This window comes from Pseudalkalibacillus sp. Hm43, from assembly GCF_054170705.1.
On sequence record NZ_CM135129.1, the window covers coordinates 2,642,728 to 2,700,398 of the forward strand.

The 57,671-nt window shown below is 45.4% G+C and carries 55 protein-coding genes (2 of these 55 only partly in view); 48 read left to right on the forward strand and 7 right to left on the reverse strand.

What is annotated here, in order from left to right; translation table 11 throughout:
* Nucleotides 1-60 carry the 5' portion of an NCS2 family permease gene (locus ACXQIQ_RS13975; protein WP_439301742.1) on the reverse strand. 1,251 nt of this gene lie to the left of the window's left edge, so 60 of the gene's 1,311 nt are visible here — the first part of the coding sequence; the start codon lies at nt 58-60; its stop codon lies off the left edge, out of view.
* A 352-nt stretch (nt 61-412) separates the two neighbouring features.
* Between ACXQIQ_RS13975 and ACXQIQ_RS13980 the strand changes: the two genes are divergently transcribed.
* Complete coding sequence (locus tag ACXQIQ_RS13980; RefSeq protein WP_439301741.1) at nt 413-955, forward strand: YwhD family protein; 543 nt, start codon at nt 413-415, stop codon at nt 953-955.
* 147 nt (nt 956-1,102) lie between these two features.
* Here the strand turns inward: ACXQIQ_RS13980 and ACXQIQ_RS13985 are convergent, their stop codons facing one another.
* Nucleotides 1,103-3,169 carry a transglycosylase domain-containing protein gene (locus tag ACXQIQ_RS13985; protein WP_439301740.1) on the reverse strand — a complete coding sequence of 689 codons (2,067 nt, stop codon included), beginning with the start codon at nt 3,167-3,169 and terminating at the stop codon, nt 1,103-1,105.
* A gap of 227 nt (nt 3,170-3,396) precedes the next feature.
* Between ACXQIQ_RS13985 and speE the strand changes: the two genes are divergently transcribed.
* The 8 genes from speE to ACXQIQ_RS14025 all read left to right on the forward strand — a co-directional run bounded on the left by speE (nt 3,397) and on the right by ACXQIQ_RS14025 (nt 11,547).
* Nucleotides 3,397-4,224, forward strand: coding sequence for a polyamine aminopropyltransferase (gene speE / locus ACXQIQ_RS13990; protein ID WP_439301739.1), 828 nt, complete (start codon nt 3,397-3,399; stop codon nt 4,222-4,224).
* A 15-nt stretch (nt 4,225-4,239) separates the two neighbouring features.
* Nucleotides 4,240-5,112 (forward strand): agmatinase, encoded by an 873-nt coding sequence (speB, locus tag ACXQIQ_RS13995; RefSeq protein WP_439301738.1) that lies wholly within the window; start codon nt 4,240-4,242, stop codon nt 5,110-5,112.
* 372 nt (nt 5,113-5,484) lie between these two features.
* Nucleotides 5,485-7,584: a PAS domain-containing sensor histidine kinase gene (locus ACXQIQ_RS14000; protein ID WP_439301737.1), complete on the forward strand. Its 2,100-nt coding sequence runs from the start codon at nt 5,485-5,487 to the stop codon at nt 7,582-7,584.
* Between the two features lie 91 nt (nt 7,585-7,675).
* Entirely contained in the window at nt 7,676-8,113 is a 438-nt protein-coding gene (locus ACXQIQ_RS14005; protein ID WP_439301736.1) for a YwiB family protein, read from the forward strand.
* Nucleotides 8,110-9,780, forward strand: coding sequence for an arginine--tRNA ligase (argS, locus tag ACXQIQ_RS14010; protein WP_439301735.1), 1,671 nt, complete (start codon nt 8,110-8,112; stop codon nt 9,778-9,780). Before ACXQIQ_RS14005 ends, argS begins: the two co-directional genes overlap by 4 nt.
* Nucleotides 9,781-10,048: 268 nt before the next feature.
* Nucleotides 10,049-10,222: a XapX domain-containing protein gene (locus ACXQIQ_RS14015; RefSeq protein WP_226547509.1), complete on the forward strand. Its 174-nt coding sequence runs from the start codon at nt 10,049-10,051 to the stop codon at nt 10,220-10,222.
* 15 nt (nt 10,223-10,237) lie between these two features.
* Nucleotides 10,238-11,005 carry an alpha/beta fold hydrolase gene (locus ACXQIQ_RS14020; RefSeq protein WP_439301734.1) on the forward strand — a complete coding sequence of 256 codons (768 nt, stop codon included), beginning with the start codon at nt 10,238-10,240 and terminating at the stop codon, nt 11,003-11,005.
* A 71-nt stretch (nt 11,006-11,076) separates the two neighbouring features.
* Entirely contained in the window at nt 11,077-11,547 is a 471-nt protein-coding gene (locus tag ACXQIQ_RS14025; RefSeq protein ID WP_439301733.1) for an RDD family protein, read from the forward strand.
* A gap of 43 nt (nt 11,548-11,590) precedes the next feature.
* Here the strand turns inward: ACXQIQ_RS14025 and ACXQIQ_RS14030 are convergent, their stop codons facing one another.
* Complete coding sequence (locus ACXQIQ_RS14030; RefSeq protein WP_439301732.1) at nt 11,591-12,226, reverse strand: hypothetical protein; 636 nt, start codon at nt 12,224-12,226, stop codon at nt 11,591-11,593.
* 174 nt (nt 12,227-12,400) lie between these two features.
* A complete protein-coding gene (gene cls, locus ACXQIQ_RS14035) occupies nt 12,401-13,597 on the reverse strand; it encodes a cardiolipin synthase (protein WP_439301731.1) in 1,197 nt (398 codons plus the stop codon).
* Nucleotides 13,598-13,841: 244 nt separating this feature from the next.
* On the opposite strand from cls, the gene ACXQIQ_RS14040 reads away from it, so the two are divergent.
* The 10 genes from ACXQIQ_RS14040 to ACXQIQ_RS14085 all read left to right on the forward strand — a co-directional run bounded on the left by ACXQIQ_RS14040 (nt 13,842) and on the right by ACXQIQ_RS14085 (nt 28,612).
* The gene (locus tag ACXQIQ_RS14040) at nt 13,842-15,974 is read left to right on the forward strand and encodes a (Fe-S)-binding protein (RefSeq protein WP_439301730.1); all 2,133 of its coding nucleotides are present in this window, start codon (nt 13,842-13,844) and stop codon (nt 15,972-15,974) included.
* Nucleotides 15,975-16,103: 129 nt separating this feature from the next.
* Nucleotides 16,104-17,291: an acetyl-CoA C-acetyltransferase gene (locus ACXQIQ_RS14045; protein ID WP_439301729.1), complete on the forward strand. Its 1,188-nt coding sequence runs from the start codon at nt 16,104-16,106 to the stop codon at nt 17,289-17,291.
* Between the two features lie 19 nt (nt 17,292-17,310).
* Entirely contained in the window at nt 17,311-18,162 is an 852-nt protein-coding gene (locus ACXQIQ_RS14050; protein WP_439301728.1) for a 3-hydroxybutyryl-CoA dehydrogenase, read from the forward strand.
* Between the two features lie 33 nt (nt 18,163-18,195).
* Nucleotides 18,196-19,338 carry an acyl-CoA dehydrogenase gene (locus ACXQIQ_RS14055; RefSeq protein ID WP_439301727.1) on the forward strand — a complete coding sequence of 381 codons (1,143 nt, stop codon included), beginning with the start codon at nt 18,196-18,198 and terminating at the stop codon, nt 19,336-19,338.
* A gap of 172 nt (nt 19,339-19,510) precedes the next feature.
* A complete protein-coding gene (locus tag ACXQIQ_RS14060) occupies nt 19,511-20,653 on the forward strand; it encodes an acyl-CoA dehydrogenase (protein ID WP_439301726.1) in 1,143 nt (380 codons plus the stop codon).
* Nucleotides 20,654-20,682: 29 nt separating this feature from the next.
* A complete protein-coding gene (gene meaB, locus ACXQIQ_RS14065; protein ID WP_439301725.1) occupies nt 20,683-21,657 on the forward strand; it encodes a methylmalonyl Co-A mutase-associated GTPase MeaB in 975 nt (324 codons plus the stop codon).
* A 2-nt stretch (nt 21,658-21,659) separates the two neighbouring features.
* A complete protein-coding gene (locus ACXQIQ_RS14070; protein WP_439301724.1) occupies nt 21,660-22,301 on the forward strand; it encodes a TetR/AcrR family transcriptional regulator in 642 nt (213 codons plus the stop codon).
* 65 nt (nt 22,302-22,366) lie between these two features.
* The gene (gene icmF / locus ACXQIQ_RS14075) at nt 22,367-25,630 is read left to right on the forward strand and encodes a fused isobutyryl-CoA mutase/GTPase IcmF (RefSeq protein ID WP_439301723.1); all 3,264 of its coding nucleotides are present in this window, start codon (nt 22,367-22,369) and stop codon (nt 25,628-25,630) included.
* A gap of 586 nt (nt 25,631-26,216) precedes the next feature.
* Nucleotides 26,217-26,771, forward strand: a complete 555-nt coding sequence (gene rpoE, locus ACXQIQ_RS14080) for a DNA-directed RNA polymerase subunit delta (protein WP_439301722.1) — start codon at nt 26,217-26,219, stop codon at nt 26,769-26,771.
* A gap of 236 nt (nt 26,772-27,007) precedes the next feature.
* On the forward strand, nt 27,008-28,612 hold the full coding sequence (locus ACXQIQ_RS14085) for a CTP synthase (RefSeq protein ID WP_439301721.1): 1,605 nt from the start codon (nt 27,008-27,010) through the stop codon (nt 28,610-28,612).
* An 898-nt stretch (nt 28,613-29,510) separates the two neighbouring features.
* Here the strand turns inward: ACXQIQ_RS14085 and ACXQIQ_RS14090 are convergent.
* Nucleotides 29,511-30,032, reverse strand: coding sequence for a DUF2529 family protein (locus tag ACXQIQ_RS14090; protein ID WP_439301720.1), 522 nt, complete (start codon nt 30,030-30,032; stop codon nt 29,511-29,513).
* A 169-nt stretch (nt 30,033-30,201) separates the two neighbouring features.
* Between ACXQIQ_RS14090 and ACXQIQ_RS14095 the strand changes: the two genes are divergently transcribed.
* From ACXQIQ_RS14095 to ACXQIQ_RS14140, 10 genes are all read left to right on the forward strand, one after another.
* The gene (locus ACXQIQ_RS14095) at nt 30,202-30,570 is read left to right on the forward strand and encodes a response regulator (RefSeq protein WP_226547492.1); all 369 of its coding nucleotides are present in this window, start codon (nt 30,202-30,204) and stop codon (nt 30,568-30,570) included.
* 263 nt (nt 30,571-30,833) lie between these two features.
* Nucleotides 30,834-31,697, forward strand: a complete 864-nt coding sequence (gene fba / locus ACXQIQ_RS14100) for a class II fructose-1,6-bisphosphate aldolase (protein ID WP_439301719.1) — start codon at nt 30,834-30,836, stop codon at nt 31,695-31,697.
* Between the two features lie 178 nt (nt 31,698-31,875).
* Nucleotides 31,876-32,523 (forward strand): fructose-6-phosphate aldolase, encoded by a 648-nt coding sequence (gene fsa / locus ACXQIQ_RS14105; RefSeq protein WP_439301718.1) that lies wholly within the window; start codon nt 31,876-31,878, stop codon nt 32,521-32,523.
* Nucleotides 32,524-32,624: 101 nt separating this feature from the next.
* Complete coding sequence (locus ACXQIQ_RS14110) at nt 32,625-33,911, forward strand: UDP-N-acetylglucosamine 1-carboxyvinyltransferase (RefSeq protein WP_439301717.1); 1,287 nt, start codon at nt 32,625-32,627, stop codon at nt 33,909-33,911.
* Between the two features lie 63 nt (nt 33,912-33,974).
* The gene (gene glpX / locus ACXQIQ_RS14115) at nt 33,975-34,943 is read left to right on the forward strand and encodes a class II fructose-bisphosphatase (RefSeq protein ID WP_226547488.1); all 969 of its coding nucleotides are present in this window, start codon (nt 33,975-33,977) and stop codon (nt 34,941-34,943) included.
* A 212-nt stretch (nt 34,944-35,155) separates the two neighbouring features.
* Complete coding sequence (locus ACXQIQ_RS14120; protein ID WP_439301716.1) at nt 35,156-35,302, forward strand: hypothetical protein; 147 nt, start codon at nt 35,156-35,158, stop codon at nt 35,300-35,302.
* A gap of 275 nt (nt 35,303-35,577) precedes the next feature.
* Nucleotides 35,578-36,861 (forward strand): transcription termination factor Rho, encoded by a 1,284-nt coding sequence (gene rho, locus ACXQIQ_RS14125; RefSeq protein WP_439301715.1) that lies wholly within the window; start codon nt 35,578-35,580, stop codon nt 36,859-36,861.
* A 93-nt stretch (nt 36,862-36,954) separates the two neighbouring features.
* Nucleotides 36,955-37,155, forward strand: coding sequence for a 50S ribosomal protein L31 (rpmE, locus tag ACXQIQ_RS14130; protein WP_226547486.1), 201 nt, complete (start codon nt 36,955-36,957; stop codon nt 37,153-37,155).
* 287 nt (nt 37,156-37,442) lie between these two features.
* Complete coding sequence (locus tag ACXQIQ_RS14135; RefSeq protein ID WP_439301714.1) at nt 37,443-38,057, forward strand: thymidine kinase; 615 nt, start codon at nt 37,443-37,445, stop codon at nt 38,055-38,057.
* Nucleotides 38,058-38,259: 202 nt separating this feature from the next.
* Nucleotides 38,260-38,727, forward strand: coding sequence for a hypothetical protein (locus ACXQIQ_RS14140; protein WP_439301713.1), 468 nt, complete (start codon nt 38,260-38,262; stop codon nt 38,725-38,727).
* Nucleotides 38,728-38,785: 58 nt separating this feature from the next.
* Here ACXQIQ_RS14140 and ACXQIQ_RS14145 read toward each other — a convergent pair whose 3' ends face one another.
* Nucleotides 38,786-40,120, reverse strand: coding sequence for a CoA-disulfide reductase (locus tag ACXQIQ_RS14145; RefSeq protein ID WP_439301712.1), 1,335 nt, complete (start codon nt 40,118-40,120; stop codon nt 38,786-38,788).
* A 128-nt stretch (nt 40,121-40,248) separates the two neighbouring features.
* Between ACXQIQ_RS14145 and ACXQIQ_RS14150 the strand changes: the two genes are divergently transcribed.
* The 6 genes from ACXQIQ_RS14150 (at nt 40,249) to ACXQIQ_RS14175 (ending at nt 45,757) form a co-directional block, all read left to right on the forward strand.
* Entirely contained in the window at nt 40,249-40,578 is a 330-nt protein-coding gene (locus tag ACXQIQ_RS14150; protein WP_226547482.1) for a hypothetical protein, read from the forward strand.
* Between the two features lie 386 nt (nt 40,579-40,964).
* Nucleotides 40,965-42,035, forward strand: coding sequence for a peptide chain release factor 1 (gene prfA, locus ACXQIQ_RS14155; RefSeq protein ID WP_439301711.1), 1,071 nt, complete (start codon nt 40,965-40,967; stop codon nt 42,033-42,035).
* 8 nt (nt 42,036-42,043) lie between these two features.
* Entirely contained in the window at nt 42,044-42,904 is an 861-nt protein-coding gene (prmC, locus tag ACXQIQ_RS14160; RefSeq protein ID WP_439302021.1) for a peptide chain release factor N(5)-glutamine methyltransferase, read from the forward strand.
* 131 nt (nt 42,905-43,035) lie between these two features.
* Nucleotides 43,036-43,683: a stage II sporulation protein R gene (gene spoIIR, locus ACXQIQ_RS14165; protein WP_439301710.1), complete on the forward strand. Its 648-nt coding sequence runs from the start codon at nt 43,036-43,038 to the stop codon at nt 43,681-43,683.
* A gap of 476 nt (nt 43,684-44,159) precedes the next feature.
* Nucleotides 44,160-44,603 (forward strand): GNAT family N-acetyltransferase, encoded by a 444-nt coding sequence (locus tag ACXQIQ_RS14170; RefSeq protein WP_439301709.1) that lies wholly within the window; start codon nt 44,160-44,162, stop codon nt 44,601-44,603.
* Nucleotides 44,604-44,704: 101 nt separating this feature from the next.
* A complete protein-coding gene (locus ACXQIQ_RS14175; RefSeq protein ID WP_439302020.1) occupies nt 44,705-45,757 on the forward strand; it encodes an L-threonylcarbamoyladenylate synthase in 1,053 nt (350 codons plus the stop codon).
* 20 nt (nt 45,758-45,777) lie between these two features.
* Here the strand turns inward: ACXQIQ_RS14175 and ACXQIQ_RS14180 are convergent, their stop codons facing one another.
* On the reverse strand, nt 45,778-47,979 hold the full coding sequence (locus ACXQIQ_RS14180; RefSeq protein WP_439301708.1) for a PAS domain S-box protein: 2,202 nt from the start codon (nt 47,977-47,979) through the stop codon (nt 45,778-45,780).
* Nucleotides 47,980-48,204: 225 nt separating this feature from the next.
* Here ACXQIQ_RS14180 and ACXQIQ_RS14185 point away from each other — a divergent pair, with 225 nt between their 5' ends.
* The 13 genes from ACXQIQ_RS14185 to atpA form a co-directional block, all read left to right on the forward strand.
* Entirely contained in the window at nt 48,205-48,714 is a 510-nt protein-coding gene (locus ACXQIQ_RS14185) for a manganese efflux pump MntP (protein WP_439302019.1), read from the forward strand.
* Between the two features lie 277 nt (nt 48,715-48,991).
* The gene (locus tag ACXQIQ_RS14190; RefSeq protein WP_439301707.1) at nt 48,992-49,585 is read left to right on the forward strand and encodes a low molecular weight protein arginine phosphatase; all 594 of its coding nucleotides are present in this window, start codon (nt 48,992-48,994) and stop codon (nt 49,583-49,585) included.
* 111 nt (nt 49,586-49,696) lie between these two features.
* On the forward strand, nt 49,697-50,146 hold the full coding sequence (gene rpiB, locus ACXQIQ_RS14195) for a ribose 5-phosphate isomerase B (RefSeq protein WP_439301706.1): 450 nt from the start codon (nt 49,697-49,699) through the stop codon (nt 50,144-50,146).
* 48 nt (nt 50,147-50,194) lie between these two features.
* Complete coding sequence (locus ACXQIQ_RS14200) at nt 50,195-50,767, forward strand: TIGR01440 family protein (protein WP_439301705.1); 573 nt, start codon at nt 50,195-50,197, stop codon at nt 50,765-50,767.
* 517 nt (nt 50,768-51,284) lie between these two features.
* Nucleotides 51,285-52,520 carry a serine hydroxymethyltransferase gene (locus ACXQIQ_RS14205; RefSeq protein ID WP_439301704.1) on the forward strand — a complete coding sequence of 412 codons (1,236 nt, stop codon included), beginning with the start codon at nt 51,285-51,287 and terminating at the stop codon, nt 52,518-52,520.
* Nucleotides 52,521-52,904: 384 nt separating this feature from the next.
* Nucleotides 52,905-53,534 (forward strand): uracil phosphoribosyltransferase, encoded by a 630-nt coding sequence (gene upp / locus ACXQIQ_RS14210; protein WP_226547472.1) that lies wholly within the window; start codon nt 52,905-52,907, stop codon nt 53,532-53,534.
* 246 nt (nt 53,535-53,780) lie between these two features.
* Entirely contained in the window at nt 53,781-54,011 is a 231-nt protein-coding gene (locus ACXQIQ_RS14215) for an AtpZ/AtpI family protein (RefSeq protein WP_439301703.1), read from the forward strand.
* Nucleotides 54,008-54,388 carry an ATP synthase subunit I gene (locus ACXQIQ_RS14220; protein WP_439301702.1) on the forward strand — a complete coding sequence of 127 codons (381 nt, stop codon included), beginning with the start codon at nt 54,008-54,010 and terminating at the stop codon, nt 54,386-54,388. The genes ACXQIQ_RS14215 and ACXQIQ_RS14220 overlap by 4 nt, the downstream gene beginning before the upstream one ends.
* A 25-nt stretch (nt 54,389-54,413) precedes the next feature.
* On the forward strand, nt 54,414-55,124 hold the full coding sequence (atpB, locus tag ACXQIQ_RS14225) for a F0F1 ATP synthase subunit A (protein WP_439302018.1): 711 nt from the start codon (nt 54,414-54,416) through the stop codon (nt 55,122-55,124).
* Nucleotides 55,125-55,226: 102 nt separating this feature from the next.
* On the forward strand, nt 55,227-55,439 hold the full coding sequence (gene atpE / locus ACXQIQ_RS14230; RefSeq protein ID WP_226547468.1) for a F0F1 ATP synthase subunit C: 213 nt from the start codon (nt 55,227-55,229) through the stop codon (nt 55,437-55,439).
* Nucleotides 55,440-55,516: 77 nt separating this feature from the next.
* Nucleotides 55,517-56,062 (forward strand): F0F1 ATP synthase subunit B, encoded by a 546-nt coding sequence (locus tag ACXQIQ_RS14235; protein ID WP_439301701.1) that lies wholly within the window; start codon nt 55,517-55,519, stop codon nt 56,060-56,062.
* Nucleotides 56,059-56,607: a F0F1 ATP synthase subunit delta gene (locus tag ACXQIQ_RS14240; RefSeq protein WP_439301700.1), complete on the forward strand. Its 549-nt coding sequence runs from the start codon at nt 56,059-56,061 to the stop codon at nt 56,605-56,607. Before ACXQIQ_RS14235 ends, ACXQIQ_RS14240 begins: the two co-directional genes overlap by 4 nt.
* Before the next feature lie 25 nt (nt 56,608-56,632).
* A protein-coding gene (atpA, locus tag ACXQIQ_RS14245) for a F0F1 ATP synthase subunit alpha (protein ID WP_439301699.1) crosses the window boundary here: on the forward strand, nt 56,633-57,671 show its 5' portion. Its footprint extends 470 nt past the window's final position; the window shows 1,039 of its 1,509 coding nt (coding positions 1-1,039); it begins with the start codon at nt 56,633-56,635; its stop codon lies beyond the right edge, outside the window.

Below are 57,671 nucleotides of genomic sequence, written 5' to 3' on the forward strand. Positions count from 1 at the left end.
AATGATTTCCGTTCGGAACGTCGTATTGTTTTCTTGAAGCTTGAAAAAATTCGATAACATGAGAATAACCCCCAAAATACGAACAATTATTATGACCATCCAATATAATATTCGTTTTTGGTGCATGATGCAAGGGAGAATTCACAATCATTCATAAGATTTGTATAGTATGATAAGATAAAACCATACATTAGAAGGCATACTGAATGGTACTTATAGTTTGAAATTCGTATGTTTTATTTGATTTCAATAAAAATTCACGACACTCCTGCGGGAATAGCGAGCCAGGCAAGACCCCGCAACGGACTTGAGGATAACTCGTCCTGTGGAAGTGAGGAGGCTTGCGGTTCGCCCGCGGAAAGGGAGTGAATTTTAATGAAATTAACTTTTAACAATATAGGAGGTTTTGATCTTGAAAGATCTCTTTAATAACAATAATAATCAAGATGGAAATAAGCCGAAGAAAAAACAAGGCTTCACGATCTTGAGTGGTGATTCGACGGACGGGCACGGTGGTTACGGTGTCGGAACCATCAACTTGAATAATGTCACGCCCATCTTTGTCGATCCAGCTGAAGAAGAAGTGTTCATTGATATGGGCGCACTTCATGCCCGGAGTTCAGTTGAAAAGCGTATCAAATTCACCGCAAACCGTGAGGATGCACCAAATCCGAAGCTTTATTGGCTTGTTTGGGTGATGGTGGACGCTTCTGGTGAAGGACCCTATTACGCAGGACTGGGCGCGTGTGAGCTACAGGTCGATGCGGAAGCAAGAAGAGGGTACAAGAGTATGCCGGAACATGTGAACAACATGGATAAAGCGCTCAAAAAACGGGTCGTGATCGACCGCATGGATGACAAATCCAAAGCGCTCTTGAAAAAGTTCTTGATTGATCATAATGAAGAGTTTTGGAATCGCGCGAGTGAAGATGTGAAAAACGCGCTTGGAGAATAATTGAACCTTTTTTGAACAAAATGAAAAAGTTCTGTGCGTCTTCGACAAAATGAAGTAAAATGAAACTATTCTTTTCTTTACACACATATTTACTAGGACAGAAAAAGGGATTGGCTACATCATTGTAGTCAGTCCCTTTTTCATTAATTAACTCGCAAGCCAGTTCCAGATTCGCTTGAACAACCCTGGTTGAGGCTCATTGGTAGGTTTTGGTTTTTCATCCTTTGTTTCCACGGCTTTTCCTTCGCAATACTGTGTCGGTTCTGTCCCGGCGATATAGTAGGACACACGCTTTTCGGGACAGTTTTTGTTGGAAAGCAGCCCAGTGTCCGGATTGACACTTACCGCGACGACACCTTTTGGCTTGGAAAACTGAGTGATTGGACGATTGGCCATGGCATCCTTCATGAAGTGTGCCCAAATATTCTTTGAATACAGGACGTCATTGAATTCGTGCAACGTTTTCCCTTTGTCATAACCCGTCCATACACCCGTTACGAGCTGTGGTGTGTATCCGATGATCCAGTTGTCATAGTTCGTCGAACCGGTTTTTCCTGCTGTCGGCCGGTCGATCAATCCACTCACTGATGCTCCGGTCACGCGTGTATAGTCATTCAGCCGTTCATCAAACACCCCACGCATCAGATCCGTCATCACATACGCGTATTCAGGCTCGATGACCTGCTTCCTCTCCACTTCCTGTTCATACACGACATCGCCTTTGTAATCGACGATCTTCTTAATGAAGCGAGGCTCGCTCCTTTCTCCGTTGTTCGCAAACACGCTGTACGCTGAAGTCATTTCAAGTACACCGACCGGTTTCGTACCAAGCGCAAGGGAAGGAATAGAGGAAAGTTCACTCTTGATTCCGAATTTCTTCGCCATTTTTACAAGCTGATCCGTCCCGATGAAAATGTTCGTTTTTACCGCATAAACGTTATCGGACAATGCCACCGCCTGAGCCAGCGTGATTTCTTCGTTTGCATAATAGTTCCCGAAGTTTTCCGGCGTATATTGGTTTTCCTCTCCTTCATAGAAGGTTGTCCGTTCACTTCTCAATAGACTCGAAGGCGTATAACCTTTTTGAAGGGCTGCCGTATATAAAAACGGCTTGAACGTTGAACCAGGTGCGCGGCGCGCCTGAGTCGCCCGGTTGTATGAGCTTTCTTCGTACGACCGTCCTCCGACCATCGCCTTGATGTCACCGGTCCTCGGATCAATTGCGACCATTCCGACCTGGATGCTCGATGTATCAGGAATCGTATTTTCCACCCAATAGTCCGCTTTTTTCTGTAGCTTCGGATCCAGTGTCGTGTAGACGTGATATCCGCCAAGCTCCACCTCATCCGGGTCAAGTCCGACCTTGTTTTTCAATAAATATTCCACTTCGTCCTGGAAGTAGGAAGCCTTTTCTTCTGGTAAAGCGGATTTTCCGACGATTTCAATCGGCGTCTTGTATGCGTCCACCGCTTCTTTTTCCGAGATCGTGCCGGTTGCGACCATCGCGTCCAAGACGATCTGCTGTCTGTCTTTCGCATTTTCGATATTTTTAATCGGGCTGTAATACGTCGGACCCTTCGGCACACCAGCCAGAAGACTCGCTTCCGCCAGATTCAGCTCTTTCGATGACTTACCGAAATAATATTGAGCCGCAGCTTCAACGCCATAATGTCCGTGCCCGTAATAGATCGTGTTGAGATAGCCTTGTAAAATCTCGTCCTTCGTGTAATTGGCCTCGATCCGAGCTGCGTAGAACGCTTCTTTCAGCTTTCGCTCCCACGTTTTATCAGGGGCCAAAAATAGATTCCGAGAATATTGCTGGGTGATCGTACTCGCGCCCTGTACCTTCGCTCCGGCCTTGATATCTGCTAAAAGGGCAGCCGCGATCCGTTTGTAATCGAACCCGTGATGGCTGTAAAAACGACGGTCCTCAACCGCAATCGTCGCATCGACAAGGTGAGGGGAGACGTCATCGAGCTTCACCCAGAAACGATTCTGCCCGAGTGGCTCATGCTCTCCAATGATCGAACCGTTCGACCCATAAAAGATGGTCGTTTGCGGAACCTTCAACGGTGGAGGGCCAAGAACATTGATATATATAAGGAAAAAAAGTCCGAGCACAACAACGGGTATAGACAATAGTAAGAGTGTGCGGATCCATAACCACGCCCACTTCCACGTCTTTCTCAAGTCTTCTACTTTTATAAGCTCCATCCGGTTTCCCCTCCCTCGTAAACTTTTTCCGTACAAAAGTTATTTTTACTAGTATGGGAGGGTTTCATAGATTCTAAACGTCTATTCATAGCGGCATTTCTGGAAATAAATTTTGCTTGCAAAAACGGTGGATTCCAGTATACTTTTCTTGTTCTGATTCGAGATGGAATGTAGAGCTATGATACAATTCAAAATAAGATTCAACGATAATAGATGAGGTGATTGCTGTGGAATTATGGTACACGGAAAAACAGACGGAACGCTTTGGAATCACGGCGAAAATCAAGCGTACGTTACATACAGAGCAGACAGACTTCCAACGCTTGGACATGATTGAAACAGAAGAATTCGGAAACATGCTCGTATTGGACGGCATGGTCATGACGACGCAGAAGGATGAGTTCGTCTATCATGAAATGGTTGCGCACGTGCCTCTATTCACGCACCCGAACCCGAAACATGTACTTGTTGTCGGAGGCGGCGATGGCGGTGTCATTCGTGAAGTGTTGAAGCACCCTTCAGTTGAGAAGGCGGTTCTGGTTGAAATCGACGGGAAAGTCATCGAGTATTCGAAAAAATATTTGCCAGAAATTGCAGGCGACTTAGACGACCCGCGTGTTGACGTACAAGTGGACGACGGGTTCATGCACATTGCGAAAAGCGAGAACGAATACGACGTCATCATGGTAGACTCCACTGAGCCAGTCGGACCTGCTGCTAAGTTGTTTGAGCGCGGATTTTATGAAGGAATCTCTAAAGCGTTGAAAGAGGACGGAATCTTTGTCGCACAAACTGACAACCCATGGTTCAAGGCGGACCTCATTTCTCAAGTGAACCGTGACGTGAAAGAAATCTTCCCTGTGACGCGCCTTTACACAGCGAACATCCCGACGTATCCAAGCGGATTGTGGACGTTCACGATCGGATCGAAGAAACATGATCCGTTAAAAGTGGAAGAAGACCGTTTCCACGACATCGAAACGAAGTACTACACAAAGGAATTACACGCGGCTGCTTTCGCGCTGCCGAAATTCGTGCGTGATCTAGTCGAATAGGAGGGCCAGCACAACATGCGATTCGAAGAAGCTTATTCTGGTAATGTATTCATCAAAAGTCACCCTGATTTGGAAGAGAGCCAGGTCGTTATCTATGGCATGCCGATGGACTGGACGGTCAGCTTCCGCCCAGGATCCCGATTCGGTCCAGCTAAAATCCGTGAGGTCTCTCTCGGACTGGAAGAATACAGCCCGTACATGGACCGTGAACTGGAAGAAGTGAAGTTTTACGATGCAGGAGATATCCCGCTTCCGTTCGGGAATCCACAAAACAGCATCGACATGATTGAAGACTATGTCGGTAAAATATTAGACATGGGGAAATTTCCACTTGGAATCGGTGGCGAACACCTCGTTTCTTGGCCGGTGTTCAAAGCGCTTCACAAGAAGTATGACGATTTCGCGATCATCCATATCGATGCACACGCAGATTTACGTGAAGAATATGAGGGAGAACCGCTCTCCCACTCAACACCGATCCGTAAGGCGTGCGAGTTGATCGGACCGGAGAATGTCTATTCATTCGGAATCCGTTCTGGTATGAAGGAAGAGTTCCAATATGCAAAAGAGTCCGGCATGCACATGTCGAAGTTCGATGTGGCTGAACCTTTGAAGGAAGTGCTTCCGAAATTAGCTGGACGTAACGTGTATGTCACGATCGACATTGATGTACTCGACCCAGCGCATGCACCTGGAACAGGTACTGCAGAAGCGGGCGGCATCACTTCGAAAGAGTTGCTCGAAGCAATCGTCCTCATCGCGCAGTCCGACGTGAACGTCATCGGTGCAGACCTTGTCGAAGTAGCGCCAATCTACGACCACTCTGAACAAACACCAATCGCAGCAAGTAAATTCATCCGTGAAATGCTTCTCGGATGGGTAAAATAACGAAATGACAGGATGGCCGATAGGGTCATCCTGTTTTTTGGATTATAAATCTTGAATTTGGATTATAATTTCTCGATTTGGCTTATAATTTCGTATTTTGGTCTATAAATCCTGAATCTGGTCTATAATTTCCGAATCTGGTCTATAAATCTCAAAATTTATGGGAAATAACCCGTTTTTTATTGGAAATAACGATGTTTCACGTGTTTTTTATCAATCTTCGGTGGTTTCAAACAAAAATTACGACATTCATACAGAATCTGTGCTCTCCGCATTCAATAATGAACAAAATACGACCCCAAATTGCCCGAAAGAAGGAATATCTCTTCCAGAGTCTAATCTATAGGTAACAGACGAAAAGGAGAAGGTAGTGTGCAACCTATATCTGCTGCTTCAATGGAATTGAATCAGTCCATGATTGACCAGCTATCCGACGGATTCATACGAATCCAACCAGATGGTTCAATTTCCTATTCAAACCAAAAGGTCCACGATTGGTTCGGTGAACCGATTTTACAGCATAACATCCATCATTTTATTGAACAGATCAATGTTTTTCACATACAACAAGGGAAGTGGCTCCAGACAGAATGGAACACTCCACTGAACACCGCTCACATTAAAGTTTGTTCCTATCAACACCCTAACGGCGTCATCGATCTCCTCGTACGTAAAATGGAGGATGATCATGATGCGGATCAGCCATTCAATTCTCTCTTTTACCAAAATGATGTGCCGATTCTGATGATCGATCTGGAAGGCACGATCTTAGAGGTCAATTGGGCTTGTCTTCAAATCCTTTCTTACGATCGAAATCAGCTCAACGGCAAGCATTTGACGGACATTTTCGCAACAACGAACAAGGCAGATGCCAAACAGTGTCTCCAACAGATTAACGAAGGAAACATCTTTACCCAGGATATCCATATGGAATCGAAAATGGGTGAAAGGATCGAGTTTCAATTCACTCATATTCCGTATTACACGAATGGACAATTGGATGGGGCTTATTGTGTAGCGAGGAACAACTCTGAACTGCGAAGGGCTCAGGAAGCACTTCTCGAATCCGAACAACGCTACCGGCAACTCGTAGAGCATTCGCCAGATCCAGTCTGTCTCCACGACTCAGAAAAAATCATATATTTGAATGATGTCGCTGCCATGCTTTTAGGTGTGGAAGACAAAGATGCGCTCATCGGACAAGATATTTCCCGGTACATCCATATGGAAGATTACAATGATTCCATGCAACGAATCAATAAAGTGATGGAAGGTACACGGGTGGAACAGCTCTTCCCGTTGAAAATCGTCCGTCCTGACGGTGTAGTGTTGGAGATGGAAGGAAAGTCGATTCCGATTAAAGAAAACGGCAAGACGTATGTGTTAGCCGTTTTCCGGGACGTGACCGAGAAAAATCACGCGAAGCGGTCGCTTCAACAAAGTGAACGGCGCTATCGCTCGTTATTCCTGCACAATCCAGATGGCATCTATTCCATCAATTTGAATGGTGAGCTCACGAGCATCAATCCGGCTATCGTGAAAATCACCGGTTTTACAGCAAAAGAACAAATCGGTCTGCATTATTCCGATTTCATCTTGCCGGAAGATTGGGAACAGACGAAGGTTCATTATAAAAATATCTTCGAGGGCAAGACGGTCAAGTTCGAAAAGCGGATGTTGCGGAAGGATGGCAAAACCATCAGTGTCCGTGTCGTCGGCTTCCCGATGATTGTTGAAAATGAGATTGTCGGTATGTATGGCATCTTGCGGGATATTACGGAGGAAAAACGATCCGAAGAACTGCTACGCCGATCCGAAAAGCTCACCGTAGTCGGGGAGCTGGCTGCTGCGGTTGCCCATGAAATCCGCAACCCGCTCACTTCCATTAAAGGGTTCATCCAAATGATGGAGAACGGCGTGCCGGAGAAGGATCTCTATTATCAAATCGTGTTATCTGAGCTCAATCGCATTGAACAGATCATCAGCGAGATGCTCGTCCTGGCAAAGCCTCAGAGTGTTTGTTTTCAGAGGAAAAAAATCGGACACCTCATACGACACGTCCTCAAGTTGCTGGAAGGACAAGCGAATTTGCATAACATTCAATTCATCGTGGATTTTGAGGGTGATGATCTAGAGATCGATTGCGAAGAAAACCAGCTGAAACAGGTTTTCATCAATTTAATCAAAAACTCAATAGAAGTGATGCAGGATGGCGGAAAGATCATCGTCACCTGTCGAAAAACAGAAGATGACCAGCTTCTCATCCGAGTCATCGATCAGGGGCCTGGCATACCTGAAGATCGTCTTTCCAGACTCGGCGAACCTTTTTACACGACAAAAGAGAAGGGAACGGGGCTCGGTTTGATGGTCAGCTTCAAAATCATCAAAGATCATAAAGGGACGATGCATTTTTCAAGTGTCGTTGGTGAAGGGACGACAGTCGACGTTCTTCTACCGTTGCCATCCTCCTAGAAAAATTTCCCTATGGCGCTGCACCTTGAAAGAGGTGGCGCTTTTTTTATATAATGTGTAGGTTAATGAAGAATGAAGGGTGTGAAACAGTATGGACGCTAATCCTATTCCTGTAAAAGTCATGTTACATACTAAAATTACAGATTCGGGTGAAAATGAGGATACAAAGCTCACTTCTGACGGAACGATTCTCAGAAAGGCGGACACTGTATACCTTCGTTACGATGAAATGCTGAACGACACGGATCAAGTGAATACGACGATAAAAATCAAAGACGAAGATATAACGATCATCCGCAGCGGAGCCGTTTCAATGAAACAACGGTTTGCGCCGGGGAGTTTGAAAGAAGGAACGTACGAAAGTCCGTATGGTCCGATCCAAATCGCTACAAGAACAGAATCGATGGGTTTCGAGTGGCATGAAAACAGCCAGGAAGGGAAACTGTCTTTGAATTACCAGGTCCTTTTCCAGGGTGAAGAGGCTGGATATCATGAACTGGAAATCAAGCTGAGAGGGGAAGAAGAATGACAATTGTTGAACAGGTGAAAGAGCTACTGAAACAAGAAATTGCTGACTCTGTTATAAAAGCTGGACTCGCAAAAGAAGATCAGTTGCCAGACGTCGTACTGGAACTTCCGAAAAATAAAGACCACGGAGACTTTGCAACGAATATGGCGATGCAGCTTGCGCGTATTGCGAAAAAAGCACCACGTCAGATCGCAGAAGATATGGTCGCGAACTTCGATCGTTCGAAAGCTTCCATTGAAAAAATTGAAGTCGCTGGTCCGGGATTCATCAACTTTTACTTGGATAATCAGTATTTGACGAAGCTGATTCCGACGATCATTGATGCAGGTGAAGAATACGGCTCGACGAACACTGGTAATAACAAAAAGGTGCAGATCGAGTTCGTGTCTGCGAACCCGACAGGAAGCCTTCATCTAGGGCACGCACGAGGAGCAGCAGTCGGCGACACACTCTGCAACCTGCTCGATAAAGCGGGATATGAGGTAGGAAGAGAGTATTACATCAATGATGCGGGTAACCAAATCCATAACCTCGCCCTTTCCCTTGAAGCACGGTACCTGGAGGCGTTAGGAAAAGAAGCGACTATGCCAGAAGATGGCTATTACGGAAAAGACATCATCGGATTTGCGCAAGAAGTGGTTGAGAAGGACGGAGACAAGTACGTCCATTACAATCAGGAAGAGCGCTTGCAATTTTTCCGCGAGTTCGGACTAGAAAAAGAGCTTGAGAAAATCAAAGCGGACCTGGCTGAATTCCGAGTGAACTTCGATGAGTATTATTCTGAAACAAGCCTTTATACGTCAGGTAAAATCGACCAGGCGTTGGATATGCTACGTGAAAAAGGCGTCACATACGAAAAAGATGGAGCGACTTGGTTCAGAACAACGGACTTCGGTGACGATAAGGACCGCGTTTTGATTAAAAATGACGGGACATACACCTATCTGACACCAGACATCGCGTATCACTATGACAAGTTCAAGCGTGGATTCGAAACGCTGATCAACGTATGGGGAGCAGACCACCACGGCTACATTCCGCGTATGAAGGCCGCGGTCGAAGCGATGGGATACAATCGAGATCAACTCGAAATTCAAATCATCCAGCTCGTCAGCTTGTTCCAGAACGGTGAAAAGGTGAAGATGAGTAAGCGTACCGGTAAAGCAGTTACGCTAAGAGATTTGATGGATGAAGTCGGTGTTGATGCAATGCGTTATTTCTTCGCAATGAGAAGCTCGGACTCTCACCTCGATTTCGATATGGACTTGGCTGTTTCCCGTTCGAACGAGAATCCGGTCTACTACATCCAATATGCGCATGCGCGGGTATGCAGCATGCTCAGACAGGGTGAAGAGAAGGGGTACTCTTTTGAAGAGGATGTCGATCTGTCTTATATCAACTCGGAGAAAGAATTCGACCTGTTGAAAAAGCTTGGTGAATTCCCGGAAGCAGTGGATGATGCTGCGTTGACACTCTCGACGCACCGCATGACGAATTATCTGTTTGAATTGGCATCTGCACTTCACAGCTTCTATAACGCAGAGCGTGTACTGGATGATGAACAACCAGAGCAAAGTAAAGCTCGATATAAGTTGATGAAAGCAGTTCAACAGACGTTAGAGAACGGAACGAAACTAATCGGAGTTTCCGCTCCGGAAAAAATGTAAGAGAAACATATTTTCAGATGCTCTCTGTCATACTAATGCAGAGAGCATCATTTGTTGTTAAGTGATTTTACAGTATAAAAGAGGATTAAAGAAATTCACGAGACTCCTGCGGGATTAGCGAGCCAGGACAACATGGACCTTCGACTAACTACCACCACGTCCTATGGTGAACGTCGAAGTCAGCACATCCTGTGCAAGTGCGGAAAGCGAGTGAATTTCTGAACTTTGTACGCTAATAAGAGCATCATTTATTTGGAGGAATCATGAAATGAAACTATTACTATTATCCATCTTATCTGGCTTTATTGTGGGCGTTGTATTTGCGCTCTTCAAATTGCCCATTCCAGCACCTCCTGCCTTCTCAGGTATCCTTGGAATCGTCGGAATCTACTTAGGTTATAAGTTCGTTATTTCAGTTTTACCTTATATCATGAACAATTAAAGGAGTCATTGGCCATTGGATACCTTGTCTGTACACCATCGTCAACTGAGCATCATCGATCAGGGAGAAGGGACTCCGATCCTATTCTTGCATCCACCTGGATTGGGAAAAAGCGTCTTTTATTATCAAAAGGCGCTTTCGTCATCCTATAGGGTCATCTTCTATGACATGTGCGGTCACGGAGAAAGTGAAGGGACTGAAGAGCCTGTAACCATCGAGTCACTGGCAGAGGAACTGCTCCATCTGATGGACACTTTGAGTTTGGAAAAAGCGGTTATTTGTGGCTACTCGGCAGGTGGGACAGTTGCCCAGCATTTTGCCCTCACTTACCCGGAACGGACGAAAGCGCTCATTTTGAGCGGGGGCTTTCCGCATGTCTGTACACCTATGTTGAAAGCGGAATTCCTTGCTGGAATGAAACTGTTGAAACTCAGTCCGGATCTTTTAGGAAAAATTCTCGTAACAAGTCATGGAATCCAGCAGGAAGATCGAAATCGGCTGTGGAAAACCGTAAGTAGTACAAATCAGCGCAATTGGTATGAATTCTATGAAGCATCCTACCATTATTCCTGCTGTGAACGTCTGCCGGAAATGGATTACCCAGTCCTTGTCATCTATGGACAGTTCGTCAAGCACATCCGACGGTATCAAAGGGATTACGAGACATCATTGAAAAACGGAAAGATTGCGATTGTAAGGAATGCATTTCACGAAGTACCAATCCGACAATGGCGCGCGTTCAACCAACTTGTCGATACATTCATGAGCTCCAACGTCGACTGACACCCGAAATAATTGTCAGTGTTCGTGCATACAGTAGTTTTATACAAGCTATTGTTTAGGAGGAGAGGCTCTTGGACGAAGTCATGAACAAGCAACGTCCGAACATTCATGTGTACGCTTCGATTTGGCAACGAGTTCTTGCTTTGATTGTCGACCTTGTCGTCATTACTGCTCCATTGGCCGTCATCAGTTTTCTCGTTGTAGGGAATTGGAGGGGAGATTGGGTAACGATTGCCCTTGAAGCCTTCTATTGGTTGATGGTCCCTGTTTTGACCCGAGGGTATACCATCGGAAAATGGATGGCTGGAATCCGGATTGAAATGCGAAAAGGCAATCCGCCTGGTTATCTTTCCATGTTTCTCCGTTATGGAATCGTTCCATTTTTCTATATCGTTTCATTTGGGGCTTTGCTCGTGGTCAGCTTCGGTATGATGCTCTTGCGAACGGATCGAAAGAGCTTGCATGACCTGGTCGCAGGCACCGTCGTCGTGAAAGGTTCAGTCCCGAAATATGTACAGAAACAAGCCAAAATATCTGCATAGCGCAAACGACAGTCCACGGACTGTCGTTTTTTACATTTCAAAACTATGCATTATTGGCTATGTCACCAGGTGCTTTTTTGAATCGATGATACGCTTTCTTTTTTCTTGGTTGTTTGAACATGAACAATTGAACCAAACGATTGCCAAAATAAATACATTTACCCGTAAAGATAATGATGTTGGTGGACTGATAAATGGCGATGGTTTTGCAGATCGCCTTACCTCCAACGGTTAGTGCAGCAATGATACTCGTCAGAATAACGGTAATGATGATGAATAGAACAGATCCTTCCGTCGTATTGATTATTTTGGCTGCTTGAAAAACAACGGCAGTCGATGCAGCGCCACTTACGATTCCTGCAATATCACCGACAACATCATTGAAGAAGCTACAGAATACGGGTGCGTTTTTGGAGATGTAGGCAGCTTCCTTTGCTCCTGTCACTTTTTTCGATGCCATCGCATGAAAGTGGACCTCTTTCGAAGTGGCAGCAGCAAGTCCGATCGTATCGCCGATAATACCGATCAATATGAACAAAAGGACGACGAACATACTGACAAGTAAGCTGGAACCACTTCGGAAAAGGGTGGATACGAGGGAAAAGATGATGGCGAGACCGAATGTCAACAAACTGATTTTACTACTCCACGGGATAGATTCGTGTAATAGTTTGAGCATGAATAGAACAACTCCTTTTTACCGAGCGCTGTTTTGTTACCCATTCACATGAATTTTGCTCATGGGAAACATTTGCTCAAATTGTAACGCACCTCCAGCCTTATGTAAATGATAGGGCAAGGAGGTGGGGGGGGAGGAGACCTCAGATGGTCGCTCTATTCATCAGCATTCATCTCATAAAAATCTAGATATCATATTTGCGAAAAGCCCTTTTGTACGATCCAGAATAGATCGTTGCGTCAAATCGGGCAGGGAAAGCTGTTCGGATTGTTGTAGATCGAAGTCGATCACCTTTGAAATCTTCTCAATCAACGTTTCGCTCGTGAATAAGCAGTTCACTTCATTGTTCAAATAAAAGCTTCTTTTATCAAAATTAGCCGTTCCAATATCACAAAAAGAGTGGTCGATCATCAACACTTTCGCGTGATAAAAACCTGGATAGTACCGGTATATTTCTGCTCCTGCATTGAGTAACGGGAGTAAATACGGGATGGCTGCTTCTTTTACGAAAAGGTGATCCGCTCTCATCGGAATCAAAATCTTCACTTTCACGCCATTTTGACATGCGTTTTTCAAAGCTTGGACAAGCTTCCGACCAGGGATGAAATAAGGTGTACCGATAAAAATGGAGGACTTCGCTTCGTTCACTTTGTTGACGAAAAATTCCTCCATATGCTGACCGTTGGTGGCAAGTAACTCGAATGGTTCTGAACCGGTTTCAGAGACATCAGGAAAATCAATGTCGAATGATTCATCTGTTGATTGCTCCAATTCCCATCGGATCAAGGAATGGAACTGCCTTACTACTTGTCCGGACAATCGCAAATGATAATCCCGCCAATGGCCTAATTTCGGATCTTTTCCAAGGTATTCCTCTCCGACATTGTATCCCCCAATATACGCATAACGTCCATCTATGACGGAGACTTTGCGATGGTTTCGTCGATTATAGGAATAAAACAAGTAAGGAAATTTCGGTCTTTCTATAAGCAACACCTTTACGCCTGATGAACGAAGATTTTCCACCACTTGCTTCGGCAATTTATGGCTCCCAAGTGCATCCACGACAAAGAACACTTCAACGCCCTCTGAAGCCTTCTTCTTTAAAATCTGGAACAGTTCGCGACCGAGAGGATCATCCCGCACGATATAGAACTGGACGTAAATGAACGACTGGGCAGCCCTCAGATCTTCGAAAAATTGTGCAAAAAAAGTCGACCCTTCTGAAAAGAAGTCCCAATCACCATCTTCTGGGGAGAGCGTCAGTTTATTGGATTCAGATTGATGTTTTTTTCTTCCGAGAGTGAAGTCGGCAATCGCCCAAATCACTATGATGGCAAGGATTATGACGATTGTCATAAGCACGCTCATGGGAACCGCTCCTCTTTTCGTAGTGCTCTTACTATTCCCAAATGCACCTTCAACTATCAAATTCAGGAAAAAAGGCTCATCCAAAAATGTAGAATTTTTTACAAAAATATCGTTGACTGAATGCTCATTCACAAGAATCTATGCTATAATGATGTCAGAAAATTAGTTTCATTCTGAATTGAGGTCCTAATTTATTTTTTTCCGTAAATTCACCGCATGAAAAACCGAAGGGGGCTGAAACATTTTGGACGCACTATTGATTATCAACTGGCTTGCATTTCTTTTTGTAACCGCTTACGCATTCTACTTATTCGCTTACGTCGTGAAAACGAGATACGAGTATATCAAGCTTGGGAAGAAAGCTGAATTCGATCATACGATGAAGGAACGATTCCAGTCGATTCTCGTCAACGTTTTCGGGCAAAAGAAACTTTTGAAAGATAAAAAGAGTGGAATCATCCACGTCATGATGTTCTATGGATTCATCATGGTTCAATTCGGCGCGATCGATATGATCTGGAAAGGACTGGCGCCAGAATCGCATCTGCCACTTGGACCGCTTTATCCAGGCTTTACATTGTTCCAGGAACTTGTCACCTTGATGATTCTTGTAGCGGTGATCTGGGCTTTTTACCGCCGTTACATCGAAAAGCTCGTCCGCTTGAAGCGTGGCTTTAAAGCAGGACTCGTACTGATCTTTATCGGTGGCTTGATGCTTTCCGTACTATTCGGAAACGGAATGGAAATCATCTGGCATGACCTTGAATTGAGCTGGACAGCACCTGTTGCGAGTGCCATCGCCTTTTTATTCGGGTGGGTAGGAGAAACCGGCTCTGCCGTCCTATTCTATGTATCCTGGTGGGTTCACCTGTTGATCTTGCTCACATTCCTAGTGTACGTACCGCAATCCAAGCACGCGCATTTGATCGCAGGTCCGATCAACGTATTCTTGGGCCGTACGCATAAGGTTGGAAGGCTTGCAGCGATTGATTTTGAAGATGAAACACAAGAAACATTCGGTGTTGGTAAAGTAGAGGACTTCAACCAGAAGCAGCTAGTCGACCTTTATGCATGTGTCGAGTGCGGACGTTGTACAAACGTCTGTCCAGCGACGGGTACTGGTAAAATGCTTTCTCCAATGGATCTGATCATCAAGATTCGTGATCATTTGACGGAAAAAGGAGCAGCGGTCACATCTCGTACACCTTGGGTACCTGCTGTTGCGTTCAGTAACACGACAGGGAACCAATTGGCAGCACAAGGTGTCGGACATAACGAAACGGCTGCAGCTGTAGAAGAAGGAAGCCGTGGATTCGAATATACGATCGATCTGATCGGTGACGTCATCACGGAAGAAGAAATCTGGGCATGTACGACATGTCGTAACTGTGAGGACCAATGTCCAGTCATGAACGAACACGTCGATAAGATCATCGACATGCGTCGTTACCTCGTTCTGACGGAAGGGAAGATGGATGCGGATGGCCAGCGTGCAATCCAGAACATCGAGCGTCAAGGTAACCCTTGGGGCCTTAGCCGTAAAGAGCGTGAAGATTGGCGCGACGGACACGATGATGTCCATATCCCAACTGTAAAAGAAGTTGAAAAAGCTGGTGAAGAGTTTGAGTACCTGTTCTGGGTAAGCTCAATGGGCTCTTACGATAACCGAAGCCAAAAGATTGCGTTGTCTCTTGCACGCATGATGAACTCAGCAGGCATCAAGTTCGCAATCCTCGGTAACAAGGAGAAAAACTCTGGAGATACGCCTCGTCGTATCGGAAACGAATTCTTGTTCCAGGAAATCGCGACGAAGAACATCGAGTTGTTTGAAAAGCATAACGTGAAGAAGATCATCACGATCGACCCTCACGCTTATAACACATTCAAAAATGAGTATCCTGATTTCGGTCTAGAAGGCGTAGAAGTGTATCACCATACAGAGTTGTTAGCAGAATGGATCCGTGAAGGTCGCTTGAATCCAACACACGAAGTCAACGAGACGATCACATATCATGATTCTTGTTACCTAGGTCGTTACAACGAAGTGTATGAACCACCTCGTGATATTTTGAAAGCGATTCCGGGCGTGAACGTCGTTGAAATGAACCGTAACCGTCAAAACGGTATGTGCTGTGGAGCCGGTGGCGGACTGATGTGGATGGAAGAAGATGCAGGACATCGAGTCAACGTATCACGTACAGAGCAAGCGCTCGAAGTGAGTCCGACGATGATCGGAAGCGGATGTCCTTACTGCCTGACGATGCTCAGTGACGGTACGAAAGCGAAAGAAGTGGAAGACAACGTCCAGACGCTGGATGTCGTTGAAATCCTCGAACGCTCCGTACTTGGAAACGAAGAACAAAAGATTGCTCAATAGATGAAAAGCTTAAGCCCATAGATCAGCTCGGCCGAAAACCGAGCTTGATCTCTTTCTATGTAGCCGATTGAGCGTTCGCTCGCAATTTTAGTCTAATGCAATTCACCAATTAAAAGGAGGAGTTAGCAAATGGGGAAGACCGTAATCGTTAGTGGAGTCCGTACGCCGTTTGGAAAATTCGGAGGTGCTCTCAGTTCATTGACAGCGTCCCAACTTGGAGGAACAGCGATCAAAGAAGCGCTCGTCCGCGCAGGCATTTCGCCACAGGATGTCGACGAAGTCATCATGGGTTGCGTCCTTCAAGCAGGGCAAGGGCAAATCCCATCCCGTCAAGCTGCCAACATCGCTGGCATTCCATGGGGAGTGAAAACGGAGACTGTCAACAAAGTTTGTGCCTCTGGAATGAGAAGTGTGACGATGGCAGATCAGATCATCCGTGCTGGAGATGAAGAGGTCATCGTTGCCGGTGGCATGGAATCGATGAGTAACGCGCCTTACATGATGCCAAAAGCACGTTGGGGCTTCCGTATGGGTGATGGCAAGGTCATCGACTCGATGGTATCCGATGGATTGACGTGCTCTTTTAAGGGTGTCCATATGGGGAACTACGGAAACTCGACGGCAAAAGAGTTCAACCTCACGCGAGAGCAGCAGGACGAATGGGCATTCCGAAGTCATCAACGTGCAGTAGCGGCAACGGAATCTGGAAAATTAGCAGAGGAGATCATCTCAGTCGATGTTCCTCAGCGAAAAGGAGATCCAGTCGTAGTAGATGCCGATGAGGCACCACGTAAGGATTCGACAGCTGAAGCACTTGGGAAATTGAAGCCGGTGTTCGACCATGATGGAACGATTACGGCAGGAAACGCACCAGGCGTAAACGATGGTGCTGGTGCGCTCGTCCTTATGTCTGAGGATCGCGCGAAAAAAGAAGGCAAACAAGTGATGGCAACGATTCTTGGTCACACGGCAATTGCGATGGAACCGGAAAACTTCCCGCAAACACCGGGTGTCGTCATCAATGAACTCCTTAAGAAAACTGGAAGATCTTTATCGGAAATCGATCTTTTTGAAGTGAATGAAGCCTTTGCGGCAGTAGCACTGGCAAGCTCACAAATTGCAGATCTTGACGCGGAAAAAGTGAACGTGAACGGTGGTGCGGTCGCACTCGGTCATCCGATCGGGGCAAGCGGAGCACGTATCATCATCACCTTGATCCACGAACTGAAACGTCGCGGAGGCGGAATCGGTATCGCTGCAATTTGCAGTGGCGGTGGTCAAGGAGACGCAATCATGGTCGAAGTAGAAAAGCAATAATCCAAGGAGGCTCACATACATGCAAATTAAAAACATAATGGTCGTCGGCGCAGGACAGATGGGCGCTGGAATTGCACAAGTTTTTGCACAAGCGGAGTACAACGTCGTTTTACATGACTTGAAAGAAGATTTCGTACAAAAAGGGATGGACTACATCTCCAAGAACATGAACCGACAAGTGGAAAAAGAACGCATGACAAGAGAAGAAGCGGACGCGGTTTTAGGACGTCTTAAACCGTCCACAGACTTGAATAACGCATCCGATGTCGACTTGGTCGTCGAAGCGGTTGTCGAAAACCTTGATGTGAAATGCAAGTTGTTCACTCATCTCGATGAAATTACGCCAGAACATGCAATTCTCGCAACGAATACGTCCTCTTTACCGATTACAGAAATCGCAGCAGCAACGAACCGTCCGGAGAAAGTGATCGGCATGCACTTCATGAATCCGGTACCGGTCATGAAGCTGGTTGAAATCATCAGAGGACTTGCGACAACAGACGAAGTGTACAAAGTGATTGAAGATACGACAAAAACACTTGCCAAAACACCGGTAGAAGTGAACGACTTCCCAGGATTCGTTTCCAACCGTATCCTTATGCCAATGATCAACGAAGCGATCTACACGGTCTATGAAGGAGTTGCTGAACCAGAAGCGATTGACGAAGTGATGAAGCTCGGTATGAATCACCCAATGGGACCGTTGACACTCGCTGATTTTATCGGATTGGATACTTGCCTCTATATCATGGAAACGTTGCATGAAGGATTCGGGGACGACAAGTATCGTCCATGTCCATTATTGCGTAAGTACGTGAAGGCCGGATGGCTCGGTAAGAAAACTGGAAAAGGATTTTACGAATACAACTAGATTGTCGATGGATCGACAGACAGGGGGATGACCATGAATCTTCGTTTTACAGAAGAACAAGAAATGATGCGGAAAATGGTCCGTGATTTTGCGGAAGCGGAAATCCGACCGATTGTCGAGGAGATGGATGAAACCGATGAGTTTCCGAGAGCAGTCATTGATAAGATGGCTGAGCTTGGACTGATGGGGATACCGATCCCTGAGGAGTACGGTGGAGCTGGGATGGACTTCACTTCCTACATCATAGCGATCAATGAGCTCTCAAGAGTCAGCGCAACGGTCGGTGTCATCTTATCTGTGCATACTTCTGTAGGAACGAATCCGATTTATTACTTCGGGACAGAAGAGCAGAAGAAAAAATATGTCACGAAACTTGCGAGTGGACAGTACCTTGGTGCATTCGGATTGACCGAGCCAGGAGCAGGATCGGACGCGGGCGGTTTGAAGACGAAAGCAGTACGAGACGGAGATCATTACATTCTGAACGGATCGAAAGTGTTCATCACGAACGCTGGGGAAGCGGATGTGTACATCGTTTTCGCCTCGACGAACCCGGAAGAAGGCAGTCGCGGAATTACTGCATTCATCGTTGATAAAGATACGCCAGGATTCGAGGTCGGGAAAAAAGAGAAAAAGATGGGCTTGAACGGGTCGAATACGAGCCAGCTCATTTTTGAAGATGCCAAAGTACCGGTGGAGAACAGACTCGGAGAAGAGGGTATGGGCTTCAAAATTGCGATGTCCAACCTTGATGCTGGACGAATCGGAATTGCAGCACAGGCGCTTGGAATCGGTCAGGCAGCGCTTGAATATTCCACTGCGTATGCGAAAGAACGAAAGCAGTTCGGTAAGCCGATCGGATTGCAGCAAGGTGTCGGGTTCAAGCTGGCGGATATGGCAACGGAAGTGGAAGCTGCGAAGCTTTTAACCTATCGTGCAGCGAACTTGAAGTCACTTGGCAAGCCGTGCGGCAGAGATGCATCGATCGCGAAACTGTTCGCTTCAACAACCGCGACGAAATCGGCGATAGAAGCGGTGCAGATCCACGGCGGATACGGCTACACGAAGGAATACCCAGTTGAGCGATTGTTCCGTGACGCGAAAGTATGTGAGATTTACGAAGGAACGAGCGAAATTCAGCGGGTTGTAATCAGCAAACATTTGATGAACAACTAGTCAACGAATGATAAACGGCGAATTTCGTTGTTACTTGGTTTTTATCGGTCCTCATGTATGATTTATACACTCCGGCCGCTAAAAACCTACGTGCCTCGAACTTCTTGTTTCTAATCCGTTGACAGTAGAACTCATTGATGAATTGATCTAATTAGAAAAGGGAGAGGGAAACATGCAATTCCAACTAACAGAAGAACATGAAATGCTGAGAAAGATGGTCCGAGATTTTGCGAAAAATGAAGTGGAACCGACAGCAGCAGAGCGAGATGAAGAAGAACGCTTCGACCGCAGTCTATTCGATCAAATGGCGCAGCTTGGGTTAACGGGAATCCCATGGCCGGAAGAGTACGGCGGAATCGGTGCGGATTACCTTAGCTATGTCATCGCTGTAGAAGAGCTATCAAGAGTATGTGCATCTACGGGTGTAACATTATCTGCTCATACATCACTTGCTGGCTGGCCGGTTTATAAATATGGAAATGAAGAGCAGAAGCAGAAATTCCTTCGACCGATGGCGGAAGGGAAGAAGCTAGGAGCATATGGTCTTACTGAGCCAGGCTCCGGGTCTGATGCTTCCAAAATGAAAACGACAGCAGTCCGTGACGGCGATGACTATATCATCAACGGGTCGAAGATTTTCATCACGAACGCTGGAGATGCAGAAATTTATGTTGTATTCGCAGTAACGGATCGCGAAAGCAAGCACAAAGGAATCACAGCATTCATCGTTGAAAAAGGGACGCCTGGATTCTCATTCGGTAAGAAGGAAAAGAAACTTGGAATCCGTTCATCCCCTACACTGGAAATCATTTTCGAAGATTGCCGCGTTCCAGCGGAAAACCGTTTAGGAGAAGAAGGCGAAGGATTCAAGATTGCGATGCAGACGCTCGATGGTGGTCGTAACGGGATTGCCGCTCAGGCAGTCGGAATCGCACAAGGTGCACTTGATGCATCCACAAACTACGCAAAAGAACGTCAACAGTTCGGAAAACCGATCGGCTTACAACAAGGTATCGGATTCAAGCTGGCGGATATGGCGACGAAAGTTGAAGCTGCAAGACTTCTAACCTATCAAGCGGCTTGGCGTGAAAGCGAAGGGCTTCCATATGGTAAAGAATCAGCCATGTCTAAACTGTATGCGGGTGACATCGCGATGGAAGTGACGACAGAAGCCGTTCAGGTGTATGGCGGATACGGATATACGAAGGATTATCCGGTCGAGCGCTACATGCGTGATGCGAAGATCACTCAAATTTACGAAGGAACCCAAGAGATTCAAAGACTCGTCATCTCAAGAATGCTTTTAGCAGATTAATGGTCAGGTGAAAGACAGGAGGACCAACGATGCACGACCTCGCGAAGAAATTGATTGACAAAGATATGAGAGCGTTAGCCCGGGGTATCAGCTATCTCGAAAATGATCATGCCGATAAGCTTGCGATTTTGAAGGATGTGCATGACCAGGGGAAGGGTGCTCACATCATCGGAATCACAGGATCACCTGGTGCGGGGAAGAGCTCGCTCGTCAACCGGTTCATTCAATACCTCCGTTCAAAAAAGTTGACAGTCGGAATCGTTGCAGTTGATCCGACCAGTCCGTTCAGCGGAGGAGCCCTGTTAGGCGACCGGGTCCGTATGGCTGAACATTTTACCGATCCAGGGGTGTACATTCGAAGCATGGGGACCCGCGGCAGTCTTGGCGGACTTGCGAGAACGACGAAGGAAGCGGTCCGACTCCTGGACGCATACGGCTTCGACGTCATTCTCGTCGAAACGGTCGGTGTCGGACAGTCGGAGCTCGATATCATGAAAGTCGCGGATACGACCGCGGTCGTCTTGAATCCGGGAAGCGGGGACGTCGTACAGGTGTTCAAGGCGGGAATCATGGAAATTGCAGACTTGTTCATCATCAATAAAGCGGACTTACCAGGGGTGTCGAAGCTGATGACAGAAATCGAGGGAATGCTTGACCTCGTAAAACACGACGCCGCTTGGCGCCCGCCGATCGCTCAGACGATTTCCACCGAGAATAAAGGATTGGAGAGCCTTTGGACGCTGGTACAAAAACACGCCGACTTTTTAAAAGAGAGTGGAGAAGGCGAACGGAAGAAAACACGGATTTTACAAGAGGAAGTTCTGGAGGTCGTCCATTATGAACTGATGAAACGACTGCAAAAAGATCACCAGAACGGGAGCTGGAGAGACCAGATTGAACGCAGAGAAATCGACCCGTACACTGCTGCATCACAGATTTTGAGGGAGTTCATCGACGATCCAGCAGACGTTGAACGAGAAGATACAACTACGAAAGAGGGATGAGGTTGGGGAAGAAAAAAGTACCTTCACTTGTAAAAGATGAAAAGCTCATTCAAAAGCGTAGAGAAGAAATGGTCAAAGCGGCGGTGAGCCTTTTCAAAGATAAAGGATTCCACCGGACGACCACAAGAGAAATCGCAAAAGCAGCAGGATTCAGCATCGGTACGCTTTATGAATATATCCGTACGAAGGAAGACGTATTATATCTGGTCTGTGACTCGATCTATGATGAGGTACGTTCGAGGCTTCAAAGTGAGATTGTCATGGATCAGCCAGGCATTAACAGGCTCAAAGAAGCGATTGCCGCGTATTTTAAAGTAATGGATGAAATGCAGGACGAAGTGCTTGTCATGTATCAGGAAGCGAAGTCGCTTTCAGATGAAGCGCTTCCATATGTACTTAGGAAAGAAATCGAAATGACGGGCATGTTTGAAAAATTGATCCAGCGCTCTGTAGATGCTGGAAATCTGTCTTTATCGGAAAAAGAAGTGAATCTGCTCGCCCATAACATCATGCTGCAAGGGCAGATGTGGACGTTCAGACGCTGGGTGTTGCAGAGGGAACATACATTGGAGAGCTACACGCAGTTCCAGATCCAATTGCTGGTGGAAGGGATTGGGAAGGATCAAGCGGCGAGTCAGGTGTAGTTGATCTCACCAACAAAGTACTCTTTAAAACATAAATAGTTAAAAAAGAAAGGAGCAAGCCTCACATGGAAACGGAAATTTATAAGCCGAAAAATCATGTACGTTTCGTAACGGCAGCAAGCTTATTCGATGGGCATGATGCGTCCATCAACATTATGAGAAGAATCATCCAGGCGAGCGGTGCAGAAGTCATTCACTTAGGACATAACCGCTCAGTTGATGAAGTCGTGCAAGCGGCGATCCAGGAGGATGTTCAAGGAATTGCAATCTCTTCCTATCAAGGTGGACACGTCGAGTATTTTAAATACATGGTCGACTTGTTGAAAGAATACGGAGCTTCTCATATCCGCGTTTATGGCGGAGGTGGCGGCGTCATCATCCCGAAGGAAATCAAGGAATTGCACGAGTACGGTGTTGCGCGCATCTTTTCACCGGAAGACGGTCGAACGCTTGGCTTACAAGGCATGATCAACCAGATGGTCAAAGAGTGTGACTTCCCGACGTTCACTCAACTGAATGATGAACTGGATCTTCTTCCTAATCGTGACCCGAAAGCCGTGGCACGTCTCATTACCGTTGCTGAGAACTTTGGAAAAGTGAAAGCGGAAGAGATGGCTGCTACAGCTGAAAAAGCGATCACACAAATGAAAGAGATGCAGAACAAAGTACCTGTCCTCGGAATCACTGGTACAGGTGGAGCGGGTAAGAGCTCCTTGACCGATGAGCTCGTCCGTCGTTATTTGAACGAATTTGAGGATAAAACGATCGCGATCATCTCGGTCGATCCGACGAAACAGAAAACAGGTGGCGCATTGCTCGGAGACCGGATCCGTATGAACGCGATCCATTCTCCGCGTGTGTACATGCGAAGTCTCGCAACCCGTGGTTCGAAAACGGAGCTTTCCGAAGCGATTACCGATGCGCTGTCTGTCGTGAAAGCAGCCGGCTATGATTTGATCATCGTCGAAACGAGCGGTATCGGGCAAGGAAATGCGGAAATCGTCGAAGTCTCAGATGTATCCATGTACGTCATGACAAGTGAATTCGGAGCGCCTTCTCAATTGGAAAAAATCGATATGATCGATTTTGCCGATTTGATTGCGATCAACAAATTCGACCGAAAAGGTTCAGAGGATGCACTTCGTGAAGTGCGCAAAACGTATCAACGCAGCCGTATGCTGTTTGATCAAGACCTTGATAAGATGCCTGTCTATGGCACGATCGCAAGCCAGTTCAACGACGAGGGTACGAACATCCTGTTCAATGCACTCGTTGGTGTGTTGAATGAAAAGTTCGGCCTCGATTGGACGACATCTTTTAGCAGTGAAGGGAAAGTCGAAAAGCAGAATATGATCATCCCTCCTGACCGTGTCGGATATCTGAATGAAATCGTCCAAACGGTCCGTGGTTACAAGGAGTTCGTTTCTGAGCAATCTGAAACCGCTCGCAAACTGTTCCAAATCGAGGGTACTCTTGAAGCGATCGAAGAAACGAACGAAAACGGTGACGTGACAATCCGCACATTGAATGATGTGAAAAACAACTACGAAAAGAAAGTCCATCCTGAGGTGAAAGAAATTTTAGACGGATGGGATTCGTTGAAGGAACAATACAGCAAGGATGAATTCGTCACGAAGATCCGCGACAAGGAAATAGTGACCGAACTGAAGACACGAAGCCTATCGGGTCTTGATATTCCGAAAGTCGCTTTACCGAAGTTCAAGGATTGGGGCGAAATCGTCCGCTGGTCGATGCTCGAAAACGTTCCAGGACGTTATCCATTCACAGCAGGCGTATTCCCGTTCAAACGAAAAGGCGAAGATCCGAAGCGTCAATTTGCGGGTGAAGGGACACCAGAGCGAACAAACCGCCGTTTCCATTATCTATCGAAAGATGACGATGCGAAACGTCTATCGACGGCGTTCGATTCGGTCACTCTATATGGCGAAGACCCTGACCACCGTCCGGACATTTATGGAAAAGTTGGGGAGAGCGGCGTCAGCATCTGTACGCTCGAAGATATGAAAAAGCTGTATGCTGGCTTCGACCTGACGTCACCGACGACTTCTGTCTCCATGACGATCAACGGTCCAGCACCGATCATCCTGGCGATGTATATGAATACTGCGGTCGATCAACAGCTTGCTCGTTTTGAAGAAGAAAATGGACGCAAGCCGAATGAAGAGGAAACTGCAGAAATCAAGGCGAAGACGTTGTCTGTCGTGCGTGGTACAGTCCAAGCGGACATCCTGAAAGAAGACCAAGGACAAAACACTTGTATCTTCTCGACTGAGTTCGCATTGCGCCTGATGGGTGACATCCAGGAGTATTTCATCGACAACAAAGTCCGAAACTATTATTCTGTGTCCATTTCCGGTTATCATATCGCTGAAGCTGGCGCGAACCCGATTACGCAACTCGCGTTGACGCTCGCGAATGGTTTCACATATGTCGAGTACTACCTCAGCCGTGGCATGGATATCGATACGTTCGCACCGAACTTGTCGTTCTTCTTCAGTAACGGTCTTGATCCGGAATATACGGTCATCGGCCGTGTTGCACGTCGAATTTGGGCAACAGTCATGAAAAACAAATACAAAGGCAATGAGCGAAGCCAGAAGCTGAAGTATCATATCCAAACGTCAGGTCGTTCCTTGCACGCTCAGGAAATCGACTTCAACGATATCCGTACGACCTTGCAGGCGCTCATGGCAATTTACGATAACTGTAACTCGCTTCACACGAACTCTTATGATGAAGCGATTACGACACCGACGGAAGAATCTGTACGCCGTGCAATGGCAATTCAGATGATCATTACAAAAGAGCTTGGATTAGCGAAAAACGAAAACTCCTTACAAGGCTCCTTCATCATTGAAGAGTTGACTGACCTAGTTGAGGAAGCTGTTTTGAGAGAATTCGAACGCATCAATACGCGCGGTGGCGTGCTTGGCGCGATGGAAACACAATACCAGCGCGGTAAGATACAAGAAGAATCGATGTATTACGAAATGAAGAAACATGACGGTTCACTGCCGATCATCGGAGTGAACACGTACTTGAACCCGAATCCTCCTTCTGAAGAGGACTTCAACATGCAGCTCGCTCGTGCGACGAAAGAAGAGAAGGAACAACAAATCACGCACTTGCGTGAGTTCCAGAAGCAGCACGAAGATACGACTGCTGAAGCGTTACACCGCCTGAAGCAAACGGCATTGTCGGGTGGCAACTTGTTTGATGAGTTGATGACGACAGTCCGACATGCAAGCCTCGGTCAAATCACCCGAGCGCTGTATGAAGTAGGCGGAAAATACCGACGTAACATGTAATAGAATCATAGAGAGGGCTGACAAACGTCAGCCTTTCTTTTTTGAGGTTGTTTTCGTAAACTTTGTTGCTCTTGCACTTGAAGAAAGTATGAAATACTTTCTTCAGTATAAGGGCAACTAAGGCTCGACCTCATAAGCTTGGTCTCGCCAAGTTTTCTTTAAAAGTTGTTGATTTCCGCTCCAGGATGCTCGCTTTCCGCGGGGCGTGCGGTGAGCCCACTCGTCACTTCGCGACATTGAATGGTCTCACCTGTCCCGCTGATCCCGTCGGAGTCTCGCACCTTGCTCTACAATCAACTTACACAAGGTGATTTTTAAAAAGGGCTTAAAAGCAACAACTAACAACAAGACCAACATATGAGAACCATACAGAATCTATTATTTCTTTCTAGGAGATTTATTTGAAAAATTTATGCACAGCTATAGCATATCTTTAGAGAAATTGTTTATAATGGATGGTATGATTACGTTAGCTATGGCTATGGATACGTAGACATTGTTCTGCTTCCATCGCTTTATGTATAGAACAGCCTGAAGTTGGCTGGTTCACGATATCGATCCATAAGTAGAAAGGACGTGCCTTTAGATGCTCGATATGTACTCTAAGGAAGAATTGAAAGAAGTTTCAATGCTAGAAATCGCATATCATATTTTAAAAGACAACAAGAAACCGACACCGTTCACACAACTGATGGAACAAGTGTCCAGTGTGCGTGATATGGAACCACAGGAACAAAAAAAGCGTGTCGCTCAATTTTACACAGACATCAACATTGACGGCCGTTTCGTTTGTGTCGGAGACAACCAATGGGGTCTTAAGGTTTGGTACCCAGTTGAAAGCAGCGATGAAGAGCTAGCAACGACAATCAAACCTAAGAAGAAAAAAGGTAAAAAAGCGAAAGCAGCTTATGAGGATGACCTCGATGAGGATTTCGAAGATTTCGAGGATGAGCTGGATGAAGATTTCGAAGACGATCTTGAAGACGACTTCGACGCCGATGATGAAGATGATGTCGACGAGGAAGATGAGGAATACGTAGACTTCGACGAAGAAGAAGGCGACCTTTCCGACGATGACGAAGATTCCGAAGACGATAACTACGATAGCGAAGAATCGGAAGACGACGAAGAAGACCGATAATAGACCTTGACATTTACAAGGAAAGTAGATAGAATCATTTTTGGGCTTTACTTATAGTCTTAAAATGAATTGAAATCGAATATATATGAACCCAAAAACAAAAGCGCCCCCCGTGAGGGACAGGTGTCGCTTTTGTTTTTTTTATATTTATTTTGCCCCTTCTATTAATACCTGTTTATTTCGGCATACTGTTAAGAGGATAAAATTAAAATTACGGAACTCAAGGGGGAACCAACGTGACAAAAAAGTATATCTTCGTAACTGGTGGAGTAGTATCTTCCTTAGGAAAAGGAATAACAGCGGCATCACTCGGCCGTCTTTTAAAAAATAGAGGTGTAAAGGTCACGATTCAAAAGTTCGATCCATATATCAACGTGGATCCAGGTACAATGAGTCCTTACCAACACGGTGAAGTATTCGTAACAGATGATGGCGCAGAAACTGACCTTGACTTAGGGCACTATGAGCGTTTCATCGACATCAACCTGAACAAATACAGCAACGTTACGACAGGAAAGATCTATTCCACTGTATTGAAAAAAGAACGTCGTGGAGACTATCTTGGTGGAACGGTACAGGTCATTCCGCACATCACGAATGAAATCAAAGAGCGCGTTTTCCGTGCAGGACGGGAAACAAACGCGGAAGTCGTCATTACAGAAATCGGCGGTACAGTAGGGGATATTGAAAGTCTTCCATATCTCGAAGCAATCCGTCAGATCAAGAGCGACATCGGTGTCGAGAACGTAATGTACATCCATTGTACGCTCGTTCCATACATCAAGGCTGCAGGCGAAATGAAAACGAAGCCGACTCAGCACAGTGTAAAAGAACTGCGTTCACTCGGAATTCAGCCGAACATCATCGTCGTTCGTAATGAAATGCCGTTACCGCAAGAAATGAAGGACAAAATTGCCTTGTTCTGTGACATCCACCCGGATTCAGTGATTGAAGCGATGGACGCAGAGACGTTATACGAAGTTCCCCTATCTCTACAAAAACAGAACATGGATCAAATCGTCTGCAAGCACTTGAAGCTTAATTGTCAGGAAGCGGACATGACGGAGTGGAAAGAGCTCGTCAACCGAGTTACGAATTTGAAAAACAAGACGAAAATTGCATTAGTCGGAAAATACGTCGCATTACCAGATGCGTATATTTCAGTTGTCGAATCCTTACGTCACGCAGGTTATGAATTTGATGCTGACATCGAAATCGACTGGGTGAACTCTGAAGAGGTTACAGCTGAAAATGTAGAAGAAATGCTAGGCGATGCAGACGGGATCTTGATTCCTGGTGGATTTGGAGATCGTGGTATTGAAGGTAAAATTTCTGCTATTCGTTATGCACGTGAAAATAAAGTGCCGATGCTTGGTATCTGTCTTGGAATGCAATTGGCTTCCGTTGAATTTGCTCGTCACGTACTCGGATATGAGGATGCGCACTCTGCAGAAATCAACCCTGCGACGACACATCCTGTCATCGACCTACTACCAGAGCAAAAGGATGTAGAAGACCTTGGAGGTACACTCCGACTTGGGATCTATCCTTGTAAGTTGCAAGAAGATACAAATGCTTTTGCAGCTTATGGTGACGAAGTTGTATATGAACGCCATCGCCACCGTTATGAGTTCAACAATGAGTTCCGCGAAGAGATGGAGAACGCTGGGTTCATTTTCTCTGGGACAAGTCCGGACGGAAGACTTGTCGAGATCATCGAATTGAAGGATCACCCTTGGTTCGTCGCATCTCAATTCCACCCGGAATTCAAGTCACGCCCGACAAGACCACAACCACTCTTCCGTGACTTCGTAAATGCAGCAACAAACCTGAAAAAATAATTCATTATAGAAACCGATCGACGAAAAGCTAACGGGTTCACTTCAGAGGTGCAAACAAGTTAATAACAAAGAGAAACGCACTGGATTTCACAATGAAATTCACAGTGCGTTTTTTATTGTTATATCAGCCATTCCCTAATCTTTTGTGCCTAAATAACATATGAATTCACATACCATTTTACAAGGGCTGAAATAATTATTGGAGGGCTGTGAATTTAGGTGTGATTTTTTGTTGTACGGACAGGAGATCCGTTATTTGTGACAAAAAAGCTCATTTCGGGGTGCAAACGGACATCAGAGACGCTATTCTTTAAAAAGTATATGGTTTTTAATGATTTTGGCCCAAATAAGGTACCATATGTCCGTTAGGTTTAGTAAAAGTGAATAATGTATAGAAATAAGGTCCTCAATGTCCGTTAGATTTATAAATTAGTCATTCTTCATCAATTATCAATAAGTAACTGGATCCATTAAGACTCAAGAGTGGATTCAAGAAGTATAATCAAGCACAAATCGGAGGGAGATATATTAGAGACAACATTAAATATCCAAAAAACCCAAACAGGCTATGAACATTCCGTCGCTGGTTCCGGAATGAACATAGCCTGAAAAGGTCTCGCGTTCCACTATGTACGTGGCTCCTGCTACAGCCATTTTGAAGTATCAAATCGGGTCAGTTTCTGCATATGGGTCCAGAGATTGAGGGGAGAGAAGGTAGACTCTGAAATGTTTTGGGGGATATATTGTAGATGGGCTGTAGAGGATTTGCGGAAAAAGGTGACTTTTGTCACGCTTTAATCTAATGATTCTCCATCTTTTTACAATTTACCTGCTAAAATATTAAAAAAATATAAAAAATTTAACAGAATTAAACTTTTTCTGTAGAATGAAGACTAATTTAATCTTCAATATCATATTCTTCGAGCATTTCTGAGACGGTAAAATAAAGTGCATAGTAAGCATAAAGGGCGCACATGAAAGTCGGGTAACCAACTCGGCGGCCTTCATCGTCTGGTACCAGACCTTTCAGTAGTTTCGTATCAATGTGAAATTCATCAATAGCCGTTTCTTGTCCGCTTTCGACAGCACCAACGGATACAGTGGAAGCACCAACGGAACGGGCAACCTCAAGTACCTTCAAGCTTCGATCATCATTTGCTTTGTTTGAAAATACCAGCAAACAGTCTTCTGGCTTGAGCTCAACATCGTTCCGATAAGGTGAAACAGAAGGAATTCTTTCCTCACTATTGACGATGACCGTAGCAATGGCTTCGAGTTCATCGAAACCTTTTACATAGATGGTTCCATCACCAATGACGGATTGGGCTAGAAGACGGGCGCAGTCTTCAATTCGATCCTCTTCGGTTTCTTGTATATTACGAAACACCCCGAATAATTGGGTTGTGAATATTTTCAACATGTCGATCACCTCCCAAATAGTATAACGTGTCGACTGAAAATCATAAAATCCGAATTCAAATGGTAGATTTTGACGATATAGAAGGAGAATGAAGAAATTCAGCGAATTATGTAAAGAGATCATATAGAAGGGCATTACAACAACAAGGAAGCTAGGGTGTGATATAGGTATGAAAGGGAAAATTCTAATCGTCGATGACCAATATGGAATCCGTATTTTGTTGAATGAAATCTTCAAAAAGGAAGGCTATCAAACCTTTCAAGCTGCAAACGGAGTCCAGGCATTATCCATTGTAAAAAATGAAAAGCCAGATTTACTGATTCTCGATATGAAAATCCCGGGTATGGATGGGCTAGAGATTTTACGCAGAGTCAAAAAAGTGGATAAAGATGTCGGCGTCATCATCATGACTGCTTATGGTGAGCTGGATATGATCCATGAAGCCATGGAGTTGGGTGCGATCACTCACTTTGCAAAACCTTTTGATATCGATGAAATACGGGAAGTCGTGAAGAAAAATCTACCAATACGCTCATAATTGTTGTACACAACGCACAGAATAGGGTTGATTCAAAACCTTAGAACCGCTCCATTACGATTATCGGAAAGGAGCTGTACCTTGGGGAATTTGGATCAACCTTTTTTCGTACGGATTGCGGATTCCGGTCAAAATTGATATGCTATAATTGTTTTTATGAATCCAAGTTAATCTTGTCAGGGGTTGATTGGCGATCGATTCGCAATCACCCTCTGTAAGCATGAATAAATAAGGGTCAATTACCCACAAGGAGGAAAATGTCAATGCCTTTAGTTTCAATGAAGGAAATGCTCGAAAAAGCCAAGGCGGAAGGATACGCAGTTGGTCAATATAACTTGAATAACCTTGAGTTCACTCAAGCGATTCTTCAAGCTGCTGAAGAAGAGAAATCTCCATTAATTTGTGGAGTATCTGAAGGTGCAGCTCGTTATATGGGTGGCTTCAAAACAGTCGTCAACCTGGTTGAATCACTAATGGAAGAATACAATGTGACAGTACCGGTTGCCATTCACCTTGACCACGGCTCTAGTTTCGAAAAATGTGTCCAAGCAATCAACGCTGGATTCACTTCCGTTATGATTGATGGATCCCACTACCCACTTGAAGAGAACATCGCTCTAACGAAGAAAGTGGTAGAGGTTGCACATGCTGTCGGAGTTTCTGTAGAAGCGGAACTTGGACGTATCGGCGGACAAGAAGACGATGTGATTGTTGATGATGCAGAAGCAGCATACGCGATTCCATCCGAGTGCGATCAATTGATCCGTGAAACAGGTGTTGACTGCTTCGCTCCAGCACTAGGTTCTGTACACGGACCATATAAAGGAGAGCCTAACCTTGGGTTCGACCGTATGAAAGAAATCAGTGAATTGACTGGTGTACCGCTTGTCCTTCATGGTGGTACAGGAATTCCGACAAAGGATGTCAAAAAAGCGATCTCTTATGGTCACGCGAAAATCAACGTCAACACTGAAAGCCAAATTTCAGCATCAAAAGCTGTTCGTGAAGTACTTGCTGAGAAGCCTGAGTTGTATGATCCTCGTAAATACATGGGACCTGCACGTGAAGCGATCAAGGAAACAGTCAAAGGCAAGATGCGTGAATTCGGTTCTTCAAACCAAGCATAAGTCTAATTTGATACAAGTTGGTAAAGGAAACCGAGACTCGGTTTCCTTTCCACTTATCCATTAAGCCAGGATAACTTTCAGCAAAGTTGTCATTTCCCCTCCCTACTACAAAGTCAAAACCCACTAATATATACAAATACAAACGAACGTTTTATAAACATAAGGAGTGAAACTGCACATGAAATTCTTTATTGATTCAGCGAACGTAGACGAAATTCGTGAAGCTCATGAGCTTGGAATTTTAGGAGGCGTCACGACAAACCCTTCATTGGTTGCAAAAGAAGGTGTCGATTTCCATGATCGGTTGCGTGAAATCACTTCATTCGTTTCCGAATCTGTTAGTGCCGAAGTCATTGGCTTGAAGTATGAAGAAATGGTGGAAGAAGGGAAAGAGCTTGCAGCCATCGCTCCTAACATCACCGTTAAAGTCCCTATGACAAAGGACGGACTGAAAGCTGTAAAGACTTTTACTGAATTAGGAATCAAAACGAATGTAACGTTGATCTTCTCGGCAAACCAAGCGCTATTGGCAGCGCGTGCAGGTGCTACATATGTATCACCTTTCCTAGGAAGACTCGATGATATTGGTCAGGATGGATTACCGTTGATTTCTGAAATTGCGGAGATTTTCAATGTCCACGGAATCGAAACAGAGATCATTGCGGCATCTATCCGTCATCCGATCCATGTAACAGAAGCAGCACTTCGTGGTGCGGATATTGCGACGATTCCAGCGAAAGTACTGAACCAACTCATGAGTCACCCTTTAACAGACCAGGGCATTGAAAAATTCCTGGCTGACTGGAATAATAGTCAAAAAGGTTAAAAGAACTCAGGAAAATAATGGATGATTTATCCATTTTTGCTTACAATAACGTTAGACGAGTTTTGACTTCTTGAATTTGTATACGAAGAAGGGAGAAAGCAATGGAGAAATTAATGATCGAGGGAGGACATCCCTTAGAAGGTACGGTTCAAATCAGTGGTGCGAAGAACAGTGCGGTTGCGCTGATTCCTGCTGCGATTTTGGCTGATTCGACCGTGACGATCGACCATCTCCCAAACATCTCGGATGTAGGTATTTTACGTGATTTGCTTGAAGATATCGGTGGGGAAGCGAGCCTGGAGAACAACTCACTCACCGTTAATCCGGAAAAAATGATCTCTATGCCACTTCCGAATGGGAAAGTGAAAAAGTTGAGAGCGTCCTATTACTTGATGGGTGCGATGCTCGGTCGTTTCAAAAAAGCAGTTATCGGTCTTCCGGGCGGTTGTAATCTTGGTCCTCGGCCGATCGATCAACATATAAAAGGTTTCCAAGCACTTGGTGCGACTGTCACGAACGAACAAGGTGCGATTTATTTGCGTGCAGACGAACTTGTCGGCGCAAGAATCTACCTCGACGTCGTAAGTGTAGGTGCAACCATCAACATCATGTTGGCAGCGGTTCGTGCGAAAGGACGTACGATCATTGAAAACGCTGCGAAAGAACCTGAAATCATTGATGTAGCCACATTGCTATCCAGCATGGGCGCGAAGATCAAAGGAGCAGGTACGGATGTTATACGTATTGATGGCGTCGATTCTTTACACGGCTGTCGTCATTCTATTATTCCAGATCGTATAGAAGCTGGAACGTACATGATTTTGGCAGCAGCTATGGGGAATGGTGTCACAATTGACAACGTCATCCCACTTCACTTGGAGTCGTTGATTGCGAAGCTCCGTGAAATGGGGATTCATATTGAAGAGTCCGACGATTCCGTTTTCGTCAAAAGAGATCGTGAGCTTAACGGGGTAGATGTGAAAACACTTGTATACCCTGGATTTGCAACGGACTTGCAACAGCCTTTCACAGCTCTTCTGACGAGCACTGAAGGTACAAGCATCGTGACCGATACGATCTACAGTTCACGTTTCAAGCATATCGACGAACTGAGACGTATGGGTGCGAATGTAAAAGTAGAAGGCCGCTCTGCGATCATCAATGGCCCGACTCCGTTAGAAGGAGCAAAAGTGAAGGCGACAGACCTGAGAGCGGGTGCTTCACTCGTCGTTGCCGGTCTGATGGCAAAAGGCATTACGGAAATCTCGAATATCGAACACATCGATCGTGGCTATGAAAATCTCGTCAATAAACTGCAAGGGTTAGGAGCAAAAGTTTGGCGCGAGAATTTTGATGTGGAAGAGTTGAATGAAGTTAACCAGTCTTAGACAAACTCAGTTTGTCTAAGATTGATGTGTTGTTTTAAATAAGTTTTTGTAGGGGGAGAAGGTATGGAGAGAAGTTTATCCATGGAGCTAGTCCGTGTGACGGAGGCAGCTGCTTTGGCATCTGCACGTTGGATGGGCCGAGGTCGTAAGGAAGAAGCGGATGATGCCGCAACTTCTGCAATGCGTGATGTTTTCGATACCGTTCCGATGAAAGGAACTGTCGTAATTGGAGAGGGAGAAATGGACGAGGCACCGATGCTTTATATCGGAGAAAAGCTCGGAACAGGTTTCGGTCCACGAGTTGATGTAGCTGTCGATCCTCTCGAAGGTACGAATATTGTAGCGAACGGTACTTGGAATGCACTTGCCGTTCTTGCCATTGCGGATCATGGCAATCTTCTTCATGCACCAGACATGTATATGGACAAGATTGCAGTCGGTCCTGAAGCGGTAGGGATGATCGATATCAATGCATCAGTCACCGATAATTTGAAAGCGGTGGCACGCGCGAAGAACAAGGATATTGAAGATGTCGTAGCGATTATTTTGAATCGTGAACGTCATCAGAAAATCATTGATGAAGTACGAGAAGCGGGCGCTAGAATCAAGCTCATCCAGGATGGAGATGTAGCAGCTGCTATCAATACAGCATTTGACGATACAGGCGTGGATATCCTCCTTGGAAGCGGTGGAGCCCCTGAAGGCGTCATCGCAGCGGTTGCTTTGAAATGCCTCGGTGGAGAGCTTCAAGGAAAGCTTTTACCACAAAATGATGAGGAATTAGCGCGTTGCAAGGAGATGGGGATCGATGACATTCACCGTGTCCTGATGATGGACGATATCGTGAAGGGTGATGACGCCATCTTTGCTGCGACAGGGGTAACAGATGGAGAGTTGTTGAAAGGTGTCCGGTTCAAAGGCGCATCAGGTACAACGCAATCCGTCGTAATGAGAGCGAAATCTGGAACCGTCCGATTCATCGACGGAAAACACAGCCTGAAAAAGAAACCAAATCTAGTAATCAAGCCATAATTATTTCTTTATAAATTACAGTTGATTTCAAAAGAAATTGCTCTATTCTAAAAGATTGTTGCTTTTAAGGTATTTTAATATCAACTTGTGCAAGTTGATTGGAGAGCAAGGTGCGAGACTCCAGCGTGCCTACTACCTGAATAATCTGCTCGCAAGGCATGCGACGAGGAAGCTTGCATCGACAGGACTTTCTTGTAGACGCAGGAGCACAAATGGCTTCCTTGAAAGGAGACTCCTTAGATCGCAAAGCGACGAATGGGCTCACCGCACGCCCCGCGGAAAGCGAGCATCCTGGAGCGGAAATCAACGACATTCAAGAGCAACAAAGTTTTGCGGAAGCAACGAAAGAGATGGAGTAAATTTCGAAGAAATCAACGTCAAAAGGTTGCCACAATGCTGTTTTGAGAAAAACGGCATTGTGATTTCTTGATTATTGATGCTATTTTTGGGTAAAATAAGAATAACTATGTTTATTGCTTCATTCTATAAACTTCTTTTACAATACACTTCTTAATAAACGTTTCATTCCTTCCATGGTATGTCCCTAAAACAACGTTCCATTCTTGAAGAACACATTTGAAGAGCTGAAAGTTATATATGAACTTATTTAAATATGCATGAAAAGTGGTGTACTATGTCCTTTAACTTATCACAATTAGAAAATATGAAACTCAAGGATCTCTATGAGAGAGCCAAAGAACTGAAAATTTCATACTACAGCAAGCTGACGAAAAGAGAATTGATCTTCGCGATCCTAAAGGCACAGGCTGAAAAAGAAGATCTTTCTTTCATGGAAGGAATCTTAGAAATCATTCCTACGGAAGGGTTCGGCTTTTTACGTCCGATCAATTATTCTCCGAGCTCAGAAGATATCTACATTTCCGCTTCCCAAATCCGTCGTTTTGATTTGCGAAATGGGGACAAGGTATCTGGTAAAGTTCGTCCTCCAAAGGAAAATGAACGTTATTACGGTTTGCTGCATGTAGCGGCAGTAAACGGCGAAGATCCGGATACAGCAAAAGAACGTGTCCACTTCCCGGCTTTGACTCCGTTATATCCAGAGCAAAAGATGACGCTTGAAACATCCGCACAGAATGTGTCGACAAGAATCATGGATATGATTTCACCCGTCGGTTTCGGTCAGCGTGGTCTCATTGTCGCACCTCCAAAAGCGGGTAAGACAACTCTTTTAAAAGAGATCGCTCACAGTGTGACAACGAACAATCCTGACACAGAGCTCATCGTCCTGTTGATTGATGAGCGACCTGAGGAAGTAACCGACATCGAGCGTTCTGTAGAAGGTGATGTGGTCAGCTCGACGTTCGACGAAGTCCCTGAAAACCATATCAAAGTAGCTGAGCTTGTACTTGAGCGTGCAATGCGTCTCGTCGAGCACAAGAAAGATGTTGTCATCTTGATGGATAGTATCACTCGTTTGGCGCGAGCTTACAATCTTGTCATCCCACCGAGTGGACGAACACTCTCGGGTGGTATCGATCCAGCTGCCTTCCATAAGCCGAAGCGTTTCTTCGGGGCTGCGCGTAACATTGAAGACGGTGGAAGCTTGACGATTTTAGCGACAGCTCTTGTCGAAACAGGCTCCCGTATGGATGACGTCATTTATGAAGAGTTCAAAGGTACGGGTAACATGGAACTTCACCTCGACCGCAAGCTTGCAGAACGTCGTATTTTCCCTGCGATCGATATTCGTCGATCTGGAACGAGAAAAGAAGAAATGTTGATTGCAAAAGAGCATCTTGAGCACTTATGGGCAATCCGTAAGACGATGGATGATTCGTATGATTTCATTGAGCATTTCATGAGACGGATCAAGAAAACGAAGACGAATGAAGAGTTTTTCCATATGTTCGAGAAAGAACGTTCCGGTGGACAATCGAAAAAGATGACCGTTAAATAGGTTGTTGAAATCTGTAAGAAATCCTGATATACTACGTCATGTGTGCAAATAACTCTGTTCCTTAAGGGTTCAGGGCAGAAGGAGATGAATAGGATGAAACAAGCAATCCATCCAGATTACAAAAAAGCGAAAGTATCTTGCGCTTGTGGAAATGAATTTGAAACAGGTTCTGTAAAAGAAGATATTCGCGTTGAAATTTGTTCTGAATGTCATCCGTTCTACACAGGTCGTCAGAAGTTTGCTGACGCTGGTGGACGTGTTGATCGCTTTAAGAAAAAATACAACCTTAAGTAATAAGGTATTTTTTAAAACAGGCAGGGGATCGCCCTCTTGCCTGTTTTTTACTTCTTAAAAGCTCATGGAATGCAAGGGTTAGCAGATGATGAAATGAATTATCTGCTTTTTTCACGGAAATTTGTCGTTTTTCTCAAGTTTACTCTGTTAAACGGAAAAGCGTCTAAAAAACATCCAATCCTATACTTATGTTTTGTTACAATAGACAAAGAATACATATAGAGAAAAAATCGGATACGTAAGGTATGAAAACAGTTTTATTTAGAGTGGCGAAGGGAGATACGGACATGTACGTAATGAAAAAAGATGGTTGGGTCGAGCTGATCTGTGGCAGCATGTTTTCGGGAAAATCAGAGGAGTTGATTCGACGTGTTCGCCGTGCCACGTTCGGAAAGCAGAAGGTACAAGTCTTCAAGCCATTACTCGATGATCGGTACAGTAAAGAGGAAGTTGTGTCCCATAACGGAACTGCTGTCTTGGCGCTACCGGTGAAGGATTCAACGGAAATTTCAAATATCGTTTCTTTTGATACAGAAGTCGTTGCAATTGATGAAGTGCAATTTTTTGACGATGAAGTCGTAGAAGTCATCCAACAACTCGCGAACAGTGGAAAGCGAGTCATCGTTGCAGGATTAGACCAGGATTTCCGAGGAGAACCGTTCGGCGTCGTTCCTGAATTGATGGCGTTGGCTGAAAGTGTGACCAAGCTTCATGCAGTGTGCCTCGTTTGCGGAAGCCCAGCAAGTCGTACTCAACGGTTGATCGATGGTAAACCGGCATCCTATAACGATCCGATCATCCTTGTAGGCGCATCGGAATCGTACGAGCCTCGATGCAGGCACTGCCATGAAGTACCCGAACATCCCAAAATGACAACAAAAGAACAACCACAAACGTTCTAAATCATATAGCCGAAGGGGAACCGCAAATCGAGCGGTTCCTTTTTTAATTACAAAGCCCTACGGTGCCAGGTACCGAATGAGAAGCCTTGGTACCGTTTACTTCCTTTTCGGTACCTGGCACTGAAATCACTTTTCATCTCCAAAATCTGTCATGGGAGTCTATCTCGTATGTGGTTATCCTAAGCATACGGGGGTGTATATTTTGAAAACAGCAGCATTTCTAAGTGCAATTGTGCTCATGACTGCTTGTTCACCAATGCGACCTCCAACGACCGAGGAGATTGCCGAGCGGGAGCCTTCTGCATTTGAAACGAAAGAAGACAAAAATCCTCTCGTAGGTCACGGCATCGTCAACCACCATTTGACGAATCGGAAACCGAACCGAAGCTACATCTATGAAGCGAATCAAAACCCGAACAGCTATCGAAACCTCAATTCGAAGCGATTCACGATCAGTGATGATCAGGATAAGATTCGTGAAGCTGTAGTGGATGCGACGGGTAGAAGAGCGCAGTTCGTGACCATCAATGGAAACCGTGCCTATATTCATGTGAATGTTCCAAAGGACTTCACGAAAAAACAGATGAAAGACATGCGCAATGAAATTGAAGACGCCGTCCAACTATCTGTTCCAAGGTATCGGATCCATGTTCGCTTAGACAATAAATAAGCGTAAATAAGGGGCCGACCACAGCATGTGGTCAGCCCCTCTTCTAAAAAGTATTTCTTTATTTTTTCGCTCTTCTTGCTGCTTGTTGGATTGGATCCCACACACCATTGTACGGCGGTGCGTAGCTCAAATCGAGATCCTCCAAGTCATGCAGACTCATTTTATGGAACAGAGCCATCGCCATCACATCTACACGTTTATCTACGCCGTTTTTTCCGATAAACTGGCCGCCGAGCAATCGCTGATTTTTCGTGTTGAAAAGTAGCTTTACATACAATTTCTCAGCACCTGGATAATAGCCAGCAATGTCCTTCGCTTTCGTTCGAATCGTATCGTACGGGAGGTTCATTGCTCGTGCTTCACGTTCCGAAAGGCCTGTCCGCCCGAGGGTCAGGTCCATGAATTTAATGACAGACGTGCCGACGATACCCTGGAACGCTTTCGGTTGATCGATCATATTCAACCCAGCGATTCGCCCTTGCTTGTTCGCTGTTGTTCCCAGTGGGATATGGTCGTTCGTTTCTTTTACACGGTGATAATGAGTCGCGCAGTCCCCTGCAGCATACACATCTTTTACGTTCGTCTTCATGTATGGGTCAACGATGACGACACCTTTCTCATTCATATGCACAGGTGTATTCTTCAAAAAGTCCGTATTCGGCTGAACTCCAATCGCAATCAGCACCAAATCAGATTCATACTTGTTCTGGTCTGTCACCACAGTTTCGACGCGATCCGTTCCTTCAAAGCTTTCCACTTGTTCGCTGAAGCACAGCTCAATCCCGTGCTTTTCAGCTTCCTCATGAATATAGCTTGCCATATCTTCATCGAAAATTTTTGCAACTTGCTCATTCCGTTCGATCAGCCTTACTTTTTTACCGAGTTCAGCGAAACTTTCCGCCATTTCAAGCCCGATGTAGCCACCACCGATGACCGTCACTTTTTCCACCTGATGGTCGAGACTTTCCATGATTGCTTTCGCATCCGGAATCGTCTTCAACGTATGGATGCCGTTCAGGTCGCGTCCATCCCAGTCTGGTACAATCGGTCGGACCCCGGTTGCAACGAGCAAACGATCGTACTCATATGTAAAATCCTCATCCGTTTCAAGGTTTTTTCCGCTTACCGTCTTGGTTTCGGTATCCACACTTCTTACTTCATGATAAACCGTCGCGTTTATGCCGTATTTTTCACGGAAGGTTTCGACATCGCGCGCAATCAGATCTTCCGCTTCCGGAATTAGACCGCTGATTACGTAAGGCAATCCGCATTGACCGTATGAATAGATATCTCCTTTTTCAAGGGTGGTGACCTCTGCATCCGGGTCGTTCCGAACGATTTGCATGGCCGCACTCATTCCTGCAGCATCCCCACCGATAATGACATATTTCATCTCGATCACGACTCCTTTCTAATATGGACTAGATGTCTATTAGTATGGCACTTCTTATCTTCTTTCATTATACACTCAAGAATACCTTCCACTCATCGAATCTTACTTTGTGAAAGGGGTTTTTACACATGCTATACATCGATGCGAATGGACCTGATTGGGGAGGTCAAGAACCTGAAAACATACCAGCACTGATCAAACGGTTGAAATCGGAACCACTCGATCCCATTTATGAAACGATGGGCAACTTCATCGTATCGTACCAACCGAGTAGTTGGACGCCGGAAAACAAGCGATTTGAAGGCTGTACGCACTTTTTCGGTCACTTTGCGACGTCACCATACGTCTTCAGTATCATTACTGATGAGAAGGTCGTCATCGATTCGTTGACTTCCGCCATTCGAATGAACCAATGCCGGACGGACTACGAACGAATCAAACATAACGCAAAAATATAACGAACGCTCCCCGTACTTCCATTCCCGACTACATAGAAGATGAACCGTTTTTAATGCGAAGACTGCTACCGAAAAATCTCAGGTTCTAAATCTCCCTCCTAGCGAGGCTTAGTTTTTAGATATGATTTCACACGAAATTCACGACACTCCTGCGGGAACAGCGAGCCAGGCAAGACCCCACAGCGAACGGGTGGTCTGTGATCAACCTGTGAGCGAGGAGGCTTGCGGTTCGCCCGCGGAAAGGGAGTGAATTTCGAAGAAATCATTTCCACTCTATCTTCCTGAAACTGTACTTTGACGACCTATGAGACGTATACTATAATGTTAATGTTAAGCAACTTTTCGGATTTATGAATGAAAGTAACACATTGGGATGGTGAACCGTTGTGCTAGAGCGTTTACAATCGATTGAAGATCGATACAATAAGTTGAATGAATTGTTGAGTGACCCGGAAGTCATCAGCGATTCGAAAAAGCTGAGAGAATATTCGAAGGAACAGTCGGATCTCGAAGAAACTGTTACAGCCTATCGTGAATATAAAGAGGTAACGGAAGAGCTTGAAGGAGCAGAGCAAATGCTCGAAGAAAAGCTCGATGCTGAAATGCGTGAAATGGTAAAAATGGAGCTTTCCGAGCTGAAAGACCGTCATGAAGAGCTGACTCAACAGCTGAAAGTCCTTCTTTTACCGAAAGACCCGAACGATGACAAGAACGTTATCATCGAGATTCGTGGGGCAGCTGGTGGAGATGAAGCGGCGTTGTTTGCTGCGGACCTTTATAAAATGTACAGCCGATATGCGGAAATGCAAGGCTGGAAATCAGAAATCATCGAAGCAAGTTATACGGAGCTTGGTGGCTATAAGGAAATCATCTTCATGGTGAACGGTGCAGGTGCTTACTCCAAACTGAAGTATGAAAATGGAGCTCACCGTGTGCAACGTGTTCCGACGACAGAATCTGGTGGACGTATCCATACTTCCACAGCTACGGTTGCGGTTTTACCTGAAGCGGAAGAAGTTGAAATTGATATCCATGAAAAAGATATCCGTGTCGACACGTTCGCATCCAGTGGTCCTGGTGGACAGTCGGTCAACACGACGATGTCTGCAGTCCGTTTAACGCATGAACCGACTGGAATCGTCGTTTCCTGTCAGGATGAAAAGTCCCAGATCAAGAACAAAGAAAAAGCGATGAAAGTATTGCGTGCACGTATTTATGATAAGTTCCAGCAGGAAGCGATGGATGAGTACGCGGCGAACCGTAAGTCTGCGGTCGGAACAGGAGACCGTTCTGAGCGGATCCGTACGTACAACTTCCCGCAAAACCGTGTGACCGACCACCGTATCGGTCTGACGATCCAAAAGCTGGATCAGATCCTACAAGGTAAAGTGGAAGAATTCATCGAAGCGCTGATCTTGGAAGAACAAACAAACGCGATGAAACAGGCGGAAGCATAATGAAACAGATGAATGTGATTGAAGCCCTCCGTTGGGCTTCTTCTTTTTTAAAAGAAAAGAATAGGGAGCCGAACGCAGGCGAGTTGTTGCTCGGACATGTCCTCAGAATGAGACGTGGTGAATTGTTGGCTGCTTTCGAACGCGAGTTGTCCGAAGTGGAACAGAAACAGTTTACGGAATTCGTTCATCAGCATGGAGATGGAGAGCCGATCCAGTACATCACCAAGACGGAAGAGTTCTACGGTAGACCGTTCACAGTAAATCCTGAGGTGCTCATCCCGAGACCAGAGACGGAAGAACTTGTCCTCGCTGTACTCGAACGCTTAAAGCACTTTTTTACCGAATCAAAAGCACTCAACGTCGTCGATATCGGAACAGGGAGTGGGATCATTGCGGTTACGCTAAAGCTCGAGCGTCCGGACATGAAGGTGACTGGCGTCGATATTGCGGAAGAGTCGTTAAAAGTTTCCCGCAAGAACGGTGAAGCGCTTGGAGCGGATGTCCGTTGGGTGCAAGGAGATTTGCTGCAGCCGTTCCTGGCAACAGAAGAACGGTTTGACATCGTCGTTTCAAACCCACCGTACATTCCGGAAGCGGACATCGCGACGCTCGATGAAGTCGTGAAGGATCATGAGCCGATCCGTGCGCTCGTCGGCGGTGAAGATGGCTACGTTTTTTACAAGCAGATCATAGATCAGCTTCCTGAAGTCGTAGCGGACCGCGCGCTTGTCGCTTTCGAAGTCGGTTACGACCAAGGGGAAACAGTCGCATCACTGCTTAAAGAACGTTTTGGAGAGAAGATTCAGTCAGAAGTTCTGAAGGACATCAACGGAAAAGAGCGGATCGTAATCGGGACTTTGACGAGATAATGAGAGAACTTGTTGCGACTTTCCCAGGCACGACGCGATTCACTCAACCTAGCAAAAAATTTCACTAGATTACGAGTATAAAAAGATCATCCACCGTCCACACTGTTTACCAGAAAGGGTGTGGGTGAGAGATGAAACGCAAGACAATCGTACTTATCTTATTATCTTTAATGATTATGGTCGTATTCTATGAAACTCAAATAAAAGTGGCGAATGCCTCTTTCAATGACGTACCGCAAGAAATGATTCCGGATGAGTCGATCCGATTAAGAATCCTCGCGAACAGCGATTCGAAAGCCGATCAAGAAGTGAAGCGCTCCATCCGAGACGAAGTGAATGCACAAATCACGAACTGGGTATTGGGGATCGAATCCATTGATGAAGCGAGAACGATCATCAAGCAAGAGCTTCCATCTATCAAAAAGATCGTCCAACAAGCACTACTTCAAAAAGGGATCCAAGAAGCGTTTTCTGTAGATTTCGGCAATGTATCTTTTCCGACGAAAATGTATGGGGATCTTGTCTATCCAGCAGGGGAATATGAAGCAGTGTTGATTTCAATTGGAGAAGGAACAGGTGCAAATTGGTGGTGTGTATTGTTCCCACCGCTATGCTTCCTTGATTTTGACAACGGAGATGCTGTCCAACCGGAACAAGAAGGTAGTGAGCAAGCTGTTGCTGAAGCCGTTCAGGAACAGGCGGAAGAACCGGAAGTGAAATTTTTCGTTTTCGAGCTTTTCGATAAAATAGTTGGCGGGCTAGGGAATCTATTTGCTTAATGATAGATTCCTTATTTCATTAGGGTAGGAGTTGCAGTTTAAAATAGGGTTGTTTTCGCAAACTTTGTTGCTCTTTAACCCTGGCAGTTGGTTTAAACTACGAGATATTCTACCGCTTCGGAAATACACTACGCTTTCCGCGGGCTCGCGCTAAGCCTCCTCGCTCGCAAAGTACGCTCACTGTAGGGTCTCAGCGTCTTCGCTTTCCCGCAGGAGTCTACGTGTATTCCCTTCGCTAGGTCCTTTTGATTGGAGTGTAGGACAGTCGACTCCTGCGGGAAAAGCAACGGCTGAAGATCCCGCAGGAAGCGGTTTTACTTCCGAGGAAGCTGAAGCGTTGCCCGCGGAAAGCGACTGTCCGTAGTGGAAATCAACGACCTTCAAAAGCAACAAAGCCTTCTAGTAAAAATAAAGTGGGATAATCTCTTCTTTCCATTCATAGAATAGAGTAGAATTGCTAGAAGGGAGAGGGTGAGATGTTATCGTTTCGACCTGCTGAGACGAACGATACCCCATCTATTAAACAATTTGTAGCACAGGCCGGTCTTTCAAGTGAAGGCATTGAAAATTGCATACAGACATTCATCATCCTGGAAACGGACAAAAAGAAAATGGCTGGAACGGTAGGACTGGAGCGATTCGGAACCGATGGACTCATTCGATCACTCGTATTGGATAAAGAGTATTCATCAGAGGAATTATTACTGCAATTATTGAAAGCCGTCATTCGGCTTGCCGATTACAAAGGCATTGAAACAGTGTATTTGTTAACGAGAGTGACCTCGATTTTTTATGCGCTAGGATTCACAGAAATTCCGTATGATAAGGTTCCGGATGACTTGTTGAACAGTCCACATTTGAAGCAATATGACCGGGATCAAATCGCGATAATGAAACGACAATTGATACCATCCACATAGTTATCCACAGCACTATCCACAAATCCGGAATAGTTGTGGGTAAGGTGTGGAAAGACCTGAATAATATACACTTTAAAGGAGTACTTACCCACATGGAACAGTTGATAACATCGAGATGGAATGTGGAAAATGTGGATAACTTACGTGAGCATCCTTCGATACAGGAGGCTGCAATGTGGATGAGGGAAGGCGAGGTCATCGCGTTCCCTACAGAAACGGTTTACGGACTGGGGGCGAACGCTTGCTCCAACGAAGCGATTGAAAAGATTTTCGAAGCGAAAGGACGTCCGAGCGATAATCCACTGATTGTCCATATAGCAAATCAAGACCAGTTGAAGCAAGCGGCTTCTTCCTGGTCGCATACGGCAGAACGACTGATGGATGCGTTCTGGCCAGGTCCTTTGACGATCATTTTACCGAAAAACAAAAGTATTGCAGAGAGAACGACTGCTGGACTTGAGAGCGTAGGGGTGCGGATGCCCGACCATCCTGTTGCCCTTGCCTTGATTGAAGCGGCTGGGGTACCGATTGCCGCGCCAAGTGCGAACCGGTCTGGAAAACCGAGCCCGACAAAGGGTGACCATGTGGACAAAGACCTGAATGGTAGAATCAAAGGAATCATTGATGCAGGGACTACTGGTGTTGGGTTGGAGTCGACCGTCGTCGAAGTGACGGACGACCAAGTTACGATTCTTCGGCCAGGCGGCATCACGAAAGCTCAGCTTGAATCGGTTGTGGAAAACGTCTCATGGGATCATGCGCTTTTTGAAAAAGAACAAGTGCCGAAATCTCCAGGGATGAAGTACACCCACTACGCACCGGATGCGCCTCTCTTCCTAATTGAAGGTTCCAACGACTTTTTCCAATCCGTCATTGATCGATTCAGAAGTGAAGGGAAGAGAGTCGGAATTCTTGTGAGTGACGAACTTGCTTCGCATTTATCCACAGATGTGTTGAAAACATTGGGAACCTCGACCCGAGTCGAAGGTATAGCGCAAAGGCTTTATGATCAGCTAAGAGCATTCGATGAGACGGAAGTGGATGTCATTTTAGCTGAAATGTACCCGATTGACGGGCTAGGGGAAGCGCTCATGAACCGGCTGTTGAAGGCAGCGGGAAATCAAGTGATTTCTGAACATAAGGAACGGGACTGACTAACGTCAGCCCCGTTTTTTTACACTTGGAAAGACAATTTCACGGTTGTGCCTTCTCCAACTTCACTCTCGATTTCAATCGTTCCATTATGATTCTCTACAATCTTGTTGCAAATCATCATGCCGAGTCCGGTTCCTCTTTCTTTTGTAGTGAAGAACGGCTCACCGATACTAGGAATTTGATCCTGCGGTATTCCACATCCTTCATCGGTAAACGAAATCGTAACGATGTTTTCGTGCCGTTCCGCTTTGATAAAGAGTAACCCGCCTTTCTCCTCCATCGCCTCCATACCATTTTTCATCAGATTGATGAACACTTGCTTTAGCTGGTCGGCTTCACAATCTATAATTAAATCTGAATCAAAATCAAGGATGAACTGGATATTGTGCAAGTTAGCCTGGGCTTCCAAAAGTGCTGCAGCTTCCTGTAGAATGCGTCTTACATCGTTCTTTTTCACATTTTTCGGCTGAGGTTTCGCAAGCATCATGAATTCCCCGACGATCGTATTAATTCTTTCAAGCTCTGAAAGCATGATTTGATAGTATTCGCTTTCCTCACTCCGAGCGTTCGCTTTCAGCAGATGGGTGAAACCTTTCAAGGAAGTGAGTGGGTTTCGGATTTCATGTGCGATTCCAGCTGCCAATTGCCCCAGTACTGCGAGTTTTTCAGACTTTCTGAGAAAATCCTCAGTTTGCTTCCGTTCTGTAATGTCCCTTGAGATCGTCACGATGGAATCCAGTTCACTTTGACAATTGACGACCGCTGTCCCATAACTTTCTAGAATGATATAATCTCCGCCCGCTTTTCTCAAGCGAATTTCCATTTTCAAAGATTCCTTCGTCTGCTTCAATTGTTCAATCGCTTCCAACAAATCTGGTAGGTCTTCTGGATGGACGAGCTGGGTCCATTGAGTTTGAGTGAATTCTCCTTTTTGATACCCCAAAATCGATTGATGGGAGGGAGAAGAGTATTTGATTTGTCCATCCGGATCGAACACGTTGATCAAGTCCATCGTGTGCTCGGTTATGATTTTGTATTGTTCGTTCTTGTTCCGGAGCTCATCCTGCGCAATCCGCTGGGTATGGATATCCCTCGTGATGGCGGAGTATCCGATGATGTTTCCGTTTTCGTCTTCTAGCGGTGATAAGGACACACTTACATAAAATCGCGAGCCGTCCTTTTTGATTCGCGTCGTCTCGATGCCTGTGAATTTTTTCCCTTCTAGAACCTGTTGAACCGTTTCTAGATAGTGGTCCTTACTTTCCTCTGGGACGTAAGGGATGGATTTCTCAATCAGTTCATCTTCTTTCCAGCCGAAAAAATGCTCGAACGCCGGGTTTGCTCGGATCAAGCGATTGTTTCGGTCGAAGATTGCAATGGAATCCGCAGAGTGTTCAATCATGGAGGAAATCCGGTCTTTCAGAAAATGGACCTCACGCTCATTTCTCTTTTGTTCCGTAATATCCTTCACGATACCGTATATGATATGAACCTCATTCTCGATGAGGATCGGAATGGTCGTAACGTGTATGTAGAGTCGATGACCTTTCTTATGCATGATGACCGTCTCAAAGTCTAAAACTTCTCCATTCAAGGACCGCTGAAAATAGTCGGCAGCACGGTCTCTTTCTTCAGGGACAATCAGGGGCATGAACGGATGATCCGCAAGCTCATCTTCCTCGTAGCCACCAATCAGGCTCGTCACAGAATTGATGAAGTCGAACTCCCCATCTTTATTTAATGTAAAAATGCCATCTGGATGGTTCTCAATCAAAGTGTGGAAATAATTCTCGCGTTTATCGAGTTGCTTTTCTACCTTTATCTTTTCGCTGATGTCCACGCAGAAACCTTGCAATTGCAGAACATTGCCATTCTCATCACAGACAGGGGAGACGGATCCCAGATAAGGAATTCCGTTCACCTCATCTTCATAAGTGACCGCATCTCCTTCCCAAGCGCGGTTATATGAAATGACTCTGCGCATGGCGACTTCCATAGGTAAGCAATCTTCTATGCATTTCCCTGTAAAATCATCCGTTTCAAAACCGAATTTTTGAAGAAGCACACCTTTGCATGTGAGAAAACGAAAGGTATCTCCATCTTTTTCAACGAGGAACATCAAGCTGTCCCGAACTTGATTCTTCACTCCGAGTCCAGCTGATGTAAGAGTTGAAGACATAGCTCTATTCAGATGTGTACGATTTCCGTTGAATTCCTGCATGCTGATCCTCCGCTCGGCTAATTTCAATTAGGTAGTTGATTAAATCGATCTCTCCGTAATACATTCCCGATTATACGCTCATTTCCTTCGTCCTCTGAAGATTTCTTCCTATGAAATGGAAGAAATGTCTAATCCCAAGTAGACATGCATACGTTGAATTAGGGATAAAGGGGGAGGACAATCTTGGGTATACCGGTAGTTGGGGAATTTCTTACACTGACGATCATGGCGCTTGCTTTAGGTATGGATGCTTTTTCAATGGGATTAGGGATGGGGATGATCACCCTCAGGCTCAAGCAAATTTTGAAAATCGGTATTCTGATCGGCATTTTCCATATGGTCATGCCCCTACTCGGAATGACTGTAGGGAAGCAGCTGACCGTCCATTTCGGCAACATCGCAACACTGATTGGCGGAGTTCTGTTGATCATACTCGGCATCCAGATGATCGTTTCCTCTTTACGCTCGAACGATGAGCCCTTCATCACACCTAGAGGCTTTGGTGTCTGGCTATTTGCGCTGAGTGTCAGTTTGGACAGCTTTTCAGTCGGCTTGAGCCTTGGGATTTTTGGTGCGAAAGTCGTCATGACGATTTTCTTATTCGGCGTCATCAGTATGGGATTGACCTGGCTCGGGTTATTGATCGGACGGAAAACCCAAAAATGGTTCGGATCCTACGGAGAAGCCCTCGGCGGATGCATCCTCCTATCCTTTGGATTGAAGCTGCTGTGGTGACACGCGTTATATTTATATAAGGCTTTAAAGAAAGTGCGGAAAGTGACCTTCTATGAATAATCCTCAATGCCCTCCATAAAAAAGTTATGGACGCGGAGCGGAAATAAGCTTGGGTGAGAAGAATAAGGAGCCAAGTTGACTTGAAGCTCCTTATTTTAGAGGCCAAGTATGGAGGGCATGAAGTGCTCTTAGAGTTGAACCGCCCAACACTCATCCATTAAAATAAAAAGTAATAAACACAGAGCAAAACTCACAAGCTACCACTAGGAGGCTTTACATGAACATCTTATTCGTATGCACTGGAAACACATGCCGAAGCCCGATGGCGGAAGCGATCTTACGCCACCGCTCGGACGACTCCATCCAAGTGCGCTCGGCAGGCATTTTTGCCTCGAACGGAAGTCCTGCGAGCCGTCAGTCGATCGAAGTTTTACAAGATCAAGGAATAGAAATCAATCACCAGTCACAACCACTGACAGCAGAGCTCGTCGAATGGGCAGACCTGGTGCTGACGATGACTGGCCAACATAAGCAGGCAATCCTTTCTCAATTCCCATCCAAGATTGGACACATTTTTACATTAAAAGAGCATGTATTAGCAGAGAAGGAAACGTTAGACAAATTGGAGCAGATTTATGACAAAATCGGCCAAATCCGAATGGAGCTGTACGACCTTGGGAACAGTGATGAACACAAGCGTCAGGCGCTCATGAGGGAAATGGAAACCAAGATGAAAGAAGCTCAGAAAATCGAACGTACCATGCCTTCTATGGATGTTTCGGATCCATTCGGTGGCTCGAAAGACGTATATTGTCAAACGTACGAGGAATTGGACGAACTCGTACAAAAGTTGGCTGAAAAATATAGTTGAAATAATCTGAGAAACCTGCGATAACAAGGATAGGGAATCAGACCAGTTGAAAGTCTGTTCACGTTCCCTTTACAATGAAGACAAACATCAAATCACTGGAGGCTTCATGCAATGAAAGTAGCAATTGGTAGTGACCATGCAGGTTACAAAATTAAAGAAGATATAAAAGAAGTAATGGATGAGTTGGGTGTTGAATATGAGGACGTTGGCTGCAACTGTGAAGATTCAGTCGACTATCCGGACTACGCCCTTCCAGTCGCTGAGAAAGTGTCTAACGGCGAAGTAGATCGTGGCATCTTGATTTGTGGGACAGGAATTGGCATGTCCATTACAGCGAACAAGGTAAAAGGTGTTCGTTGTGCACTAGTCCATGATCTGTTCAGCGCTAAGGTGACACGCCTTCACAATGATTCAAACGTTCTAGCGATGGGTGAACGAATTGTCGGACCTGGCATTGCAAAAGAAATTGCGAAAGTATGGCTTCAAACGGAATTTGAAGGCGGACGCCACGAGCGACGCGTAAACAAAATTAAAGACGTTGAAACGATGGGCGCTGAGTGATTCACAGCTTTACCTTAAACTAAGGGGAATAGAGAAAGGAAGAGTAGAATGGACGAAACACTGCATCAGATTCAACCTCAAGTGGTGGAAGCCTTGGAGGATCTGGAGCAAGCAACACCGTTGTCATCGAACCATCTGTTGGTTATCGGAGCTAGTACGAGTGAGGTCTTAGGTGAAGAGATCGGGACGTCCGGTACGATGGATGTCGCGTCTCAGTTGTTCGAAGGGATCACTCAATTCCGTAATAAAACGAATGTCCAAATTGCCTTTCAATGTTGTGAACATTTAAACCGCGCATTAGTGATGGAGCGAGAAACTGCTGAACAAAGAGGTTATGAGATCGTCACGGTCATTCCGGTAAGGTCCGCTGGTGGAGCGCTATCCACTTATGCGTATCACCACTTGAATGATCCGGTCGTCGTTGAGCATATTACTGCTGATGCTGGCATCGATATCGGGGATACGTTCATCGGTATGCACCTGAAACATGTTGCTGTACCGGTGCGGTCTAAGGTGAAGTCCATCGGGCATGCACACGTCACGCTTGCACGGACCCGACCGAAGCTGATTGGCGGCGAAAGAGCGGTCTATCCATCTAAAGAAGAACTCACATCCTGTTGATTTCAATAAGGAGGCCGATCCAGTGTGCTGGATCGGCTTTTTATATTGGTAGGAAGAGGGGTCGATTGAGTTATTCATCCCTATTAGAGAGGAAAACTGGATTGATAGTAATGAATAGAGGCTATTCATCCCTAACGGAGCGAAAAACAGGGTTGATGGTAATGAATAGATGCTAATCATCCCTATCGGAGCAAAAAACAGGAATGAAGGTAATGAATAAGAGCGCTATCCTGCCCCAAAGTGGAGTAAGCATAGCATTTCGGGAAGGATAGAGGACTTATCCTGCCCCAAAGTGAGGTAAGCACACATTTCGGGAAGGATAGAGGGCTGATCCTTCCCAAAATAGCGCTAGCCCTCAAGGCACTATAGCTAACTCTTTTGCCTTCCAACACCTTGAATCCTCTACTTAGTTTTAAAAATAAGAGTTTACCATTACAGGACTATTGTAATAATGATAAAATAGATTTGTTGTGAAATTTCGAAAAAATGCAGTTGAGGTCAGTAAAGGAGTGAAACCATGGAACAACTTAAGAAGCAAGATGCAGAACTATTCAATTCGATACAGGATGAACTAGGTCGTCAACGGAACAAGATAGAGTTGATTGCATCTGAAAACTTTGTCAGCCAGGCTGTCATGGAAGCACAAGGATCCGTCCTTACAAACAAGTATGCGGAAGGCTATCCAGGACGCCGTTACTATGGCGGATGTGAGTACGTCGATGTCGTGGAAAATCTGGCGAGAGATCGCGCGAAGAAATTGTTCGGAGCGGAACATGCGAACGTACAGCCACACTCAGGGGCTCAAGCGAACATGGGCGTCTATTTTACTGTGTTAGAACCGGGAGACACTGTGCTTGGGATGAACCTTTCACACGGGGGACACCTGACACACGGAAGTCCGGTCAACTTCAGCGGTAAACTATATAACTTTGTCGAGTATGGTGTAGATGAGAAAGACCATACGATTCAATACGATGATGTCCTTGCGTTGGCACGCGAACACCAGCCGAAGCTGATCGTAGCTGGAGCTAGTGCATATCCAAGAGAGATTGATTTTAAAAAGTTCCGCGAAATCGCAGATGAAGTCGGCGCATACTTGATGGTTGATATGGCGCATATTGCTGGATTGGTCGCGACTGGTCTCCATCCGAGCCCGGTTCCGTATGCAGACTTCGTTACGTCTACGACTCATAAAACGTTGCGCGGACCTCGTGGCGGATTGATCCTCTGTAAGGAAGAGTTCGCGAAGAAAATCGACAAGTCGATCTTCCCTGGAATTCAGGGCGGTCCATTGATGCATGTCATTGCAGCGAAAGCAGTAGCGTTCGGTGAAGCGTTGCAAGAGGACTTCAAAGACTACTCCAAGAACATCATAGACAACGCACGCGTACTTGGTGAAGCATTAAAAGAAGAAGGGCTGTCACTTGTATCGGGTGGTACTGACAATCACTTATTGCTCGTGGATGTCCGTGGTATGAATGTAACAGGTAAAGTTGCCGAACACCTTCTAGATGAAGTCGGTATTACAACAAACAAAAACACGATTCCTTTCGATCCGGAAAGCCCGTTCGTCACGAGTGGACTACGACTTGGAACGGCAGCTGTGACGACAAGAGGATTCACGCAAGAAGATATGAAGGAAATTGCATCCATCATTGCACTCGTCCTCCGCAACCCGGAAGACGAAGCCAAGCAACAAGAAGCAGCACAACGTGTGGAAAAATTATCCTCAAAATATGAGCTCTACGTATAGAACCCTATATTAATAGGAAAGGCGACCCGCAAAGGTCGCCTCTTTTATTTGAATGAAAGTGCAGTACCTGGCACCGACTCGGACGCCTTGGGGCACAAGGGATTTCAATCGGTGCCAGGCACCAAATACAAACCCTTACGGCACAAGGGTTACAAAATGGTACCTGGTACAGTTGAGTACTGCAGAGGTACTGCAGATCATTTTGGGCAGTTATCACTTTGGTACTGTTTTTGGCTTCTCCTGTTATTTCCTGCTGATTCGTGTTGAACTTCACACCTTTTTTCTGTACAATTTTCGAGAGGCAAAAAACCTGCTAAGTTCGTATTCTTTCAGGTTTTAAGACAAGTTACAAACCTCATAAACTTTTTGAAGGAGAGATGATGAATGAGTAAAGTACACGTTCTGGAACACCCGCTGATCCAACATAAGATTACATACATTCGTGATGTATCGACAGGGACGAAAGAATTCCGTGAGCTTGTCGATGAAGTGGCAGCATTGATGGCATTCGAAATCACCCGAGAATTACCACTCCAAGAAGTAACGGTCCAAACACCGGTTTCGGAAGCAAAAGCATATACAATTGCGGGTAAGAAGCTTGGATTGGTACCGATCCTTCGTGCAGGACTAGGAATGGTCGACGGGATCCTGAAGCTGATTCCAGCGGCAAAGGTAGGGCACGTCGGATTATATCGCGACCCTGAAACTCTCCAACCGGTCGAGTATTATGTGAAGCTTCCAAGTGATGTTGAAGAACGTGAACTCATCGTAATCGATCCGATGCTTGCAACAGGCGGTTCTGCAGTGGCAGCAATCGAGTCACTGAAAAAGCGTGGCGCACAGAATATCAAGCTCATGTGTCTGATCGCAGCTCCTGAAGGCGTCAAAATGGTCCAAGAGGCACATCCTGATGTTGACATCTATCTCGGAGCGCTTGATGAATACCTGAACGAAAAGGGGTACATCGTACCAGGTTTAGGTGATGCAGGAGACCGTTTGTTCGGTACGAAATAAACGTTGAAAACATAAAGCCAAAAGGTTCAAAAAGTTTTCAAATCTTACCATAGAAATTGCCTGTAACGCAATTGACATGTACTAGTGGCTATAGTATTCTTACAAAGGATGTATGATAAGGTTTTCATACGCATCATATAAAGCTTTTTCGCTACATCCGAATCTCGTAAAATACTCCACAAAATAATCAGGAATTGACTCACCTGATGACCTCAAAATCAAGTCCAAAGAAAAGGGGTGCGGCAAATGCGCACTGATAAACGATCACCCTTTCATTCAATGGCTCTCATGTCTGGAATCCTCTCGCAACTCGTCGGTACCATTCTGGTCGGCATTTTCGGAGGCATGTGGTTGGATCGTACCTTTGACACAGCACCGTTTCTTATGATCATCGGACTGTTTCTTGGCTTGGCAGCAGGAGTTTACGGGACCATCAAGTTAATTCAGCGATTTTTTGGAGAAGAAGGCGAACAATGACCGAAAACCTCTCAACTTACAACAATGCGTTCCGTCGATACATAAAATACGGACTATACTTAGCTTCGATTTTCGTACTAGGTTGGGGGTTCACAAGCTACAAAACAGTCTTTCTCGGACTGTTGTTGGGAATTGCTGTGAGCATTCTGAACGTATGGTCGATGCATCGCAAGATCGACCGCGTCGGACAAGCTGTCGTTGAAGGCACGAAGGTTCGGACGATGGGCTCCTTATCCAGGTTGATGACCGCCGGGCTTGCCGTTCTGGTCGCGACCCGATTTCCTGAATACTTTGACTTGATTTCCGTAGTCGTAGGTTTACTCATGATATATCTCATCATGTTGATAGATTTTTACTTTGCATCAAAACGAAACTGAACTTTGGGGAAGAGAGGTGAAAGAATTGGAACACGAAGCGCCACATCTTGAACTATTAGGTTTAACTTTTAACCCATCGAACATCCTGATGATTACGATTGCTTCTGTAATTGTGTTCATCATTGCCGTACTCGGCTCACGTAGTTTGCAAATGCGTCCATCTGGTATGCAGAACTTCATGGAATGGCTGATCGATTTTGTAAAAGGAATCATCAACAGCACCATGGACTGGAAGACTGGAGGTCGATTCTTGACACTAGGTTTGACGATTATCATGTACATATTCGTCTCGAACATGTTAGGACTTCCGTTTGCAATCGCGATCGATCATGAGCTTTGGTGGAAATCACCAACAGCTGATCCAACCATCACATTGACACTCGCTGTAATGGTAGTCGTATTGACTCACTTCTACGCGATCAAAGTGAAAGGAACTAAATCATACGGTAGTGAATTCTTCAAACCGATGAAATTTATGTTCCCTTTGAAAATCATTGAGGAATTCGCCAACACGTTGACACTAGGTCTTCGACTTTACGGTAACATTTATGCCGGTGAAGTATTGCTAGCCTTGTTAGCAGGAGCTGGTACTGCAGGAATTTTTGCAGGGGTCTTATCCTTCCTACCGATGATGGTGTGGCAAGGATTCAGTATCTTTGTCGGTGTCATCCAGGCATTCATTTTTACAATGCTGACAATGGTTTACATGGCACATAAAGTCAGTGATGAACACTAGAGCTCACAAAGCTCTACAGTAAAAGGTTCAATTTTAACTCTGTGTACAACCCCATAATGGGAAGAAATTATAAAATAATACAATTCCAAGGAGGAAATTTAAATGAATTTAATCGCAGCTGCAATTGCAGTAGGTCTAGCGGCAATTGGTGCCGGTGTAGGTAACGGTCTTATCGTAGGACGTACAGTTGAAGGAATCGCTCGTCAACCAGAATTGCGTGGTACGCTTCAAACAACAATGTTCATCGGTATCGCACTAGTTGAGGCACTTCCAATCATCGGTGTCGTTATCGCGTTCATCGTACTTGGTGGTTAATAACGAGTAACGATTCTACCGAAGTTTTCATAATGGCGAAGTCTGTGTGAGACCTCGCCATTCCTTATGTATGACCAATGAAGGGAGGAACCGCTGTGCATTTCTTGAATCCTGACAATCTTGTTTTGGGTGCGGGTGCCGGTGTTAATACAGGAGATATCCTGTTCCAGTTACTAGCGTTCATCGTTTTACTTTTCTTACTGCGTAAATATGCATGGGGTCCATTGATGGGCATCATGAAAAAGCGTGAAGAGCATATCTCTAACGAAATAAACGAAGCTGAAAAAAGCCGAAAAGAAGCTCAGTCATACTTAGATGAGCAGACTGCGGCTTTGAAAGAAGCACGTAAAGAAGCACAAGCATTGATCGAAGCAGCTAAGAAGCAAGGTGAGCAACAAGGTGAGGACATCCTTCGCGCTGCTCGTGAAGAAGCAAACCGCATGAAGGAATCTGCACTTTCTGAAATCGACCGTGAAAAAGAGCAAGCTGTACAAACGTTGCGTAATGAAGTTGCAACACTTTCTGTACAAATTGCTTCTAAGGTAATCACCAAGGAATTGGATGAGCAAGCTCAACAGAAACTTGTGAATGATTATCTTAAAGAGGTAGGCGAAGGTCGATGAGCAAGGACACAGAATCTGTAGCAAAGCGATACGCAGCAGCTCTATTTGATGTTGTAAAAGAGAAAGGCTCTCTTGATCAAGTCGAAAAAGAGCTTCGCAGCGTTCAATCCATCATCGAAGAGAATGAGAAGTTACTCACCATCTTGAACCATCCGAAAATCTCTGCCGAAGACAAGAAAAGCTTGCTTTCGAAGGTGATCGGATCTGAAGTTTCTGAACCTGTTCACAATACGATTTTATTGATGGTAGACCGTAAACGCGAAGCAATGATTCCGAATATGGTCGACCAATACATCTTACTGGCGAATGAAGAGCGCGGCATTGCAGATGCTACGGTCTACTCCGTCCGCCTTCTTACTGAAGAAGAGCAACAGGAGATCTCCAGAACATTCTCTGAACGTATCAACGTCAAAGAACTTCGCGTCGAAAACGTAATCGATCAAGACTTGATCGGTGGGATCAAAGTCAAAATCGGTAACCGTATCTTCGACGGAAGTGTTAGTGGTAAGTTGAACCGAATTCAACGTCAATTAGTCTCCGAGTGAGACGAGTACGATAGGGGTGAAATTCATGAGCATAAAAGCGGAAGAAATTAGTTCGCTAATTAAACAACAAATTGAAAACTATTCTTCTGAAATAGAAGTAAGTGATGTCGGTACTGTCATCCAAGTCGGTGACGGAATCGCACGTGTCCATGGATTAGACAATGTCATGGCTGGTGAGCTCGTTGAATTCTCCAACGGTGTAATGGGTATGGCCCAAAACCTTGAGGAAAACAACGTCGGTATCATCATCCTTGGACCTTATGTCGATATCCGTGAAGGCGATGAAGTGAAGCGTACAGGCCGTATCATGGAGGTACCTGTAGGTGAAGAACTTCTAGGACGTGTCGTTAACTCTCTTGGACAACCAGTTGATGGTAAGGGTGCAATTGAGACTTCCAAAACTCGTCCAATCGAAAGTCCGGCACCAGGTGTTATGGATCGTAAATCCGTACACGAGCCGCTTCAAACAGGAATCAAGGCGATCGACTCCCTTATTCCGATCGGTCGTGGTCAGCGTGAGTTGATCATCGGAGACCGTCAAACAGGTAAAACAGCAATCGCAATCGACACGATCTTGAACCAAAAAGACGAAGATATGATTTGTATCTACGTTGCAATCGGTCAGAAAGAATCAACGGTTGCAGGTGTTGTTGAAACACTACGTGAGCACGGAGCACTTGATTACACAATCGTCGTAACAGCGAGTGCGTCCCAACCAGCTCCACTTCTTTACCTTGCTCCATATGCTGGGGTAACAATGGGTGAAGAATTCATGTACAACGGTAAGCACGTATTGTTGATCTATGATGATCTTTCTAAACAAGCGGCTGCATACCGTGAACTGTCACTACTACTTCGTCGTCCTCCAGGTCGTGAAGCATTCCCAGGGGATGTCTTCTACCTACACTCTCGCTTACTAGAGCGTGCAGCGAAGTTGAGTGATGCGAAAGGCGGAGGTTCACTTACTGCCCTTCCATTCATCGAAACACAAGCGGGTGACGTTTCGGCTTATATCCCGACAAACGTTATCTCGATTACAGACGGACAGATCTTCTTGCAATCCG

Bases quoted from the DNA above. Each gene is read 5' to 3' on its own strand.
- ACXQIQ_RS13985 (WP_439301740.1), bottom strand. From the start codon at position 3,169: ATGGAGCTTATAAAAGTAGAAGACTTGAGAAAGACGTGGAAGTGGGCG.
- speB (WP_439301738.1), top strand. From the start codon at position 4,240: ATGCGATTCGAAGAAGCTTATTCTGGTAATGTATTCATCAAAAGTCAC.
- ACXQIQ_RS14005 (WP_439301736.1), top strand. From the start codon at position 7,676: ATGGACGCTAATCCTATTCCTGTAAAAGTCATGTTACATACTAAAATT.
- argS (WP_439301735.1), top strand. From the start codon at position 8,110: ATGACAATTGTTGAACAGGTGAAAGAGCTACTGAAACAAGAAATTGCT.
- ACXQIQ_RS14015 (WP_226547509.1), top strand. From the start codon at position 10,049: ATGAAACTATTACTATTATCCATCTTATCTGGCTTTATTGTGGGCGTT.
- ACXQIQ_RS14030 (WP_439301732.1), bottom strand. From the start codon at position 12,226: ATGCTCAAACTATTACACGAATCTATCCCGTGGAGTAGTAAAATCAGT.
- cls (WP_439301731.1), bottom strand. From the start codon at position 13,597: ATGAGCGTGCTTATGACAATCGTCATAATCCTTGCCATCATAGTGATT.
- ACXQIQ_RS14045 (WP_439301729.1), top strand. From the start codon at position 16,104: ATGGGGAAGACCGTAATCGTTAGTGGAGTCCGTACGCCGTTTGGAAAA.
- ACXQIQ_RS14050 (WP_439301728.1), top strand. From the start codon at position 17,311: ATGCAAATTAAAAACATAATGGTCGTCGGCGCAGGACAGATGGGCGCT.
- ACXQIQ_RS14055 (WP_439301727.1), top strand. From the start codon at position 18,196: ATGAATCTTCGTTTTACAGAAGAACAAGAAATGATGCGGAAAATGGTC.
- ACXQIQ_RS14060 (WP_439301726.1), top strand. From the start codon at position 19,511: ATGCAATTCCAACTAACAGAAGAACATGAAATGCTGAGAAAGATGGTC.
- meaB (WP_439301725.1), top strand. From the start codon at position 20,683: ATGCACGACCTCGCGAAGAAATTGATTGACAAAGATATGAGAGCGTTA.
- icmF (WP_439301723.1), top strand. From the start codon at position 22,367: ATGGAAACGGAAATTTATAAGCCGAAAAATCATGTACGTTTCGTAACG.
- rpoE (WP_439301722.1), top strand. From the start codon at position 26,217: ATGCTCGATATGTACTCTAAGGAAGAATTGAAAGAAGTTTCAATGCTA.
- ACXQIQ_RS14090 (WP_439301720.1), bottom strand. From the start codon at position 30,032: ATGTTGAAAATATTCACAACCCAATTATTCGGGGTGTTTCGTAATATA.
- ACXQIQ_RS14095 (WP_226547492.1), top strand. From the start codon at position 30,202: ATGAAAGGGAAAATTCTAATCGTCGATGACCAATATGGAATCCGTATT.
- fba (WP_439301719.1), top strand. From the start codon at position 30,834: ATGCCTTTAGTTTCAATGAAGGAAATGCTCGAAAAAGCCAAGGCGGAA.
- fsa (WP_439301718.1), top strand. From the start codon at position 31,876: ATGAAATTCTTTATTGATTCAGCGAACGTAGACGAAATTCGTGAAGCT.
- ACXQIQ_RS14110 (WP_439301717.1), top strand. From the start codon at position 32,625: ATGGAGAAATTAATGATCGAGGGAGGACATCCCTTAGAAGGTACGGTT.
- glpX (WP_226547488.1), top strand. From the start codon at position 33,975: ATGGAGAGAAGTTTATCCATGGAGCTAGTCCGTGTGACGGAGGCAGCT.
- ACXQIQ_RS14120 (WP_439301716.1), top strand. From the start codon at position 35,156: ATGGCTTCCTTGAAAGGAGACTCCTTAGATCGCAAAGCGACGAATGGG.
- rho (WP_439301715.1), top strand. From the start codon at position 35,578: ATGTCCTTTAACTTATCACAATTAGAAAATATGAAACTCAAGGATCTC.
- rpmE (WP_226547486.1), top strand. From the start codon at position 36,955: ATGAAACAAGCAATCCATCCAGATTACAAAAAAGCGAAAGTATCTTGC.
- ACXQIQ_RS14135 (WP_439301714.1), top strand. From the start codon at position 37,443: ATGTACGTAATGAAAAAAGATGGTTGGGTCGAGCTGATCTGTGGCAGC.
- ACXQIQ_RS14145 (WP_439301712.1), bottom strand. From the start codon at position 40,120: ATGAAATATGTCATTATCGGTGGGGATGCTGCAGGAATGAGTGCGGCC.
- ACXQIQ_RS14150 (WP_226547482.1), top strand. From the start codon at position 40,249: ATGCTATACATCGATGCGAATGGACCTGATTGGGGAGGTCAAGAACCT.
- prmC (WP_439302021.1), top strand. From the start codon at position 42,044: ATGAATGTGATTGAAGCCCTCCGTTGGGCTTCTTCTTTTTTAAAAGAA.
- spoIIR (WP_439301710.1), top strand. From the start codon at position 43,036: ATGAAACGCAAGACAATCGTACTTATCTTATTATCTTTAATGATTATG.
- ACXQIQ_RS14170 (WP_439301709.1), top strand. From the start codon at position 44,160: ATGTTATCGTTTCGACCTGCTGAGACGAACGATACCCCATCTATTAAA.
- ACXQIQ_RS14180 (WP_439301708.1), bottom strand. From the start codon at position 47,979: ATGCAGGAATTCAACGGAAATCGTACACATCTGAATAGAGCTATGTCT.
- ACXQIQ_RS14185 (WP_439302019.1), top strand. From the start codon at position 48,205: ATGGCGCTTGCTTTAGGTATGGATGCTTTTTCAATGGGATTAGGGATG.
- ACXQIQ_RS14190 (WP_439301707.1), top strand. From the start codon at position 48,992: ATGAACATCTTATTCGTATGCACTGGAAACACATGCCGAAGCCCGATG.
- rpiB (WP_439301706.1), top strand. From the start codon at position 49,697: ATGAAAGTAGCAATTGGTAGTGACCATGCAGGTTACAAAATTAAAGAA.
- ACXQIQ_RS14200 (WP_439301705.1), top strand. From the start codon at position 50,195: ATGGACGAAACACTGCATCAGATTCAACCTCAAGTGGTGGAAGCCTTG.
- ACXQIQ_RS14205 (WP_439301704.1), top strand. From the start codon at position 51,285: ATGGAACAACTTAAGAAGCAAGATGCAGAACTATTCAATTCGATACAG.
- upp (WP_226547472.1), top strand. From the start codon at position 52,905: ATGAGTAAAGTACACGTTCTGGAACACCCGCTGATCCAACATAAGATT.
- ACXQIQ_RS14215 (WP_439301703.1), top strand. From the start codon at position 53,781: ATGCGCACTGATAAACGATCACCCTTTCATTCAATGGCTCTCATGTCT.
- ACXQIQ_RS14220 (WP_439301702.1), top strand. From the start codon at position 54,008: ATGACCGAAAACCTCTCAACTTACAACAATGCGTTCCGTCGATACATA.
- atpE (WP_226547468.1), top strand. From the start codon at position 55,227: ATGAATTTAATCGCAGCTGCAATTGCAGTAGGTCTAGCGGCAATTGGT.
- ACXQIQ_RS14235 (WP_439301701.1), top strand. From the start codon at position 55,517: ATGAAGGGAGGAACCGCTGTGCATTTCTTGAATCCTGACAATCTTGTT.
- ACXQIQ_RS14240 (WP_439301700.1), top strand. From the start codon at position 56,059: ATGAGCAAGGACACAGAATCTGTAGCAAAGCGATACGCAGCAGCTCTA.